At 74.2% G+C, this 48,809-nt stretch carries 43 protein-coding genes and 2 tRNA genes (1 of these 45 only partly in view); 29 read left to right on the forward strand and 16 right to left on the reverse strand.

Features of this window, described 5'->3' with window-relative positions; genetic code table 11:
- The 4 genes in view from ABEA81_RS00290 to ABEA81_RS00305 are tightly spaced (at most 32 nt apart) and all read right to left on the reverse strand, a layout consistent with a single transcriptional unit that may run on beyond the window.
- Positions 1-301, reverse strand: the 5' end (the start) of a protein-coding gene (locus ABEA81_RS00290) for an NAD(P)/FAD-dependent oxidoreductase (protein WP_345602387.1). The gene continues 809 nt to the left of window position 1, outside the view; only the first 301 of its 1,110 coding nucleotides appear in the window; its start codon is at positions 299-301; its stop codon lies beyond the left edge, outside the window.
- Positions 302-333: 32 nt separating this feature from the next.
- On the reverse strand, positions 334-2,319 hold the full coding sequence (locus ABEA81_RS00295; protein ID WP_425570405.1) for an ABC transporter ATP-binding protein: 1,986 nt from the start codon (positions 2,317-2,319) through the stop codon (positions 334-336).
- Positions 2,316-4,049, reverse strand: coding sequence for an ABC transporter ATP-binding protein (locus ABEA81_RS00300; protein WP_345602389.1), 1,734 nt, complete (start codon positions 4,047-4,049; stop codon positions 2,316-2,318). The genes ABEA81_RS00295 and ABEA81_RS00300 overlap by 4 nt, the downstream gene beginning before the upstream one ends.
- Positions 4,043-4,663: a TetR/AcrR family transcriptional regulator gene (locus ABEA81_RS00305; protein ID WP_345602390.1), complete on the reverse strand. Its 621-nt coding sequence runs from the start codon at positions 4,661-4,663 to the stop codon at positions 4,043-4,045. The genes ABEA81_RS00300 and ABEA81_RS00305 overlap by 7 nt, the downstream gene beginning before the upstream one ends.
- 446 nt (positions 4,664-5,109) lie before the next feature.
- Between ABEA81_RS00305 and ABEA81_RS00310 the strand changes: the two genes are divergently transcribed.
- Complete coding sequence (locus ABEA81_RS00310) at positions 5,110-6,213, forward strand: malate/lactate/ureidoglycolate dehydrogenase (RefSeq protein WP_345602391.1); 1,104 nt, start codon at positions 5,110-5,112, stop codon at positions 6,211-6,213.
- A gap of 392 nt (positions 6,214-6,605) precedes the next feature.
- Here ABEA81_RS00310 and ABEA81_RS00315 read toward each other — a convergent pair whose 3' ends face one another.
- Positions 6,606-6,887 (reverse strand): hypothetical protein, encoded by a 282-nt coding sequence (locus ABEA81_RS00315; protein ID WP_345602393.1) that lies wholly within the window; start codon positions 6,885-6,887, stop codon positions 6,606-6,608.
- A gap of 168 nt (positions 6,888-7,055) precedes the next feature.
- On the opposite strand from ABEA81_RS00315, the gene ABEA81_RS00320 reads away from it, so the two are divergent.
- The 13 genes from ABEA81_RS00320 to ABEA81_RS00380 all read left to right on the forward strand — a co-directional run bounded on the left by ABEA81_RS00320 (position 7,056) and on the right by ABEA81_RS00380 (position 18,110).
- On the forward strand, positions 7,056-8,072 hold the full coding sequence (locus tag ABEA81_RS00320) for a LacI family DNA-binding transcriptional regulator (protein WP_345602394.1): 1,017 nt from the start codon (positions 7,056-7,058) through the stop codon (positions 8,070-8,072).
- 67 nt (positions 8,073-8,139) lie between these two features.
- Positions 8,140-9,372, forward strand: coding sequence for a sugar ABC transporter substrate-binding protein (locus ABEA81_RS00325; RefSeq protein ID WP_345602395.1), 1,233 nt, complete (start codon positions 8,140-8,142; stop codon positions 9,370-9,372).
- The gene (locus ABEA81_RS00330) at positions 9,365-10,339 is read left to right on the forward strand and encodes a carbohydrate ABC transporter permease (protein WP_345602397.1); all 975 of its coding nucleotides are present in this window, start codon (positions 9,365-9,367) and stop codon (positions 10,337-10,339) included. The genes ABEA81_RS00325 and ABEA81_RS00330 overlap by 8 nt, the downstream gene beginning before the upstream one ends.
- 7 nt (positions 10,340-10,346) lie before the next feature.
- Positions 10,347-11,159, forward strand: coding sequence for a carbohydrate ABC transporter permease (locus ABEA81_RS00335; RefSeq protein ID WP_345602399.1), 813 nt, complete (start codon positions 10,347-10,349; stop codon positions 11,157-11,159).
- 14 nt (positions 11,160-11,173) lie between these two features.
- A complete protein-coding gene (locus ABEA81_RS00340) occupies positions 11,174-11,938 on the forward strand; it encodes a ThuA domain-containing protein (RefSeq protein WP_345602402.1) in 765 nt (254 codons plus the stop codon).
- Positions 11,939-12,008: 70 nt separating this feature from the next.
- Positions 12,009-13,106, forward strand: coding sequence for a Gfo/Idh/MocA family protein (locus tag ABEA81_RS00345; RefSeq protein ID WP_345602404.1), 1,098 nt, complete (start codon positions 12,009-12,011; stop codon positions 13,104-13,106).
- Between the two features lie 61 nt (positions 13,107-13,167).
- The gene (locus tag ABEA81_RS00350; RefSeq protein WP_345602406.1) at positions 13,168-13,677 is read left to right on the forward strand and encodes a 2'-5' RNA ligase family protein; all 510 of its coding nucleotides are present in this window, start codon (positions 13,168-13,170) and stop codon (positions 13,675-13,677) included.
- 67 nt (positions 13,678-13,744) lie between these two features.
- Positions 13,745-14,341 (forward strand): hypothetical protein, encoded by a 597-nt coding sequence (locus ABEA81_RS00355; protein ID WP_345602408.1) that lies wholly within the window; start codon positions 13,745-13,747, stop codon positions 14,339-14,341.
- Between the two features lie 19 nt (positions 14,342-14,360).
- Positions 14,361-14,675: a hypothetical protein gene (locus tag ABEA81_RS00360; protein ID WP_345602410.1), complete on the forward strand. Its 315-nt coding sequence runs from the start codon at positions 14,361-14,363 to the stop codon at positions 14,673-14,675.
- Between the two features lie 4 nt (positions 14,676-14,679).
- The gene (locus ABEA81_RS00365) at positions 14,680-15,477 is read left to right on the forward strand and encodes a hypothetical protein (protein WP_345602412.1); all 798 of its coding nucleotides are present in this window, start codon (positions 14,680-14,682) and stop codon (positions 15,475-15,477) included.
- Positions 15,474-16,460, forward strand: a complete 987-nt coding sequence (locus tag ABEA81_RS00370; RefSeq protein ID WP_345602413.1) for a hypothetical protein — start codon at positions 15,474-15,476, stop codon at positions 16,458-16,460. Before ABEA81_RS00365 ends, ABEA81_RS00370 begins: the two co-directional genes overlap by 4 nt.
- A 58-nt stretch (positions 16,461-16,518) precedes the next feature.
- A complete protein-coding gene (locus tag ABEA81_RS00375) occupies positions 16,519-16,962 on the forward strand; it encodes an SRPBCC family protein (RefSeq protein WP_345602414.1) in 444 nt (147 codons plus the stop codon).
- Between the two features lie 185 nt (positions 16,963-17,147).
- Entirely contained in the window at positions 17,148-18,110 is a 963-nt protein-coding gene (locus ABEA81_RS00380; protein ID WP_345602764.1) for a carbohydrate kinase family protein, read from the forward strand.
- Positions 18,111-18,144: 34 nt separating this feature from the next.
- Here the strand turns inward: ABEA81_RS00380 and ABEA81_RS00385 are convergent, their stop codons facing one another.
- The 9 genes from ABEA81_RS00385 to ABEA81_RS00425 form a co-directional block, all read right to left on the reverse strand.
- Positions 18,145-19,230: a right-handed parallel beta-helix repeat-containing protein gene (locus tag ABEA81_RS00385; protein WP_345602415.1), complete on the reverse strand. Its 1,086-nt coding sequence runs from the start codon at positions 19,228-19,230 to the stop codon at positions 18,145-18,147.
- Positions 19,227-20,045 (reverse strand): glycoside hydrolase family 16 protein, encoded by an 819-nt coding sequence (locus tag ABEA81_RS00390; protein WP_345602766.1) that lies wholly within the window; start codon positions 20,043-20,045, stop codon positions 19,227-19,229. Before ABEA81_RS00390 ends, ABEA81_RS00385 begins: the two co-directional genes overlap by 4 nt.
- Before the next feature lie 56 nt (positions 20,046-20,101).
- Positions 20,102-21,127 (reverse strand): PHP domain-containing protein, encoded by a 1,026-nt coding sequence (locus ABEA81_RS00395; RefSeq protein WP_345602417.1) that lies wholly within the window; start codon positions 21,125-21,127, stop codon positions 20,102-20,104.
- A 94-nt stretch (positions 21,128-21,221) separates the two neighbouring features.
- Positions 21,222-22,766 carry a CYTH and CHAD domain-containing protein gene (locus ABEA81_RS00400; protein ID WP_345602419.1) on the reverse strand — a complete coding sequence of 515 codons (1,545 nt, stop codon included), beginning with the start codon at positions 22,764-22,766 and terminating at the stop codon, positions 21,222-21,224.
- A gap of 31 nt (positions 22,767-22,797) precedes the next feature.
- Positions 22,798-24,201, reverse strand: a complete 1,404-nt coding sequence (locus tag ABEA81_RS00405) for an AMP-binding protein (RefSeq protein WP_425570416.1) — start codon at positions 24,199-24,201, stop codon at positions 22,798-22,800.
- A 5-nt stretch (positions 24,202-24,206) separates the two neighbouring features.
- Positions 24,207-25,598 (reverse strand): FAD-binding oxidoreductase, encoded by a 1,392-nt coding sequence (locus ABEA81_RS00410; protein ID WP_345602422.1) that lies wholly within the window; start codon positions 25,596-25,598, stop codon positions 24,207-24,209.
- An 80-nt stretch (positions 25,599-25,678) separates the two neighbouring features.
- Entirely contained in the window at positions 25,679-26,623 is a 945-nt protein-coding gene (locus ABEA81_RS00415; RefSeq protein WP_345602424.1) for an NAD(P)/FAD-dependent oxidoreductase, read from the reverse strand.
- A 37-nt stretch (positions 26,624-26,660) separates the two neighbouring features.
- A complete protein-coding gene (locus tag ABEA81_RS00420; RefSeq protein ID WP_345602426.1) occupies positions 26,661-27,605 on the reverse strand; it encodes an o-succinylbenzoate synthase in 945 nt (314 codons plus the stop codon).
- Between the two features lie 22 nt (positions 27,606-27,627).
- Positions 27,628-29,085, reverse strand: a complete 1,458-nt coding sequence (locus tag ABEA81_RS00425) for a flavin-containing monooxygenase (protein WP_345602427.1) — start codon at positions 29,083-29,085, stop codon at positions 27,628-27,630.
- Positions 29,086-29,153: 68 nt separating this feature from the next.
- On the opposite strand from ABEA81_RS00425, the gene ABEA81_RS00430 reads away from it, so the two are divergent.
- The 4 genes from ABEA81_RS00430 (at position 29,154) to ABEA81_RS00445 (ending at position 34,244) form a co-directional block, all read left to right on the forward strand.
- A complete protein-coding gene (locus tag ABEA81_RS00430; protein WP_345602428.1) occupies positions 29,154-29,741 on the forward strand; it encodes a TetR/AcrR family transcriptional regulator in 588 nt (195 codons plus the stop codon).
- 48 nt (positions 29,742-29,789) lie between these two features.
- Complete coding sequence (locus ABEA81_RS00435) at positions 29,790-30,533, forward strand: siderophore-interacting protein (RefSeq protein ID WP_345602429.1); 744 nt, start codon at positions 29,790-29,792, stop codon at positions 30,531-30,533.
- Between the two features lie 511 nt (positions 30,534-31,044).
- Positions 31,045-32,310, forward strand: a complete 1,266-nt coding sequence (locus ABEA81_RS00440) for a bifunctional glycosyltransferase family 2/GtrA family protein (RefSeq protein ID WP_345602430.1) — start codon at positions 31,045-31,047, stop codon at positions 32,308-32,310.
- A complete protein-coding gene (locus ABEA81_RS00445; protein WP_345602431.1) occupies positions 32,307-34,244 on the forward strand; it encodes an ArnT family glycosyltransferase in 1,938 nt (645 codons plus the stop codon). The genes ABEA81_RS00440 and ABEA81_RS00445 overlap by 4 nt, the downstream gene beginning before the upstream one ends.
- 80 nt (positions 34,245-34,324) lie before the next feature.
- Here the strand turns inward: ABEA81_RS00445 and ABEA81_RS00450 are convergent, their stop codons facing one another.
- Entirely contained in the window at positions 34,325-34,999 is a 675-nt protein-coding gene (locus tag ABEA81_RS00450; protein WP_345602433.1) for a DUF2461 family protein, read from the reverse strand.
- A 137-nt stretch (positions 35,000-35,136) separates the two neighbouring features.
- Between ABEA81_RS00450 and ABEA81_RS00455 the strand changes: the two genes are divergently transcribed.
- The 8 genes from ABEA81_RS00455 (at position 35,137) to ABEA81_RS00490 (ending at position 45,979) form a co-directional block, all read left to right on the forward strand.
- Positions 35,137-35,877 carry a response regulator transcription factor gene (locus ABEA81_RS00455; RefSeq protein ID WP_345602434.1) on the forward strand — a complete coding sequence of 247 codons (741 nt, stop codon included), beginning with the start codon at positions 35,137-35,139 and terminating at the stop codon, positions 35,875-35,877.
- Positions 35,874-37,283 (forward strand): sensor histidine kinase, encoded by a 1,410-nt coding sequence (locus ABEA81_RS00460; RefSeq protein WP_345602435.1) that lies wholly within the window; start codon positions 35,874-35,876, stop codon positions 37,281-37,283. Before ABEA81_RS00455 ends, ABEA81_RS00460 begins: the two co-directional genes overlap by 4 nt.
- A gap of 149 nt (positions 37,284-37,432) precedes the next feature.
- Positions 37,433-39,385 (forward strand): glycosyltransferase family 39 protein, encoded by a 1,953-nt coding sequence (locus tag ABEA81_RS00465; RefSeq protein ID WP_425570407.1) that lies wholly within the window; start codon positions 37,433-37,435, stop codon positions 39,383-39,385.
- A 140-nt stretch (positions 39,386-39,525) separates the two neighbouring features.
- A complete protein-coding gene (locus tag ABEA81_RS00470; protein WP_345602436.1) occupies positions 39,526-41,238 on the forward strand; it encodes a glycosyltransferase family 39 protein in 1,713 nt (570 codons plus the stop codon).
- Between the two features lie 45 nt (positions 41,239-41,283).
- Positions 41,284-42,900 (forward strand): AMP-binding protein, encoded by a 1,617-nt coding sequence (locus ABEA81_RS00475; RefSeq protein WP_345602437.1) that lies wholly within the window; start codon positions 41,284-41,286, stop codon positions 42,898-42,900.
- A gap of 47 nt (positions 42,901-42,947) precedes the next feature.
- The gene (locus tag ABEA81_RS00480) at positions 42,948-43,817 is read left to right on the forward strand and encodes a sucrase ferredoxin (RefSeq protein ID WP_345602438.1); all 870 of its coding nucleotides are present in this window, start codon (positions 42,948-42,950) and stop codon (positions 43,815-43,817) included.
- A gap of 72 nt (positions 43,818-43,889) precedes the next feature.
- The gene (locus ABEA81_RS00485; protein ID WP_345602440.1) at positions 43,890-44,399 is read left to right on the forward strand and encodes a PH domain-containing protein; all 510 of its coding nucleotides are present in this window, start codon (positions 43,890-43,892) and stop codon (positions 44,397-44,399) included.
- The gene (locus ABEA81_RS00490) at positions 44,396-45,979 is read left to right on the forward strand and encodes a PH domain-containing protein (RefSeq protein WP_345602441.1); all 1,584 of its coding nucleotides are present in this window, start codon (positions 44,396-44,398) and stop codon (positions 45,977-45,979) included. Before ABEA81_RS00485 ends, ABEA81_RS00490 begins: the two co-directional genes overlap by 4 nt.
- A 20-nt stretch (positions 45,980-45,999) precedes the next feature.
- Here the strand turns inward: ABEA81_RS00490 and ABEA81_RS00495 are convergent, their stop codons facing one another.
- Positions 46,000-47,538, reverse strand: a complete 1,539-nt coding sequence (locus ABEA81_RS00495; RefSeq protein ID WP_345602443.1) for a helicase HerA-like domain-containing protein — start codon at positions 47,536-47,538, stop codon at positions 46,000-46,002.
- Between the two features lie 102 nt (positions 47,539-47,640).
- Between ABEA81_RS00495 and orn the strand changes: the two genes are divergently transcribed.
- The 3 genes from orn (at position 47,641) to ABEA81_RS00510 (ending at position 48,535) form a co-directional block, all read left to right on the forward strand.
- Positions 47,641-48,267, forward strand: a complete 627-nt coding sequence (orn, locus tag ABEA81_RS00500) for an oligoribonuclease (protein ID WP_345602444.1) — start codon at positions 47,641-47,643, stop codon at positions 48,265-48,267.
- Between the two features lie 39 nt (positions 48,268-48,306).
- Positions 48,307-48,382 (forward strand) — tRNA-His (locus tag ABEA81_RS00505).
- Positions 48,383-48,462: 80 nt separating this feature from the next.
- A tRNA-Lys gene (locus tag ABEA81_RS00510) sits at positions 48,463-48,535 on the forward strand.
- The last annotated feature ends 274 nt before the right edge of the window (positions 48,536-48,809 follow it).

The following is a 48,809-nucleotide window of genomic DNA, read 5'->3' on the forward strand; positions in this document are numbered from 1 at the left end:
GGACCTCCCGCAGCTCGCCCTCGTCCCGGCCCACGACGAGGCCGCCGACCACCGAGTAGGACGTGGGCTCGTCGGTGTCCTCGGCCAGCGCGGCGACGAGCTCCGGGTAGTAGCCGGCCGCGGGTCCGGCCAGTGCGAACAGCGCCGGGTCGGCCGTGGCCCACGGCGAGACGATCCCGGCCCCCGCCGCCGTCGCCACCCCCGCCCGGGCGTCGTCGACGACGACCCGGGCCCCGCGCCGGGAGAGGTGATGGGCGACAGCGGCCCCCGCGACCCCGGACCCGACGACGACGACGCGCATGAAACGATCATCCCACGCGTTGCGGGGGGTGCTCAGTCGGGAGCGGCTACCGCCCCCGCGAACTGGCTCTCGTACAGCGCCGCGTAGGCGCCTGCTCGTGCTACCAGGTCCTCGTGGGTGCCCTGCTCCACGATCCGCCCGGACTCCATCACCAGGATCAGGTCGGCGTCGCGGATCGTGGAGAGGCGGTGGGCGATCACGAAGCTGGTGCGGTCGGTGCGCAGCGCGGCCATCGCCCGCTGCACGAGCAGCTCGGTGCGGGTGTCCACCGAGCTGGTGGCCTCGTCGAGGATCAGCAGCGTGGGGTCGGCGAGGAACGCGCGCGCGATCGTGATCAGCTGCTTCTCCCCCGCGCTGACGTTCGACCCCTCGTCGTCGATCACCGTGTCGTAGCCGTCCGGGAGGCTGCGCACGAACCGGTCGACGTAGGTGGCCCGCGCCGCGGCCACGATCTCCTCCTCGGAGGCCGCCGGGTTGCCGTAGCCGATGTTGTCGCGGATCGTGCCGCCGAAGAGCCACGTGTCCTGCAGCACCATACCCGTGCCCGAACGCAGGGTGGCCCGGTCCATCGCGGCGATGTCGACGCCGTCGAGCGTGATGCGGCCGGAGTCGAGCTCGTAGAAGCGCATGATCAGGTTGACGAGCGTGGTCTTGCCCGCCCCGGTCGGGCCGACGATCGCGATCGTCTGCCCGGGCTCCGCCACGAGCGAGAGGTGCTCGATCAGCGGCTGGTCCGCCTCGTACCGGAACGAGACGTCCTCGAAGACCACGCGGCCGGAGCGGGTCCCGGGCACGGCGGGCCGGGCCGGGCCGGGGACCTGCTCCTCGGCGTCGAGCAGCTCGAACACCCGCTCCGCCGATGCCACGCCGGACTGCAGGAGGTTGATCATCGACGCGATCTGGGTGAGCGGCTGGGTGAACTGGCGCGAGTACTGGACGAACGCCTGCACGTCGCCGAGGCTCATCGCACCCGACGCCACGCGCAGCCCGCCGACCACGGCCACGAGCACGTAGTTCAGGTTCCCGATGAACATCATCGACGGCATGATGATCCCGGAGATGAACTGCGCCCGGTAGCTGGCGTCGTAGAGGCGCTCGTTCCTGGCCGTGAACTCGGCCTCCACCTCGCGGCGGCGGCCGAACACCCGCACCAGCTCGTGGCCGGTGAAGGCCTCCTCGACGTGCGCGTTCAGCTCTCCGGTGTGGCGCCACTGCGCCACGAACTGCTTCTGCGAGCGCTTCGTGATCGCGTTCGTGACGAGCAGCGACAGCGGGATCGACACGAGCGCCACGAGCGCGAGCAGCGGGGAGATCCACAGCATCATCAGCACGACGAAGACGACGGTGAGCAGCGACGTGAGCAGCTGGGACAGCGTCTGCTGCAGGCTCTGGGAGACGTTGTCGATGTCGTTGGTGACGCGGCTGAGCAGCTCCCCGCGCGGCTGCCGGTCGAAGTGGCGCAGCGGAAGGCGGTTGATCTTGTCCTCGACGTCGCGGCGCAGGGCGAAGATCGTGCGCTGGACCACGCCGTTGAGCAGGTAACCCTGCAGCCAGCCGAACAGCGACGCGACCACGTAGATCGCCACGACCGCCATCAGCACCCGGCCGAGCAGGCCGAAGTCGATACCCTGCCCCGGCACGACGCCCGCGCCCTCGATCACGTTGGCGTACGTGTCGTTGCCCGTCGCCCTGGCCTGCGCCGCGGCCTCCCCGACGGACGCACCCGGCTCCAGCTGGCGGCCGATCACCCCGGCGAAGATCACGTCGGTGGCCCGGCCGAGCACGAGCGGCCCCACCGAGGAGAGCGCCACGCTGACCACGCCCAGGAGCACGACCGCCACGACGCCGACCCGCTCGGGCGCGAGGCGGCCCATCAGCCGGCGTGCCGACGGGCCGAAGGCGAGCGACTTCTCCGCCGGCATGCCCATGCCCGCCCACGGCGGGCCGCCGCGCCGGGCCACTCGCATCTCGCGCGCGGCGCGGTTGGTGTCCGCGGCGGGCGCGTTCGGCCGGGTCATGCCACTTCCTCCGGGGTGAACTGGGACGCGACGATCTCCGCGTAGGTCGGGCAGCCCGCCAGCAGCTCGTGGTGGTCGCCCATCCCGACCACCGCACCGTCGTCGAGCACGACGATCTGGTCGGCGTCGCGGATGCTCGCCACCCGCTGCGCCACGACCACGACGGTGGCCGTGGCGGTGACCGGCCGCAGGGCCGCGCGCAGCCGGGCGTCGGTGGCCAGGTCGAGCGCCGAGAACGAGTCGTCGAAGAGGTAGACCTGCGGCCGCCGGACGAGCACGCGGGCGATCGCGATGCGCTGGCGCTGCCCGCCGGACACGTTGGTGCCGCCCTGAGCGATCGGGGCGTCGAGACCCTCGGGCATGGCCCGCACGAAGTCGGCCGCCTGGGCCACCTCGAGCGCGGCCCACAGCTCGTCGTCTCCTGCGTCCGGGTTGCCGTAGCGCAGGTTGCTCGCCACGGTGCCGGTGAACAGGTACGGCTTCTGCGGCACGATCCCGACCCGGCTCCACAGGTACTCCGGCTCCAGGTCGCGCACGTCGACGCCGTCCACGAGCACCTGCCCGCTCGTGGCGTCGAAGAGCCGCGGCACGAGCCCGAGCAGGGTGGTCTTCCCCGCGCCGGTGCTGCCGATGATCGCCGTGGTGGTGCCCGGCGTCGCGGTGAACGTGACGTCGTGCAGCACCGGGGCGTCGGCGCCCGGGTAGGTGAACCCGGCGCCGCGCAGCTCGAGCGCTCCGGTGGGGGCGGCCGGCGTGACCGGCTCGGCAGGCAGGGCCACCGACGACTCGGTGTCGAGCACCTCGACGATCCGCTCCGCGCACACGGCGGCCCGCGGGATCATCATCGTCATGAAGGTGGCCATCATGACCGACATCAGGATCTGGATCAGGTAGGCCAGGAACGCGGTGAGCGCACCGATCTGCATCTGACCCGCGTCGATGCGCTCGGCGCCGAACCAGAGCACGGCCACGCTCGACAGGTTCAGCACGAGCATCACGATCGGGAAGACCGTGGCCATCAGCCGGCCCACGCGCAGGGCGACGGCGGTGAGATCGGCGTTCGCGGTCTCGAAGCGGGCGGTCTCCTGTGGTTCGCGCACGAAGGCCCGCACGACCCGGATGCCGGTGATCTGCTCGCGCAGGATGCGGTTGACCTGGTCGATCCGGGTCTGCATCTCGCGGAAGCCGGGCACCATGCGCAGGATCACCGAGCCGATCGCGGCGACCAGCACGGGCACGCACACGAGCATCAGCCAGGACAGGTGCGTGTCCTCCTGCAGCGCCATGACCACGCCGCCGAAGCACATGATCGGCGCCGTGACCAGCATCGTGCAGGACATCAGCACGAGCATCTGCACCTGCTGCACGTCGTTGGTGCCGCGGGTGATCAGCGACGGTGCGCCGAAGTGGTTGAGCTCCCGCACCGAGAACTCCCCGACCCGGTGGAAGAGCGCCGCGCGCACGTCCCGCCCGAAACCCATGGCCGTGCGGGCGCCGTGGTAGACGGCGGCCACCGAGCAGACGATCTGCACGAGCGTGACCAGCAGCATCCAGCCGCCGACGGACATGATGTAGCCCGTGTCGCCGCGGGCGATGCCCTTGTCGATGATGTCGGCGTTGAGGCTGGGCAGGTAGAGCGAGGCCATGGTGCCCGCGAACTGCAACGCGACCACCGCGAGCAACGGTCTGGAGTGGGCGCGCAGGTGGGCGCGCAACAGCCGGATCAGCATGGGTCGTCCTCGCGGGTGGTGGGGAGGGCGACCCCGTCGAGCAGGATCGAGACGATCTGCTCCGGGGTCAGCAGGCGGCCGTCGGAGATCATCGGGTGGGTGCCGGAGAAGATGAGCAGCCGCAGCACGTGGGCCAGCTCGGGGGCCGGGACCCGCAGCAGGCGCTCGTCCGGGCCGACGATATCGACCAGCGCGGCCCGGAGCGCGTCGTTTATCGCCGCGGGCGGCATCGGCCGCCGGTCGAGCTCCTCCGGCTCGGGGGGCCGGATCCAGCCGAGCGCGTCGAGCAGGCCGAACACCTGCGACAGCCGGTCCTGCAGCACGACGGTGGCCGCGACGAGCCGTTCGCGCAGCGGGAGGTGGCGGTCGACCGCCGCCAGCCCGCGCAGCGTCGGCGCCGGGTCGAAGACCTCGTCGACGACGGCCTGCACCACCGACTCCTTGTCGGCGAAGACCCGGAAGATCGTGCCCTCCGCGATGCCGCCCGCCTCGGCGATCTGGCGGGTGGTGACCGCGGAGCCGTAGCGCATCACGAGCGGCCGCGCGGCCTCGATGATCGCCGCGCGGCGGGCGGCGGGCGCCATGCGAGGGGCGCGCCGAGTCGAGCCGGGCACCGGACAAGCGTAAATGAGTGCGCACTCATTACCCAACCGGGTTCCGCTCCGGGCCGCCCCCACCGGGTGGGCGACGCGCGCGGCGGAGCGTCGCATTTCCGAACGTTCGCGGACCTCGGCCCGCTCGCGTTCACATCCCATCCAGGGCTCCTCGGGCAGGAAAAATGACGCGCGGGGATCCGCACCCGGGAACACACCCGGCCGCGAGCCCGCAGTTCGCCGGAAACAGCCCCCGCGTCTCCATGCGGAGCCCGGAACGGGATGCGCAATGCTGGCACGCGTTCGGTTACGGAGGGGCACAGTTGCGTGACTCCTCCGTAACCGCCGCCTCCCTCGTACGGGGCAGCATGGGTGATACCGAAGTCACCCAGCGCTTACTCCGAACGGCCTATTCGCTCGTTGGAAGTGGTCGCCCGTGCGGTCGCGACGTCAGTCATGCTGGACCGGTGACGAGGAGCGAGACGAACACCGGGGTACGGCTGATCAGTGCCGGCGAGCTGGAATCGACCGTGCGGTCGATCTTCGCCGCGGCGGGGTGCGCAGACGAGGAGGCGGGGCTGATCGCCCGCGAGCTGGTCGGCGCGAACCTCGCGGGCCACGACAGCCACGGCGTCGTGCGCGTGCCGCTGTACGTCGACTGGATGCGGGAGGGCTGGGTCCGGGCCGGGCAGCGGGCCGAGGTCGTCACCGACGGTGGCGCGTTCGTCGTGCTCGACGGCAACGAGGGGTTCGGCCAGACGATCGCCACCGAGGCCGTGGCGCTCGGCATCGAGCGCGCCGGGGCGAACGGGACCTGCATCGTGGCGCTGCGCAACTCCGGGCACATCGGCCGGGTGGGCGCCTACGCCGAGACCGCGCTCGCCGCGGGCCTGGTCTCGATCCACTTCGTGAACGTGGCCGGGTCGCCGCTGGTGGCGCCGTTCGGGGCCGTCGAGCGGCGGTTCTCGACCGCCCCGTTCGCCGTCGGGATCCCGCTGCCGGAACGCCCGGTGGTGCTCGACTTCGCCACGTCGCTGGTCGCGGAGGGCAAGGTGCAGGTGGCCTCCTTCGGAGGCAGGCCGCTCCCACCGGACGCGCTGATCGGGCCGGACGGCATGACGTCGAGCGACCCGCACGTCCTCTACGGCGACTACGGACCCACCGACCTGCGCCGGCCGAGCGGCGGGGATGGCGCCATCCGGGCGTTCGGTGAGCACAAGGGGTCGGGCCTCGCGCTCATGTGCGAGCTGCTCGCAGGGGCGTTCACCGCGGGCGGGTGCGCCGGCCCGCTCGACGGCCCGCGCAAGGGCATCACCAACGGGATGCTGTCGATCTACCTCTCCCCCGCCCACTTCGGCACGCAGGCCGAGTTCGAGCGGATCGGCCGTGAGTACCTGGACTGGGTGCTCGGAGCACGCCCGAGCGACCCCGCCGCGCCGGTGCTGGCCCCCGGTGACCCGGAGGCGGCAAGCCGCGAGGCGCGCCTCGCCGAGGGCGTCCCGCTCCCCGTGGACACGTGGGCGGCGATCGTCCGCACGGCGGAAGGGCTCGGCGTCCCGACGCCCGCCTGACGAGGATCCGCGACGGGGCCCCAGGAGATGGCGACATCCGCGGGCTCGACGCCGAGGCGTTGCACGCCGCCACCACCGGCGGCCTCCCGGGGGTGCTCGCTGCACCGGCTGATCGTGCAGAGCTGGGAGGCCTGCAACCACGTGCCCGGCCCCTGCGCTGTGGTCTACCCCGGCGCGCGGAGCATGACGAGGTCGGCGCCGGACGCCTGCCGGTACGCCGAGAGCACGGACCACCCACGTGCGGGAAGTCGTTGACCACGTTGACACGGTCTTGACCGACACCCCCGCCCGGGCGGGCGACGTCGGGCATCGTCGCGGCCACTGGCTGGCACCCCCGGTCCTCGGGCCCCTGTGATCGACCGAGTCTGCCACCCGTCCGGCCCGCGCAGGCGCTACCGGGTGGCCCCGCAGGTGCACTCGCCGAGCAGGCAACGGGGATGCGGCGGCGGGTAGCCGAACGTGGGCTGGAAGGGGATCGCCCCGACCGAGTTGCAGAGCGACTCCGGGTCGTAGTCGCGTACCCAGCCACCCATCTCCTGCACGTACTCCCACTTGTGGTGCTCCGGGTGGGAGTCCCACACCGGTGGGTGCACCTGGGCCTCGGCGGCCGGGCGGCCCTCGCCGATCGGCTCGTCCTCGGGGATGGCGTTGGGATCCACGTTCGGTGTGGTCATGCACAACCTTTCCTCGGCGGCCAGTGGGCAGATCGTCCCGGACCGGTGGGAGGAACCGCCATTCGGCAGCCCAGCGGAGGTTGCGTTCACACGTCCGGGTGGCTACCGTCACGCGCACTGTCGATGCGTATCGACTCCCATGCCGATTTCCCGAGGAAGGGGGACGCCGTGGTCACCAGCCGGGACGTCGCCCGGGTCGCGGGGGTCTCGCAGAGCACCGTCTCCTACGTGATGAGCGGTCGCCGGTCGATCTCGGCCGAGACCCGCAAGCGCGTGCTCGACGCCATCGAACAGCTCACCTACCAGCCCAACGCCGGGGCACGAGCCCTGGCCAGCCAGCGCACGCAGGTGATCGGCCTCGTCGTCCGGTTCCGGCCGGGCGCGGACACCACCGGCCTGCTCCCGTTCATCGAGACGATCGCCGGGTGCGCCCGCGCCGAGGACCACGACGTCCTGCTCGTCACGGCCGACGAGGGTTCGGCGGGCCTCACCCGGCTCGCCGGCCGCGCCCTCTGCGACGCGATCGTGATGATGGACATCGAGGCCGACGACGCCCGGATCCCGGTGGCCGCGGCGCTGCGGGTGCCGGTGCTCCTCATCGGCGTCCCGGACGACAGCGCCGGGCTGCACTGCGTGGACGTGGACTTCGCCGATGCCGGGCGCCTCGCCGTGGACGAGCTGGCGGCGGCCGGGCACGACCGGGTCGTGGTGATCGGCCACGCCCCCGACGTCGTGGAGCGCGACATCAACTTCGTGCGCCGGTTCCAGCGCGGCGCCACCGCGGCCGCCGAGGCGCACGGCATCGGTCTGGACCTCGTGAGCCCGGTCCCGCCGGACCGCGCGGGGGCCGAGGCCGCGGTGCGGGAGGCGCTCGCCCGCGGCGGCGACCGGACCGGCATCGTCGTCCCCAACTCGCCCGCGGTCCAGCCGGTGCTGCAGGCCCTGCTCGACCGCGGTGTCGTCCCGGGCCGGGACATCTCGCTGATCGGGCTGTGCACCGACGTGGCCGCCGAGGCGAGCACGCCTGCCGTCACGAACGTGTCGCTGGAGCCGCGGGACGTCTCGCGGCGCGCGATGGAGATCCTGTTCCGCCTGCTCGACCGCTCCGGAGACCGCCCCACCCAGCTCGTCGAGCTGATCCGCCCCCGGCTCACGCGCAGGGAGACCACGCTCCCCGCCCCCTGACGCCGGTCGCGCACCCCGCGACCACCCCTTGACCGTCATCGATACGTATCGACCGAGAGGACCGGACATGGCTCGACGAGGAGCATTGCTACGGACCGCCCTCCCCGCCCTGGTCGCGGCTGCCGCGCTCGGGCTCACCGCGTGCGGCGGTGGGAGCGGCGGGGGCGGTGGTGGCGGCGACGTCACCTCGCTCCGGGTGCTCGACTACTACAACAACGAGCCCGACAAGTCCGTCTACGCGAAGAAGCTCGACGAGTGCGGCCAGCAGGCAGGGGTGACGATCGAACGCGAGGTCGTGCCGGGCGACTCCCTCATCGCGAAGGTGCTGCAGCAGGCGTCGTCGCGGACGCTGCCGGACGTCCTCATGCTCGACAACCCGGACCTGCAGCAGATCGCCCAGACCGGCGCGCTCGCCCCGATCAGCGACTTCGGCCTGTCCGCCGACGGCTTCCAGGAGGGCGTCCGCAACGCCTCGACGTTCGAGGGCCAGGTCTACGGGCTGCAGCCGGTGACCAACTCGATCGGCCTGTTCTACAACGTCGACATGCTCAACCAGGCGGGTATCACCCCGCCCAAGACGTGGGACGAGCTCAAGGCCGCCGCGGCGGCGCTCACCCAGGGCCAGCGGTACGGCATCGCGTTCTCCGCCGTGGCCGACTACGAGGGCGCCTGGCAGTTCCTGCCGTTCATGTGGACCAACGGCGGCGACGAGACGAACATCGCGAGCCCGGAGACGGCGGAGGCGCTGCAGCTGTGGGTCGACCTGGTGAACTCCGGGTCGGCGTCGCGGTCGGTGCTGAACTGGAAGCAGGCCGACGTCAAGGACCAGTTCGCGGCGGGCAACGCGGCGATGATGGTCAACGGACCGTGGCAGTTCCCCGCGCTCGACAAGGTCGACGGGCTGCACTACGAGGTCGTGCCGATCCCGGTGCCGCAGGCGGGCGAGTCCGTGGTGGCCCCGCTCGGCGGAGAGACCTGGACGATCCCGCAGACCGGTGACAAGGCCCGCCAGGCCAAGGCGGCCGAGGTCGTGGCCTGCCTGAACACCGACGACAACCAGATCGCGCTGGCCACCGAGCGCACCACCGTGCCCACGAAGACGGCACTGCGGGACCGGTTCGTCGCCGACGTGCCCCGGATGGCGGCCTTCACCGACATCGTGCAGACGGCCAGGGCCCGCACCGGCAAGCTCGGCCCGGAGTGGCCGGCCGCGGCCACCCGCATCTACACCGCGGTGCAGACGGCGATCACCGGGGGTGCGCCGCCGCTCCAGGCCCTCCAGCAGGCCCAGAATGGCTGACACCGCAACCGCGCCCGGGCGGGCCGCCGTAGCCGACGCGGCGCCCGCTCCCGCCCCGCGCCGGCCCGCGGGTGGGTGGTGGTCGCCGCGCGGGCGGGAGCGGCTGCTGCAGTTGGCCTTCCTCGTGCCCGCGGTGGTCTACCTGCTGCTCTTCTTCGGCTACCCGGTGGTCCAGAACGCCGTGATGGGGTTCCAGGAGTACTCGACCCGCACGTTCTACACGGGCGAGGCGCCGTTCGTGGGGCTGGCCAACTACGTCGCCGTGCTCTCGTCGAACGTGTTCGGCACCGCACTGCTCAACACGGTGCTGTTCACGGTCGGCTCGATCGCGGGCCAGTTCGTGATCGGGCTGGGGATCGCGCTGTTCTTCCACCGGCGGTTCCCGCTGTCGGGCGTGCTGCGCTCGCTGCTGCTGCTGCCGTGGCTGATCCCGCTCATCGTGTCCGGGGCCGTGTGGCGCTGGATCCTCGACCAGGACAACGGGGCGCTCAACCGGTTCCTCTCCGCCATCGGCCTCGCCGAGCACCCCGGCTGGCTCACCAGCACCTCGCTCGCCCTGATCGCGGTGATCGGCGTGAACATCTGGATCGGCATCCCGTTCAACACCACGATCCTCTACGGCGGCCTGCAGGACGTGCCGCAGGAGCTGTACGAGGCGGCAGCGCTCGATGGCGCCACCGGCTGGCGCGCGTTCCGGCACGTGACGTGGCCGCTGCTGCGGCCGGTGGTGAACGTGGTGCTGGTGCTCGGGGTCGTCTACACGATCAAGGTGCTGGACATCATCCTCGGGCTCACCGACGGCGGCCCGGCCAACGCGACGCAGACGATCGCCACGCAGGCCTACCACCTGTCGTTCCAGGAGTTCCGCTTCGGCGAGGGCGCCGCGCTGGGCAACGTGCTCATCGTCATCTCGCTCGTGTTCGCACTCCTCTACCTGCGCGCCAACCGGCGCGCCCTGGCCCGGTGAGGCGCCGATGAACACCCGCACCCGCAGTTGGGGCAACACCGTGATCGGCGTGCTGATCCTCGCGGTGATGCTCTTCCCGCTGTACTGGATGCTCAACGTCTCGTTGCAGCCGGCGGGCTCGGCCGTCGGCACGCCGTGGATCCCGCTCGAGCTGTCCTTCGACGGCTATGGCACGGCGCTGCGCGAGCAGGGACGCAACCTCGTCACGAGCCTGATCGTGGCGGCCGGCAGCGTGCTGTTCAGCCTGCTGATCGCCACGCCCGCGGCCTACGCGCTGGCGCAGTTCAAGGTGCGCGGCGCCGGCGTGGTGCTGTTCGGGATCCTGATCAGCCAGATGATCCCGGGCATCGTCGTGGCCAACGCGCTGTACAACGCCTACAGCGACCTCGGCCTGCTCAACTCGATCCCGGGCCTGATCCTCGCCGACTCCACGCACGGCATCCCGTTCGCGATCCTGATCATGCGGGCGTACCTGCTCTCGATCCCCGGCGAGGTCATCGAGGCCGCGCGCGTGGACGGGGCGGGGCAGATCCGCGCGTTCGTCGCGATCGTCGTGCCGATGAGCCGCAACGCGCTGGTGACGGCGGCGCTCTTCACGTTCCTGTTCACGTGGAGCGACTTCCTGTTCGCGCTCACGCTGACCACCACCGAGACGGTGCGGCCGGTGACCCTGGGCATCTACCAGTACATCGGCACGTACGTGAACGACTGGAGCTCGGTGATGGCCACCGCCGTGCTCGCCTCGATCCCCGCAGTGGTGCTGCTGCTGGTGGCCCAGCGATTCGTCGCCGCGGGCGTCGCCAGCGGCGCGGTGAAGTAGAAAGGACGCAATCTGTGACTCCCGTCCGCGTGACCGTCTGGGGCGAGAACCGCCACGAGAAGATCGAGGAGCACGTCCGCAAGATCTACCCCGACGGCATGCACGAGACGATCGCCGACGGCATCCGGGAGAACCTGGGTGACGGCGCGGTCGTGCGCACCGTAACCCTCGACGACCCGGAGCACGGGCTCACCGAGGAGTCGCTGCAGGACACCGACGTGCTGGTCTGGTGGGGCCACGCCGCCCACGGCGAGGTGGCCGACGAGGTCGTGGAGCGCGTGCACCAGCACGTGCTGTCCGGCATGGGACTCGTCGTGCTGCACTCCGGGCACTGGTCGAAGATCTTCACCAAGCTCATGGGCACCAGCTGCACGCTGCGCTGGCGCAGCGAGCACGACCGCGAGCTGATCTGGACCGTCGACCCCACCCACCCGATCGCCGAGGGCGTGCCGCACCCCCTCGAGATCGAGGAGGACGAGATGTACGGGGAGTTCTTCGACATCCCCGCCCCCGACGAGCTGATCTTCATCAGCACGTTCTCCGGCGGGGAGGCCTTCCGCAGCGGCTGCACGTTCCACCGCGGCTACGGCAAGATCTTCTACTTCCGCCCCGGTGACCAGGACTACCCGACCTACCACCACAAGGACGTCCGGCGGGTGATCGCCAACGGCGTCAAGTGGGCCAGGACGGACCGGCCCGAGCGCACTGCGCCGGTGCTGCTGCGGTACGAGACGGGCGAGTTCTTCAAGGGCGCCGGCTACACGGGGCCGCTGGGATGAGCGAGCTTGCGAGCGAATCATGGCACAGCGCCTCAGGGTCATCGTCGGCCGAGCGCAGCGAGGCCGTGAGATGACCCTCGCAGACCCGTTGCGCGTGGTGCTGGTCGGCGCGGGCCTCATGGGGCGGGCCTGGCGCGACACGATCGAGGCGGCACCGGACGTCGAGCTGGCCGGGATCGCCGACATCGACCCGGCCACCGCCGGCGCGGCCGCGGCGGCGCTCGGCAGGCCGGTGCCCACCGGCACCGACGCGGTCGCGCTCGCCGCGGCCACCGGGGCGCGCGCGGTCGTGAACGCGACCGTGCCGGAAGCCCACCACCCCGTCACCACCGCCGCCCTGTTCGCCGGGCTCGACGTGCTCGGCGAGAAGCCGGTCGCCCCGACCGTGGCGCAGGCGCTCTCGCTCGCAGCCGCCTCGGAGGTGACCGGGCGGCTGTTCATGGTGAGCCAGTCGCGGCGGTGGAACCCGCAGTTGTTCGCGCTGCGGGCGATGGCGGAGGACCTGGGCACCCCCGGCTCGCTGACGACCGAGTTCTTCCGGGCGCCCCACTTCCCCGGGTTCCGCGAGGAGATGGCCCACCCGCTACTGGTCGACATGGCGATCCACCCGTTCGACTCGGCCCGGTTCGTGCTCGGGGCCGAGCCCGTTGCAGCGTACTGCGAGTCGCACAACCCGCCGTGGAGCTGGTTCGCGGGGGACGCGGCGGCCACTGCGGTGTTCGAGATGACCGGGGGCGTCCGCTACACCTATGCCGGGAGCTGGTGCAGCCCTGGCCGGCAGACGTCCTGGAACGGCGAGTGGCGCCTCTCCGCGGAGAAGGGCTCCGCCCACTGGGACGGCGACCACGACCCGGTGCTCGAGGGCGACGTCGACCCGGCGCCCCGGCCCGCGTCGCCCTACTCCGGCATCGAGGGGGCGCTGCTGGTGTTCACCGACGCCCTGCGCACCGGCGCGCCGCCCATGGGCGAGGTGCACGAGAACGTGCTCAGCCTCGCCATGGTCGAGGCGGCGGTGCGCTCGGCGGACACCGGGCAGCGGGTGCTGATCGACGACGTGCTCGCCGACGCCCACGCCGAGGCCGTCCGCACGGAGCCGAACCCCGACGTCCGGGACGCCCTGGCCTCGTGGCCGTCCGTGCGCTCGGTCCTCACTGCCGCCCGTTCGTAGCCCGTGGGTGGATACGGGTGCTCCAGCACTCGTATCCGCTCACGGCCAATACGCTGGGACGATGCGGCTGTTCGTGGCCACCCGGCCGCCCGCCGACGTCGTCGTCGAGGTGCTCGGCGCGCTGCGGCGGGAGCCCGTCGCGGGCGTCACGTGGTCCGTGCCCGAGCAGTGGGTGGTGAAGCTGCGCCCGCTCGGGCACGTGCCGGAGCACCTCGTCGACCCGCTCGTCACGGCGCTGTCCGACGAGCTGACGGGCGTGCCGCCGGTGCGCTGCACCCTCGGCCCGGCCACCCGCAGGCTGGGTGGCCAGTGGCTCGGCGCCCCGGTGTCCGGGCTCGACGACCTCGCCGCCGTGGTCTTCGACGCGACGATCGGGATCGTGCCGGTGACGCACCCGCAGCCGTTCCGGGCCGACGTCGTGCTGGCGAGGGGGCGGGTTCCGGCCGGGCTCGCCGGCGAGCCGGTCGCCGCGGAGTGGACGGCCCGTGAGGTCGCGCTCGTGGCCGACCGATCCTCGCCCCGCCGTCCGCTCCTCGACGACCTCGCGACCTTCGTCCTGACCGGCCGCTGACCGGCCGCTGAACCCGAGTTCTCCGAAACGGGCCCGCGGAACGCGCGCGCCTCGTACCGTCCGGCGCATGGAACGGGGATGGCCGCTCGGCCGGTACTCCGGGGAGGACCCCACGGGCCGGGTCCACGTCGCGCTCGACGGCGCCGCCCGGGATGCCACGGTCGTGCTGGAGCACGGGTGGCGCTCGGCCGTCGGCACGGCGGGGCTGGCGGCGGCGGTCCTGCAGGCGTTCTGCGAGGCCACGACCGCGCGCCTCGTGGCCTGGGCCTCGGCCGATGTCGTCGAACCGGCACCGCCCGGCCGGGCGGTGCCGGGCCAGGCGGGCCGGCCCACGATCGACTCGCTGTCGCGCGCACGGCGCGACCTGCGCGAGTTCCGGCAACAGCTCATGGCGCTGCGCCGGACCACCGAGACCGCGAGCAGCCCGGGCCGGCTGGCCGTCGCCCGGGTCAGCGGCGGCCAGGTCACCGGCCTGGAGCTCGATCCGGAGTGGCTGCGCACCGCCGCCTCCCGAGACCTCGAACGGCACGTCGGCCACGCCCTGCGGGGCGCGCTCACCCTGATCTCGGCGCAGCCCGAGCGTGCGCTCGCGAGCTGCCCGGACCTGGCGGCGTTCCTCGCCGGCACCCCGTTCGCTCCGTTCAGTTCGCCGCACTCGCGTTGATGAGGGGGAAGCAGCACCGATGGCACCGACACCCGAGCAGATCACGGTTTCGCTCGCCGCGCTGAGGGCCGACGCCGACGGGTGGACCGCCGCGGCCGAGACGATGGCCGCCGCGGCCGCCGCCGCCGACGGGCAGAAGCTCGACGCTGCCGCGTTCTCCTTCGCCGGGCAGTCCGCCGCGGCCGCCTACGAGGAGCTGCGCGCCAAGATGGCCCGGCTGGTCCACGAGGGTGCCGCGCGCTTCGCGTCCATCGCAGGCGCCCTGCGCGCGAGCGCCGACGCCTACGAGGCCGACGAGGCCGCGGGCGCCCACCGCCTCCGGAACATCTACTGATCCGATGACCGGCTCCCACCCAACGGACGCGGGCGAGATGCTCGGGCTGGTCGCCGAGCTGCGCTCCGGGCTCGACGAGGCAGCCGAGCTGATCAACGGCATCGTCGACGGGATCGACTCGGTCCTCGCCACGCTGCCGGACGGGCAGGGCGACGGCATCCGGGACGCCGTCACCGGCTTCCGGCGCATGTTCGACGACACCGTCACCGAGCTCGGGCGGGCCCTCGACCGGGCGGGCGACCCGGTCGCCCTGCGCGCCACCGGCGCGGTGTGGGCGGTCGACATCGGCGGCGGTGTGAGCGGCCTGGCCGGGCTGGCCACCGAGAACACGACGCGTGCCGACAACCACTGGACCGGCGACGCCGCGGAGGCCTACCTCGACACCCTGCTCCCCCAGCGGCTCGCGATCACCGCCGTCACGACCACCGGCGACAGGATCGACGCCGTCCTGAACGAGCTGGCCAACGCGATCATCGACTTCTGGAAGAACGTCGAGGCTGCCGTCATCACGCTCCTCGCCGGCCTCGTCGCCGCCGGGGCCGTCGCGACGGGCGGGCTCACCGTCGTCGTCGCCGTCGGGATGGCCGCCGCCGCGCTCAACCTCTTCAGCGCCTCCGTGGTCAGCCAGATCAGCATGTTCACCGAGCTCGGCAACGCGATCAGCATCCGCACCAGGGAGCTGGTCGCCGTCCGCGCCGACGACACCGCATTCCCCGGTGGCCGATGGCCGTCCGCCGTCGCCACCGACCTGAACGACGGCAGCATCACCGACGGCGACGACACCGACTGGCACGTCGAATGACCGCCGACGCGCCCGACGCGGCGCCTGCGCCCGGGACACGCGTGCGCCGGACGCTCCGCTCGCCTACCACCGGGCACCTCGTCATCGCGATCGCCGCGGTGCCCGTCACCGTGCTCGTGGGCAACGAGGCCGGCGGCCGACCACCGGGCGGATCCTGGCTCCTCGACCCGGTCACCCCGGGCGTGCTGCTCGTCATCGGCCAGGTCCTGTCCTGTGGGAGGAACTGGCCGCCGGCCCGCGCGACCGGCGACCGTCCCGACGCCGGCCGGATCGCCCGCGGGCTGCGGCGCTCGGGCTGGACGGTCGGGCTCGTCGTCTGCGCGACCTTCTCCGTGCCCCACCTCCAGCTCGCCGGGTCGGTCCCGCCGTGGCTGTGGGCCCTGTTCCTGCTGCTGGTGATGGCGGCGCTGCTGCTCGAGTACCGGCACGCCGGCTGGGCCCATCGGCGCCTGGACGACGCGGACGAGCGCGGTGCGGTCGCGGAGTACCGGCCGCTCCCGCCACGCGTGGGGAGGCGGCTGCGCAGCGGGCTACGGGTCGCCGCCGTCTGCCACGTGCTCTTCGCCGGCATCGCCGCGCTGCTCGCCGTCGCCACGATCACCGCCGAGACCGGCGGGCCGACGGGTGGGTCGGCCACGACGGCCGTCCAGATCGGCGCCGCCGCGGTGGTGGTCGCGGTTCCGCTCCTCCACATCCGCCCCCTCCTGCTCGTCGGCGCCGCGGTCGTCGGCGACGCGGTGCACGTCCCGGCCCTCCGGCGCGCCGGTGCGTCGTTCGTCCGCGCGGGCCGCGCCACCGCGGTCCTGGCGGGGTTCGTCGTCGCGTCCGTGCCGGCGGCGCCCGCCGACCCCGATGTCGCGGTCGGCCGGGCCGCGCTGCTCGCCGTCGTCGTCGGGGTCGGTGCGCTGCAGTTCACCTCGGTCGGCAGCACCCGCGTCGGGGACTTCCCGAGGCGCTGGCTCCGCACGTCCCGCGCGGGGTGACGGCGGCGGCCCCGAGGGCGGCGGTGCCCATTGCGCCCGCAAGCGGCAGGATGGCGCCATGGCACAGGTGACGGCGCGGACCGAGCGCACGATCGACGCCCCCGCCGAGCGGGTGCGCGCGGCGCTCGCCGACTACGAGAAGGTGCGGCCGGCGATCCTCACCGACCACTACCGCGACTACCGGGTGGAAACGGGCGGCCAGGGCGAGGGCACCCGGGTGCACTGGCTGCTGCAGGCCACGAGCAAGCGCGTGCGCGACCAGCTGGTGGAGGTCAGCACCACCGGGGACGACCGGATCATCGAGAAGGACGCGAACTCGAGCATGGTCACCACCTGGACCGTCACGCCGGCCGGGGCCGACCGCAGCGTCGTCGCGGTGGAGAGCAGCTGGAAGGGTGCGAGCGGGATCGGCGGCTTCTTCGAGCGCACGTTCGCACCCAAGGGCCTGCAGCGGATCCACGACGGCGTGCTGGCGAACCTCGAGAACACGCTGCGCGGCTAGTGCACCCCGCCGGAAGTCCGCCGAACAATTCGGCGGCCCAGCCCCACGCTGCGCGCACCGGCCGACGACCCGAGTACGCCCGGTACGAGGGCCGCCGCCCGGCACACCCAGCGAGAACCTGCATCCACCGACTTACCCAACGGACTTCCGGCGGGGGACACTAGGGGGTCACCATCAGCGCACCGATCGAGAACGGCGTCGTCGCCGTCGCCGGGGAGGCCCTCGTCGACATGGTCCCGGCACCCGTCGGCGACTACTTCGAGGCCGCCCCGGGCGGGAGCCCGGCCAACGTCGCCGTGGCGCTGGCGCGGCTGGGGGTGCCGGCACGGCTGCTGGCCCGGATCGCCGACGACATGCTCGGGCGCCGCATCCGCGACCACCTCACCGGCAACGGCGTGCAGCTCGACCACGCCGTCGCCGCGACCGAACCGACGACGCTCGCGATGGTGGCGGTCGGTCCCGACGGCGGCGCGAGCTACGACTTCCGCTTCGACGGCACCGCCGACTGGCAGTGGACCGCGGCCGAGCTCGACGGTGCGCTGGACGGGCCGGTGGTCGCGCTGCACTCCGGGTCGCTCGCGCTCACCATGCCCCCCGGCGCGGCCGCGCTGCGCGAGCTGGTCTCCCGGGCCGCCGGCTCGGTGACGATCAGCTACGACCCCAACTGCCGCCCACTGCTCATGGGCGACCCGGCCGGTGTGCTGGCGGGCGTGCACGAGCTGCTGGCCGTCGCCGACGTCGTGAAGGTCAGCGCCGAGGACCTCGAGTGGCTCCTGCCCGGCACCCGCCCCGAGCAGGTGCTGGAGGACTGGATCGCGCGCGGCCCGGCGGTCGTCGCGGTCACGCTCGGCGGGGACGGCGTGCTGGCCGGGACCGCGTCCGGCGTGCGGTCCCGCCGGCCGGGCGTGCCGGTCACGGTGGTCGACACGGTCGGCGCGGGCGACACGTTCTCGGCCGCCCTGCTCGCCGGGCTGCACCGGCGCGGCCTGCTGGGCGCGGCGGCGCGCCCCGCACTGCGCGCCGTCGACGCCGAGACCCTCGACGCCCTCCTCGACGAGGCCGCGCTCGCCGCCGCGATCACCTGCAGCCGCCGGGGCGCCGACCCGCCCACGGCCGACGACCTGGAGTCCCGCCGCTCGACGGCATGAGCCGCGGCGACCCCGTTGCAGCCCCGGGCCCCGGTCAGCAGAGGGCCGTCGCGGCGCCCAGGGTGACCGCGTAGGTGCCTACCACCTCGCCGCCCGCGTTGCCGCGCATCACGTTGCCGCAGATCCTCCCGTGCGGGCCCGCGTCCTGGACCTTGATCCCGCCGCGCGCGTTGTCGGTGATCACGTTGTGCTCGATGTCGTTGTCGACGGCGTCCCCCGGCCGGTCGCCGCCGATGCGGATCCCGGCCGCGGCGTTGTGGTGGATGTAGTTGAACCGGAACGTGTTGGACGGCCCGCGGGACTCCATCGCGCCCGAGTTGCCGTTGCGGGGCTGCTGCCCGGTGCAGGTGTTCCGTTCGACGTCGTTGTCGCGCGCGCCCTCCTTGATGTCGACGCACTCGGCGGCCCGGGTGTCGATCACGTTCCCCCACACCTCGTTGCCGTTGCTCCCGTCCGGCTCGGGGGTGGGGTTGCGGTCGAGCTGCTCGGGTGCGGTGCCGATGTAGATGCCCTCGCCGTTCTGGCCGGTGCCGGGGTTCGGGACGGCGAAGTCGTGGACGCCGCAGGGCCCGATCGTGTTGCCGGCCACGACGCTTCCGGTGGTGAAGTACTTCAGCCGGATGCACTCGTCGCCCAGGTTCGTCACCCGCAGGCCGAGGATCTTCGTGCCGGTCACGCCGTCGTGCGGCACGGTGGACTGCACCCAGATCGCCTTCTCGCGGTAGCAGGCGGCGACCGCCTCGGCGCAGACCCGGCCGTCGATCGTGAACCCGCGCAGCGTCGTGTCGTCGTGCTGGATCTCGATCACCCGGTTCGAAACCGCGGCTCCCTGCAGCACGGCGTCCCGCGGGCCGCTGATCGTCACCCCGGGCCGCACCGTGACGACGTGCTCGTCGTACGTGCCGGCGTGCAGCACCACGGTCTCGCCTGGCTGTGCGGCGGCCAGCGCCCGGGTGATCGTGCGGAACGGCCGCGGCACGGAGCCGGTGCCGGTGCGGTCGTCACCGGCCGCCGGGTCGACCTGGTAGTGGCCCCGCTCCGGCGGCTCGGCCCGCGCCGGGACCGCGGTGAGCAGCCCGCAGGCCGTGACGGCCACCGCGACGACGCCGATCCTGATCACCGCAGGCGCCGCGGAGCGCGCTCGGGGTAGTCGTCCGGCTGGCCGGTGGCCGGGTCCCCCGGGGCGAGGGTCAGCTCGGCGGGTTCGCTCTCCGGCAGCGCCCACTGCTTCGCCCAGTCCAGGTGCATGGCGGCCGGCCCGCCGGCCTGCGGGAAGTAGTCCAGCTGCATGGTCATGTTCATCGGCCGCGGCGGGAACGTCGAGCTGTCGGTGGTCGAGTACCACTCCTCGCCGTTCACGTAGGCCGTGATCCTCTCCGGCGTCCACTCGAGGGCGTAGGCCGACCACTGCGTCGCGTCGTGCCGCACGGACCCGTGGTCCTGGTCGTTGTCCGCGCCGTGGTGCAGGAAGAAGTCGGTCTCCTGCCGGTCGTCGGAGGTGATCTCCATCCAGTCGATCTCCCCGCCCACCGGGAAGTCCTCGGCCACGGGCCAGAGCAGCAGCAGGGCGTTCAGGCCGCCGTGCGCCGCGTCGGACCGCACGCATGCCTCCCAGCGCCCGTACCGCTGGCCGGGGTGCCAGCTCATCGCGCCGGTCGTGCCGTCCTCGGTCGCGGAGATCGTGGCGACGCCGTCGGCCACGGTGATCGCCTCCGGGGTGCGCGTCCCCTTCTCGTCGTGGCCCGGCTCGGGGCCGTACGGGTGCCAGTCGCCGGGCAGGCCGTCGGAGAAGTCGGAGCGCCGCGTCGGCTCGCCCCAGCCGTGGCGCTCGGCGGCCGTCGCGGTGCACTCGGACGGGTCCGCGGGCGGGGGCGGGGCCTGGCCGGCGGCCAGCACGGAGAACGCACTCACCACCGCCGACAGGAAAACGGACATGTGCACCACTGACACCTCCAGTCCCATTGGAACCGGGCGGAGGGCGCGGCGCGAGATCAGCCACGCGTACGGGTGAGGAGCCTGTCCACGGGCCAGGTGTTCATGATCCGCTCGACCGGTACCTCGCACTCGGCCGCGCGCTCGCAGCCGTTGCGCAGCCAGTCGAGCTGGCCGGGGGCGTGCGCGTCGGTGTCGATCGTGACGTCGCACCCCGCTTCGAGGGCCTCGCGCAGCAGCCGCCTGGGCGGGTCGAGGCGCTCCGGCCGGGAGTTCACCTCCACCGCGACCCCGCGTTCGGCGCACGCCGCGAACACGGCTTCTGCGTCGAACTGCGACTCCGGACGCTTCCGGTTGCCGGTCACCATCCGGCCCGTGCAGTGCCCGAGCACGTCGACGTGCGGGTTGTCGATCGCGGTGAGCATCCGCTTCGTCATCTCGGCGCGCGGCATCCGCAGCTTCGAGTGCACCGACGCCACCACGACGTCCAGCCGGGCGAGCAGGTCCTCGTCCTGGTCGAGCGAGCCGTCCTCGTTGATGTCGACCTCGATGCCGGTGAGCACGCGGAACGCAGCACCCAGCTCCGCGTTCAGCTCCGCGATGTCGTCCAGCTGGGCCCGCAGCCGGTCGGCGGACAGCCCGTTCGCCACGGTCAGCCGCGGCGAGTGGTCGGTGATCACGAGGTAGTCGTGGCCGAGCGCCTGCGCCGTCTCCACCATCTCCCGCAGCGGCGACCCGCCGTCGGAGGCGTCGGTGTGGCTGTGGCAGTCGCCGCGGATCGCGTCCAGCAGCGCCTCGGCGGCCCGGTCCAGCGGAGAGGGCTCGATCGCCTCGAGCTTCTGCAGGTACGCCGGGGGCTCCCCGCGCACCGACTCGGCCACGCACTTCGCGGTGACCTCGCCGACCCCTTTGAGCCGCACGAGCTCCCCGGTGCGCACGAGCCGCGCGATCTCGTCCGGATCACGCCGCCGCAGCACGGCGGCCGCGGTGCGGAAGGCGCGGACCCGGTACGTCGACTCGTGGGCACGCTCCAGCAGGAAGGCGATGCGCCGCAGATCGGCCACGGCGTCCCGGGTCTCGGTCACGCCGCGATCGTCGCACGGCCCGCCCGCGGTGGGTTCGGAACGCGGGACTCGCCCTTCCGAACGCGAGACTCGCCCCGCAGGACGCGAGTCCCGGTCAGCGCAGCCAGCGGCGGGTACGAGGGCGCCAGGCGTCGGCCCAGAGCCGCGGGAGCTCCTCCTCGATGCGGAGGGCGCGTGCCTCGTCGCGGCCGTGCAGCAGGCCGAAGGCGAAGCCGTTCTCCCCGCTCTCGTGGCACCGGGCGGCGAGCTCCCGCAGCGCGTGGCGGGCCACCACGGTGTCCTGGTGCTCGCCGAGTGCCTGCTGGAACCCCTTCATCTGCTTGGCGAACCGCTTCGCGTCCTTCCCGACGGCCGGGCGGGCCACCTCCGTGGCGTAGCGCAACCGCTTGCCCGCCTTGCGGGCGTCGTGCACGGCCAGGTCGCGTTCCTCGGCCGGCTTCGCGGGGTCGACCGCCACGGCGACGGCCCGGTCGAGGCGCCGCGCGGCCCGGGCGACGTGCGCGGGCAGCTCCTTGCGGGCCTTGCGGGCGGCGCGCTTCGCCAGCGGAGGCCTGCGCAGGAGCTCGTCCAGGTCGCGGCGCAGCCCTGCGTACGAGTCGCCGTCCAGGGTGCTGAGCGCGGCGGCCGCGGTCTCCTGCTCGACCCTGCCGTAGTGCCGCGTCACCTGCGCCTGCACCGGGCCGAGCAGGAGCGCCGGGTCGAGCCCGGCGAGGCCGTCGCGGATCCGGGCGTGCAGCACCTCGGCGTCGCGGGCCGGGGCGAGCGCGCGGGCGAACTCGCGCAGGCCCTCGACGATCGGCTCGGTGCGCTCGCGGTCCAGGATCCGGCGGTAGGACTGCAGCGCGCTGCGCAGCCGCCGCGCCGCCACGCGCAGCTGGTGCACCGAGTCGGGTTCGCCGCGCCGCGCCCGCAGGTCCTCGGCGGCGAGCCGGTCGACGTGCTCGGCGAGGTACGCGACCAGCACGTCACCCGCCGAACCGGGCCGCGTCCGCTTGCCCCCGGCCCGCCTGCGCCGCTTCGGGGCCGCCGGCCGCAGCAGCCGGTCGAGCTCCGCCTCGGCGGACGACGACGCAGGGCGCAGCCCGGCCTCGCCGAGCAGCCGCTCGGCCGCGTCCACGAGACCCGGGTCGGCGGTGTCGCGCACCTGGACCTCGGTCCACGCCGCGCCCTCGGTCGAGCTCCCCAGCGTCGCGACCGTCACGTGGTCGTGGACGACGGTGGCGAGCGGCCGGTCCTCGTCCCCCAGCAGCCGGGTGCCGGTGCGCACGCGGCGGACCTGCCCGGCCGGACGCAGCTCGCCGTCCCGCACGACACCGCGGACGAGCTCGGCGAGCTCCCCCGGTACCTCCGGCACCGGAGGGGCGTCGGGGGCGAGCGGGACGCGCAGCGCCTCACCGTGGTCGGTGTCCGGGAGGTCGAGCCGCCAGTGCGGCTGCTCGCCATCGCCCCGGTGCACGGCCAGCGCGATCCCTGCTGCGGCGAGCCGCCGGTCGGCGGTGTCGAAGCGTTCGACCTCGAGCACCTGCTGCGATGCGGGATCCCCGCGGAGGACGCCGGGGAGCGCGTCGAGCGGGGGACTGCCGGCCTCGGCGGCTCCGCGGAACGTGCGGTTCTCGATGCGGGTCGTCGTGTCCGTCATCCGATCAGGGTGCCCGAAAGCTGCGGCTCCTTCACTCCTGCGGAAGGCGGGACTTCTGCACCTTCCCCATGTCGTTGCGCGGCAGCGCCTCGGTGAAGCGGATCTCGCGGGGCCGCTTGTGCGGCGCGAGCAGCGCGGCGACGTGGTCGATCAGCTCCCGCTCCCCCGGCGCGGTGCCCGCAGGCACGACGTGCGCGACGATGCGCTCCCCGAGGTCGGCGTCCGGCACCCCGACGACCGCCGCCTCGGCCACGCCGGGGTGCTCCAGCAACGCGTTCTCGATCTCACCCGCGCCGATCTTGTAGCCGCCGGACTTGATCAGGTCGGTGGCGCTGCGCCCGACGATCGCGAGAGCGCCGCTCTCGGTCCAGCGCCCGATGTCGCCGGTGGCGAACCAGCCGTCCGGGGTGTGCGCGGCCGCGGTGGCGTCCGGGCGGTTGAGGTAGCCGGTGAACAGGCTGGGGCTGCGCACCTCGACCGCGCCGAGGCCGTCGCTCTGATCGCCCGGCAGCGGGGCGAGCCGCATCTCGGTGCCCCGCAGCGGCTGCCCGACCGTTCCGACCTCGGGCTCGTCGGACGCCCGCGCCGCGGTGAGGATCAGCGTCTCGGTGAGCCCGTAGCGCTCCCGCACGGCGAGGCCGGTGGTGCGGTGCAGACGGGCGTGGTCGACGGCGGTGAGCGCGGCCGATCCGGATACGAGCAGCCGCGCCCGCCCGATCTCCTTCGCCGATTCCGGGTCGGACTCGAGCTGGTCGGCGAGCCGGTGGTACTGCGTGGGCACCCCGAACACCATCGACGCCCCCGCCGCGGCCAGCACCGGTGCGTCGAGCCTGCCGATGTGGTGCAGGCTCCCGCCACGGCGCAGCGGGCCGAGCACCCCGAGCACGAGCCCGTGCACGTGGAACAGCGGCAGGGCGTGGGCGAGCAGGTCGCCGTCCGTCCAGTCCCACGCCTCGGCGAGCGCGTCGAGGTCGTACGCGACGGCGCTGCGCGGCAGCACCGCACCCTTCGGCGGGCCCGTGGTGCCGGAGGTGTAGATCACCAGCGCCGGGGCGTCCGGCGGCGGTTCGTGCGTCGGCACCGGCCCGGCGGCGCCGAGATCGACGTCGATCCGCGGCAACGCGCCGAGCGGTCCGGGGAGCGCGGCTCCGGGCGCGGCGAGCACGACGTCGGGCGCGCAGTCGCCGACCACGTGCCCCAGCTCCCGCTCCCCCAGCTTCGGGTTCACCGGCACCGCCGCGACGCCCGCGAGCAGCGCCGCCGTGACCCCCACCGCCGTGTGGATCGTCGGGGTGGCGTGCACGGCCACCCGCTGCCGCCCCGCGAGCGAGGCTGCGAGCGACCCGGCGGCGCCTGCGAGCTCCCGGTAGGTCAATGCGTCGTCGCCGAACCGCAGCGCGGGCCGGTCGTCGGGATCGAGGAGGGCGGGGAACAGCGGATTCACGAAACCACCTTGCCGGGGTTGAGGATCCCTCTCGGATCCAGTGCCTGCTTCACCGCGCGCTGCAGCGCGAGGACCTCGGGGCCGAGCTCGGCGCGCATGCCCGGCAGCTTGAGCAGCCCCACACCGTGCTCGCCGGTGACGGTGCCGCCGAGCGCGAGCGCCGACTCGACGATGTCGTCGAACGCGGCCTGCGCACGCCGCTTCGCGGCCTCGTCGCCGTGCGGGGTGATCAGGAGCGGGTGCAGGTTGCCGTCGCCCGCGTGCGCGATGTTGGCGATCAGGACGTCGTGCCGCGCCGCGATCTCCTCGACGCGCGCGAGCATCTCGGCGAGGCGCCCGCGCGGGAGGCAGACGTCCTCGGTGAGCATCGCGTCGCCACGCTGCTCCAGGGCCGGATAGGCCAGGCGCCGGGCGTCGAAGAGCGCGTCGGCCTCGGTGGCGTCGGTGGAGAAGACCGCCTCCCGGGCGCCGGCCGCCTCGAACTCGGCGTGGATCGCCGCTGCCTCCTGCTCCGCGGCGGGTTCGGGCAGGTCGGTCTGGGCGAGCAGCAGAGCGGCCGCGTTCTCGGGCAGGCCCGCGTGCTTCCAGGCGTTGACCGCGTGCAGGCACACCCGGTCGATCAGCTCGAACGCCGACGGCTGCAGCCCGCGGGCGGTCACCCGGGACACCGCGTCGCCCGCCGCGGTGAGCGAGTCGAAGAACCCGACGACGGTGCGCGGCACCCCGGTGCGCAGCGGGCGCAGCCGGACCGTGACCTCGGTGATCACGCCGAGCGTGCCCTCCGAGCCGACCATGAGCCCGGCGAGGTCGTAGCCGGCGACACCCTTCGCGGTGCGCCGCCCGACCCGCACCACCTCGCCCGCCGCCGTCACGACCTCGAGGGCGAGCACGTAGTCGCGCGTGACGCCGTACTTCACGCAGCACAGGCCGCCCGCGTTGGTGGCGACGTTGCCGCCCATCGTCGACCAGGGCGAGCTCGCCGGGTCCGGTGGGTACCACAGGCCGCGTTCCGCCGCGGCCGCCCGCAGGTCGTCGTTGACGACGCCCGGCTGCACGACGGCGAGCCGCTCGGCCTCGTCGATCTCGACGATCTCGCGCATCCGCTCGGTGGACAGCACCACGCACCCGTCGACCGCGTTCGCCCCGCCGGACAGGCCGGTGCCGGCCCCGCGCGGCACCAGCGGGCGCGCGTGCCGGGCGCACGCCGCGACGACCGCGACGACCTCGGCGGTGCTGCGGGGGCGGACCACCGCCGCGGCCCGCCCGTAGGCCGCCCACTCGGCCTCGTCGTGCAGGAAGGGCGCCACGACGTCCGGATCGACGAGCACGCGGTCGGCCGGGAGCGCGGCGAGGAGGTCGGCGACGAGTGGATCAGCGGGGGCGGGCACAGCTCAGCACGCTAACCCGCGGGACGGCCTCGCCGCACCCGGTCGTGAGTGGATACGAGTGCTCGGGCACTCGTATCCACTCACGGGCGCCGGAGGCGCTCCGCCAGTGCCCGGCCGAGCAGGTGGCCGGAACGCCATGCCGTCTCGACGCGCGGGCTGCCCCAGCCGTCGCCGGCCAGCCCGATGCCGTCCGCGGTGAGGTGGAAGAGCTCCTCGCGGATCCCCTCGGGCGAGGCGTGCGGCCAGTGGTGCGCCAGCGTCCACGCCGGCGGGGTGCGGACGCCGAGCAGCTCGCGCAGCGCGGCGAGCACCGGCCCGATCGCCCCGTCCGGGCCGGCCTCGTGCGCCCGGGCGACGTCGGCCGTCGTGTGCGCCACGAGGACGGGCGCGCCGTCGCCGCGCCGGCTGCCGTCGTCGGCGACCAGGGTGAGCACGGGGTGGTCGTTCACGAACGCGGCGGGCAGCTCGTCCCACTCGCGGCCCGGCCACCCGGCAGCGACCGCGATCGCCGGCCGCCATCCGCGCCCGGCGAGCCGCGCGGCCGCGGGGTGGCCGGGTTCGAGCAGGCGCAGCACCTGCGGGTCGGGCATCGCCAGCACGACGGCGTCGGCCGGTTCGCCGTCGACGACCGGTCCCGGGCCGACCCGGCGCACCTCCCGGCCGAGCTCGACGGGGAGCCCGGCGGCCAGCTCGGCGACGAGCCCGCCCAGCCCGCCGGGGGCCGCCCAGCGCCACGGACCCGGCGCCCGGTCCCGGGACCCACCGCTCAGCACGGCGAGCTCGGTGGTCCACGGCCGGGCGAGCCGCGCCGCCTGCCACCGCAGCACCACCTGCTCGAAGTCCGGGTCCCGCACCGTGAAGTAGGCGGCACCGAGGTCCACCGGACGGCCGGCCACCGCCGCACCGCCCATCCGGCCGCCGACCTCGCGCGCCCGTTCCACCAGCCGCACGGGCACGCCCGCGGCGGCGAGCTCGACCGCGCAGGCCGTCCCGGCGATGCCCGCGCCGACCACCACGACCGCCACGCCCAGAACCTACGCGGACCGCTTCGAACCCGGAGGCTCAGCCGCGCAGCAGCGCGTCCACCCGGGCCAGCCGCTCCTGCCACCAGCGCGCCCGCTCCGGCGGGGCGGCCACCCCGGCGCGGCGGACCGGCTCGGGGGCGCGGCGTGGCACCGGCAGCCACCCGTCGCGCGGCACGAACGGGTCCTCGACGACGTCCGCGGTGAGCAGCGCCCCCGTTCCGAGGCCGCAGGCCATGTCGAGCCGCGGCAGCGCCCCGGCCAGCGCCAGCTCGGCGGCCATGCCGACGCTCGTCTCCAGCGCCGACGACACCACGCACGGCAGACCGCACGCCTCCGCGACGGCGAGCGCCCTGCGCACGCCGCCCAGCGGGGCGACCTTGAGCACCGCGACGTCCGCCGCGCCGGCCACGGCGACCCGCAGCGGGTCCTCGGCGCGGCGGATCGACTCGTCGGCCGCGATCGGGACGTCGACCTTGCGGCGGACGGCCGCCAGCTCCTCGACGGTGCGGCAGGGTTGCTCGGCGTACTGCAGCCCGCCCGCCGCGCGGTCCAGCTCGGTGAGCGCGGCGACCGCCTCGTCGACGGTCCAGGCCGCGTTGGCGTCCACCCGGAGCGCGCCGGCGGGGCCGAGCGCGTCCCGCACCGCGGCCACCCGCTCCCGGTCCGCGGGCAGCGAGCCGGGCCCGTCGGCCACCTTGACCTTGGCGGTCGTGCAGCCGGACGCCCGCACGAGCTCCTGCGCGCGCTCCGGCCCGACGGCCGGCACGATGCAGTTCACCGGGACCCGGTCGCGCACCGGCTCCGGCCAGCCGTCCTCGGCCGCCTCCCGCGCGGCGGCCAGCCACGGCATCGACTCGCGGTCGTCGTAGTCGGCGAAGGGGCAGAACTCCCCCCACCCGGCCGGGCCCTGCAGCAGCAGACCCTCCCGCACGGTGATCCCCCGGAACCGAGTGGTCAGCGGGATGGAGTAGACGTCGGGCACCCGCCGACCCTACGTGCGCCGGCTATGCGAGCAGCTCGTGGTCGGCGGGGCGGACCTTGCGGGTGCGGCGGCGGAAGTCGAACGTGTAGCCCGGCCAGAGGGTGCGGTTGCGGCCGTCGTCGTCGAGGTACCAGCTGGCGCAGCCGCCCGCGGTCCACACCGAGCCCTCGAACCGGCGCTGGAGGGCGGCGTTGTAGGCGTCCTGGCGGTCCTGCCGCGTGTCGAGGGCGACGGCGCCGTGCTCGTCGAGCAGGCGCAGCGCGGCGGTCACGTAGTCGAGCTGCGACTCGATCATGAAGATCATCGAGCTGTGCCCGAGCCCGGTGTTCGGGCCGGTGAGCACGAACAGGTTCGGGAAACCGGCGATCGTCGTGCCCAGGAAGCCCTCGACGGCGCCCTGGTCGGCGAGCCGCACGCCGTCGCGACCGGTGATCGGCACCGACTTGCCCAGCCCTGCCCCGACCCGGAACCCGGTGCCGAAGATGATCGTGTCGACCTCGTGTTCGGCCCCGTCGGCCGTGACCACGGCGTTCGGGGTGACCCGCACGATCTTCTCGGTGACCACGTCGACGTTGGGCCGCTTGAGCGCCGGGTAGTAGTCGTTGGACATCAGGATGCGCTTGCAGCCGATCGTGAAGTCCGGCGTGACCTTGGCCTCCAGGTCGGGCCGGCCGGCGAACGTCCGGTGCAGGTAGGCGCGGGCGAACCGCTCGATCAGCGCCATCCGGCGCGGCTTGAGGAACCCGCTGACGAGCAGCTCGTTCCGGGCGTAGATCAGCGCCCGCTGCAGCCTCTGCACCGCGGGGACGGCGCGGTAGAGTCGGCGCGCCACGGCGGACACCGGGCGGTCCGGCTTCGGCAGCACCCACGGGGCCGTGCGCTGGAACAGCGTCAGCGACGCGACCTGCGGCTGGATCGCGGGCACGAACTGGATCGCGCTCGCCCCCGTGCCGATCACCGCGACCCGCCGTCCGGTCAGGTCGTGGTCGGCACGCCACTGCGCGGAGTGGAACGCCGTGCCGGCGAACTCGTCGAGGCCGGGGATGTCGGGCACGGACGGCTCGTGCAGCGCCCCCGTGCCCCACACGACGGCGCGCGCGTGCACCCGTGAGCCGTCCGCGAGCCGCAGGTCCCAGTGCCTGCCCGCCCAGTGGGCCGCCGTGACCTCGGCGCCGAACCGGATCCGGTCCCGCAGGCCGAAGCGGTCGGCCACGTGCTCCAGGTAGGCACGGATCTCCGGCTGCCGCGCGAACGTGCGCGTCCACTCCGGGTTCGGCGCGAAGGAGAACGAGTAGAGGTGCGACTGCACGTCGCAGGCGCAGCCGGGATAGGTGTTGTCCCGCCAGGTTCCACCGAGCGTGTGACCCTTCTCCAGTACCAGGTAGTCGCGGCCTTCCTCACCCAGCCGCACCGCGGCGCCGAGCCCGGCGAACCCGCTCCCCACGATCGCGACGTCCACGCGCGTCCCGGTCTCGTGCATCGGCTCCTCCTCACGGGGTTACCGGCAGTAACTTACCACGAGTAACTTACCTCCGGTAGGGTCGATGCGTGGAGACTCGCCCGACCCGGCGCCGCGTCGGCCGCGCCGAGCGCGAGCGCCAGATCCTCGACGCGGCCGTCGCCGTCTTCGGGGAGCGCGGCTACCAGAACGCCTCGATGGACCAGGTCGCCGAGCGCGTCGGGGTCACGAAACCGGTGCTCTACACGCACTTCGGCTCCAAGCACGGGCTGCTGCTCGCCTGCATCGCGCGGGCGCGGGCCGAGCTGCTGGAGGTGACCTCGACGGCGGCCGCCGCGGCGTCCACCCCCGAGGAGATGCTGCGCCGCGGCACCCTCGCGTTCTTCGACTACCTGGAGAGCAGGGCCCCGGAGTGGACGGTGCTCTACTCGGAGTCGGCCGTGGCGGGCGAGGCGCTCGAGGAGATCCGTGCCCAGCAGACCGACTTCATCGCCGGCCTGCTCGGGGCCCAGGCTCCCCACGCCGATCCGAGGCGCCTCACCGGCTGGGCCAACGTGATCGTCGGGGCGTGCGAGCGCCTGGCGCTCTGGCGCGCCCGCACGGGCGTGTCGAGCGAGCAGGCCACGGAGTACCTGATGGACCTGGTCTGGACCGGCCTGGCTGGCCTGCGCTCGTAGCCTCCCCGACGGACGACGTGCCGGATGCCCCAGGGCACAATCGCCGCGATGAGTACGACGGCACCCCGGCTGCTGCAGGTGCGGCGCAGCTCGCGGATCACCCCGCGCATGATCCGGGTGACGCTCGGCGGCGAGGAGCTCGCCGGCTTCCCGGGCGAGGGCCCGGACCGGCGGATCAAGATGTTCTTCCCGGTGGCCGGCCAGGAGCGCCCGGCCGTGCCGCGCGCGACGTCCGGCGGTCCGCTGTGGCCCGCGGGCGAGCCGCGTCCCGCGATCCGCACGTACACGGTGCGGCGGTTCGATGCCGGGGCCGGCGAGCTCGACGTCGACTTCGTGCTGCACGAGGGGCACGGGCCCGCAGCAGCGTGGGCCCGGGAGGCGCGGCCCGGCGCGTGGGTGGGTGTCTCCGAACCCGGCGGCCGGTACCAGCCGGACCCGGATACCGACTTCCACGTCGTCATCGGTGACGAGACCGCGCTCCCCGCGGTCGCCACCGTGCTCGAGGCGCTGCCCCCGGGCGTGCCGGCGCTGGCGTTCCTCGAGGTCGCCGACGCCGCCGAGGAGCAGGAGCTGCCCGGAGCGGCACGGTTGCAGTGGGTGCACCGCGGTGCCGCCGAGCCGGGCGAGCCGCTCGCCGCCGCCGTCCGGGCCGCCGCCTTCCCGGCGGGGAGCGGGCAGGCGTGGCTGTCGGGCGAGTCGGCCTGCGTGCGCGACCTGCGCAAGCACCTGCTCGACGAGCGCGGGCTCGACCGCAGGCGGGTCTACGCGACGGGCTACTGGCGCGCCCGCTGATTTGCGCTGTTCGCAGGCATCCCGCGGACGCTTCCCGGACTACCGTGACTGTCGGTGTCGGTCCGAGTCCCCCGGGCGACGCCGCCCGCTGCCGGCCGGGCGCCCCCTCTCCTGCCCGGCCGGCAGCCCGGATCATCGCCTGGACGGCGGGGGACGCGACGGCTAGCCTCTCCGCGAGGCGACACCCCTGGACCCCGGTGCCCGCTTCCGCCACAACAGAGCGTCGTGCCGCAGCCGGGGCGGGTGCACCTCATCGCCTTCCACCCCCTCCTGCGCCGCACGCAGCCGGTCGTCCCGGGGGACTCGGGAAACTGCCCGGTGGCCGAGCCTGTGGAGGGGACTGCAGGCCGCCGGCAGGCGTCGGGCCCCGGCCGGTCACCAACCGGCCGGGGCCCGGCCGCCGGGAGGTACGGGGTCCGGTGACGCCCCTCACGCCGGATCGATTCGGCCCACAGCCCGCTCACACGATCGGCACAACGAACCGATAGCGCCCGGTCGAACCCTGGGCTCCATGAGCGTCGACACCGCACTCCGGCCTGCCCGGCGCGGACGGTCCGAGCGCACCGTGCTCGACATCGTCGTGCCCGTCCACAACGAGGAGGCCGACCTAGAGCCGTCGGTCCGCCGGTTGCACGAGCACCTGTCCGGGCAGTTCCCCTACCCGTTCCGGATCACGATCGCGGACAACGCGAGCACCGACGCGACGCCGCGGATCGCGGCGCGGATCGCCGCGGAGCTCCCGGGCGTCACCGCGCTCCGGCTGGCGGAGAAGGGGCGCGGCCGGGCGTTGCGGGAGGCCTGGTCGGCGTCCGACGCGCAGGTGCTCGCCTACTGCGACGTGGACCTGTCCACCGACCTGGCCGCGCTGCTGCCGCTGGTGGCCCCGCTGATCTCCGGGCACTCCGACGTCGCGATCGGCACCCGGCTCGCGCGCAGCTCCCGGGTCGTCCGCGGGGCCAAGCGGGAGTTCATCTCCCGCTCCTACAACCTGCTGCTGCGCGGCACCCTCGGCGCCGGCTTCTCCGACGCCCAGTGCGGGTTCAAGGCGATCCGCGCCGACGTGGCCCGGCGGCTGCTGCCGCTGGTGGAGGACACCGGCTGGTTCTTCGACACCGAGCTGCTCGTGCTCGCCGAGCGGAGCGGGCTGCGCATCCACGAGGTGCCCGTGGACTGGGTCGACGACCCGGACAGCCGCGTCGCCATCCTCGCCACCGCCGTCGCCGACGTGAAGGGCATCGCCCGGCTCGGGCGCGCCCTGGCCACCGGCCGGCTGCCGCTCGCCGACCTGCGCGGCCAGCTCGGTCGCAATCCCGAGCCGCCACGCACGGTGCCCGGGGTGCCCACCGGCCTGGCCGGTCAGCTCGTGCGGTTCGCGGGGATCGGGGTGGCGAGCACGCTCGCGTACGCGCTGTTGTTCCTGTTGCTGCGCGAGCCGGTGGGGGCCTACGCGGCCAACCTGCTCGCCCTCGTCATCACCGCGATCGGCAACACCGCGGCGAACCGGCGCCTCACGTTCGGGGTGCGCGGCTCGGCGGGCGCCGCCGCCCACCAGTTGCAAGGGCTGATCGTCTTCGCGCTGGGCCTCGCGCTCACCAGCGGTGCGCTCGCCGCCCTGCACACGTGGATGCCCGATGCGAGCCAGGCCGTCGAGCTGCTGGTGCTGATCATCGCGAACGCGCTGTCGACGCTGCTGCGGTTCGTCGCCTACCGCTCCTGGATCTTCCGCAGGCACACCACCCGGCCGGTCGATCCGGCCCGTCAGGAGACCTTGGCATGACCGCCACCCTCGCCCGTGCCCGCTCCGCGCCCCCGGCACCGGCCGAACGCCCGCGGCGCCGCACGGAGTGGATCGTGCTGACGGCGCTCCTCGCCGGCACCGCCGCGCTCTACCTGTGGAACCTCGGCGCCGAGGGCTGGGCCAACACCTACTACGCAGGTGCCGTCCGGGCGATGACCCAGAACTGGACCGCCTTCTTCTTCGGCTCCACCGACGCCGGCAACACGGTCACCGTCGACAAGCCACCTGCCTCGCTCTGGGTCATGGCGCTGTCGGCCAAGATCTTCGGGCTCTCCTCGTGGAGCATGCTCGTCCCGCAGGCCGTGATGGGCGTCGGGGCGGTGGCGCTGCTGTACGCGGCGGTGCGCCGGGTGGCGGGCCCGGCCGCCGGGGTGCTCGCGGGCGGGGTGTTCGCGCTGACGCCGATCGCCGTGCTCATGTTCCGCTACAACAACCCGGACGCGCTGCTCGTCCTGCTCCTCGTGGGCGCCGCGTACGCCGCGGTCCGTGCGATCGAGAAGGCGTCGACGCACTGGATCGTGCTGGCCGGGGCCCTGATCGGGTTCGCGTTCCTGGCCAAGATGATGCAGGCCTTCGTCATCGTGCCGGCGCTCGCGCTCGCCTACCTCGTGGCCGCGCCCGCCGGGTTCTGGCGGCGGATCCGCCAGCTGCTCGCCGCGGGACTGGCCGTCGTCGTGGCCGCGGGGTGGTGGGTGACGATCGCCGAGCTGTGGCCCGCGACCTCGCGGCCCTACATCGGCGGCTCGGATAACAACAGCGTGCTCGACCTGACGTTCGGCTACAACGGGCTCGGCCGGATCTTCGGCCAGGGCGGCGGCCGGATGGAGCCGCCCGCCGGGATGGAGCTCCCGCCCGGGATGGAGGGGGGCCCGGGAGGTGGCGGATTCGGCGGCTTCGGCGGCGCCGCCGGCTGGACGCGCATGTTCAACGAGCAGGCCGGTGGCCAGATCTCCTGGCTGCTGCCCGCGGCGCTGGTGCTGCTCGCCGCTGGGCTGGTGCTGACGCGGCGGGCCGCGCGCACCGACCGGCTGCGCGCATCCCTCCTGCTCTGGGGCGGGTGGACGGTCGTGACCGCAGCGGTCTTCAGCTTCGCCCAGGGGATCTTCCACCCCTACTACACGGTGGCGCTCGCCCCGGGCATCGCCGCGCTCGTCGGGATCGGCGGGGTGCAGCTGTGGCGGCTGCGCGCCGCGTGGCCCGCCCGCATCACCCTCTCCGTGATCACCGCCGGCACCGCGGCCTGGGCGGTGGTGCTGCTGTCGCGCACACCCGACTTCGTGCCGTGGCTGCGCTGGGTCGTGGTCGGCGTGGCCGCAGCGGCGGTGCTCGCGCTGCTCGCCGGGGCGCAGTGGCGCAGGCTCGCCGTCGTCGCCGCGCTGGCCGTGCTGCTCACCGGGGGCGCCGCGCAGGTCGCCTACGCCGCGGACACGATCACGAGCACCCACAACGGCGGGAACCCGATGGCAGGCCCCGCCACCCGGTCCGGCCCCGGCGGCGGCATGCACTTCGGTCCGGGTCCCGACGGCGCCCGCCGGGACGACGGCGGCAGCCCGCGGCAGGTCGGCGGCTCCGGCGGCCGGGGCAACGCGTCCGACCCCGAGCTCGTCGCGCTGCTGCAGAACGCCGGCACGACGTGGGCGGCCGCCACCACGAGCGCGTCCGGCAGCGCGGACCTCGCGCTGGCCAGCGACACCGACGTCATGGGCATCGGCGGCTTCAACGGCGGGGACCCCGCGCCCACCCTGGAGCGGTTCCAGGAACTCGTCGCGGCAGGCGAGGTGCACTACTTCGTCGGCGGCGGTGGCGGCGGCCCGGGCGGCAGGTCCGAGATCGCCACCTGGGTGGAGGCGAACTTCACCTTGACGACCGTGGGCGGCTGGACCGTCTACGACCTGACCCGGCCGGCGAGCTGAATCCCCCGGCGGTTCGCCGGCCACCGCCCCGTGAGTGGATACGGGTGCCCGAGCACTCGTATCCGCTCACCGGGGTACGGCTAGTCGTCGGCCGGCGGGGACGGCGCCGGGCGGGGCCGGGTCGGCACCGGGTCGGCCGGGCCGACGTGCCGGTCCAGCCACGCCACCACCGGCGCGGCCGCCCGCCAGGACGTGCGGACCCGCTCCAGCGGCTCGGTGGTGGAGAGCCACGCGCCCACCGGTCTCGACGTGACGACCTGCAGCCCGAGCAGCCTCAGGAGGTCGATCCGCGGGTGCCGCCCCGTGAAGCCGCGCGGCAGGCCGCGCAGGCACCGGCCGCGGTCGACGATGTGCCCGGCGAGCAGCGCCGGGAGCTCCTCCCCGGGCGTCTCGAGCACCGCGACGCGGTAGCGGCGCAGCTGACCGGCGTCGAACGCCCGGTGCCCCACCGCGGTGGTCAGGGCGGTGGCCGACAGCACGACGGTGAGGGCGGCACCGCCCGGGCTGCGGGCGACCCCGCCGGTGTCGGTGCGGTAGGGCGGGGCGGCGGGGCGGAAGCGCCGGTTGTGGTGGGCGCGCAGCACCCGGATCGGCCCGAACTCGGGTTCCAGCTCGGCGGCGAGCGCGCGCATCGGTCCCTGCACGGCTGCGGCGTGGCGGTGGCCGTTCTCCGCCCAGAACTCCCGGGTGTTGTCGGCCTCGATCTCGGCGAGGAACGCGGTGGCGTCGCTGGGCCAGCCGGTGAACGGGGACATGTCGCCCTCCTGTCGGTCGGGTCTGGTGATGACCGGCATGGACGACGGCGGGGCGGGCGGGGTTCCCCCGGACGTGCACAGGTTTCACACAGGATCCGCCCATCAGGGCCACAGCCGCGCGCGCGAACCTGGCTAGCATGGCGACGATGCGGGACAGCGGTCCTGAGCTGCGGCGTGCCGACGGCGGCCCGATCCGCGTCCTCGTGGTCGACGACGAGGCGTCGCTGTCGGAGCTGCTCTCGATGGCCCTGCGCTACGAGGGGTGGGACGTCCGGACGGCCGCCGACGGTGCCACCGCCGTGCGCACCGCCCGGGAGCTGCGTCCCGACGCCGTCGTCCTCGACGTGATGCTGCCCGACTTCGACGGCCTCGAGGTGCTGCGCAGGCTGCGCGCCGAGGCCCCGGAGGTGCCGGTGCTGTTCCTCACCGCGCGCGACGCCGTGGAGGACCGCGTCGCCGGGCTCACCGCGGGCGGCGACGACTACGTCACCAAGCCGTTCAGCTTGGAGGAGCTCGTCGCGCGGCTGCGCGGGCTGCTGCGCCGCTCCCGGATGACCGCGGCCCGCCAGGGGTCCGAGCTCGTCGTCGGCGACCTCGTGCTCGACGAGGACAGCCACGAGGTGCGCCGGGGCGACGACGTCATCGAGCTCACCGCCACCGAGTTCGAGCTGCTGCGCTACCTCATGCGCAACCCCAAGCGCGTGCTGTCGAAGGCCCAGATCCTCGACCGCGTCTGGAACTACGACTTCGGCGGCCAGTCCAACGTCGTCGAGCTCTACGTGTCGTACCTGCGGAAGAAGATCGACGCCGGACGTGCACCCATGATCCACACCGTCCGCGGGGCGGGGTACGTGCTCAAGCCGGCGGCTGGCGGGTGAGCCATCACTCCCTCCGCATCCGGCTGGTGGCCACCACGCTGCTGCTGCTCGCCATCGCGTCCGCGCTCATCGCCGTCGCGACCACGATCTCGCTCCGCCAGTTCCTGATCCACCGCCTGGACGACGACGTGCGGGCGTCCAGCCGCATCCTCATCCGCGCGGAGCTGGGGTCCCCGCCCACCCTGCTGCTGCCTCCCCGCGGACCACGGCCCCCCGACACCCTCACAGCGCTCGTCCGGGACGGCACGGTGGTGACCGCGTCGGTGTCCCCGTTCGGCGAGGATCCGCGGCCGGTGCCCGAGTCGGAGTACCCCGACCTCGTCTCCCTGCCGGAGGGGGAACGGCCGCAGAGCGTCGACCTCGGCGAGCTCGGCGACTACCGGCTCGTGGCGACCCGCACGCCCATCGGCGACACCGTGGTCAGCGGCCTGCCGCTGGGCCCGGTGGAAGCGATCGTGACCTCGCTCGTGCTCATCGAGCTCGTCGTCACCGGCGTCACGCTCGGCGGGGCGGGCGTCGCGGCGGCGATGCTCGTCCGGCGGGAGCTGCGGCCGCTGGAGCGGGTGGCGGCGACGGCGGCGCGGGTGAGCACGCTGCCGCTGGACCGCGGGGAGGTCTCGCTGGTCGAGCGGGTGCCGGACGTCGACCCGGACACCGAGGTGGGGAAGGTCGGCAGCGCCCTCAACCGGATGCTCGACAACGTCGGGTCGGCCCTCGAGGCGCGGCACGAGAGCGAGGTGCAGCTGCGCCAGTTCATCGCCGACGCTAGCCACGAGCTGCGCACCCCGCTCGCCGCGATCAGCGGCTACACCGAGCTCACCCGGCGCGAGGAGCTCTCCGCGGACGTCGAGTACTCGCTCACCCGCATCGCCTCCCAGACGGAGCGGATGACCGCGCTCGTCGAGGACCTCCTGCTGCTCGCCCGCCTCGACGCGGGCCGCCCCCTCGAACGCGGCGAGGTCGACCTCACCCGGCTCGTCGTCGACGCCGTCGCCGACGCCCACGCGGCCGGGCCGGACCACCGGTGGCAGCTCGACGTGCCCGATCAGCCGGTGGTGGTTCCCGGCGACGGCTCACGGCTCGCCCAGGTGCTCGCCAACCTGCTCGCCAACGCCCGCACGCACACCCCGCCCGGCACGAACGTGACGGTCGCGCTCGCCGTGGAGCCCTCGTCCGCGAGGCTGTCGGTCGCCGACGACGGGCCGGGCATCTCCCCCGACCTGCTGCCGCACATCTTCGAGCGCTTCGCCCGCGGATCGGCCTCCCGCTCGCGCGACAACGGGAGCACCGGTCTCGGCCTGGCGATCGTCCGCGCGGTGGTCGCGGCGCACGCGGGAACGGTGAACGCCACGAGCAAGCCGGGGTGCACGGAGTTCACGGTCCGGCTCCCGCGATCCGGCGCCTGACCACGGACTTCACAAACCCGGTGCCCGCTTCACACAGGGCCCGCTTCGTGTGAAGCCGGTGCTGGGTGTGTGAAGTGACGCCGCTCCTCACAGCGCGCGCACAGCGTGGGCACCGCGGGTCCACAGACGGCGGCTGCAGGGTCGGCTGCGTGGCCACCACCGTCTCCGTTCGCACCGGACCGGCCCCTGCCGCTCCCGTCCCCCGCCGCCGGTGGCCGTGGCCGGCCGGGCTGCTCGCCGGCACGGCGGTGCTCTACCTGTGGGGGCTGTCCGCATCGGGGTGGGCCAACGCGTTCTACGCGGCGGCCGCGCAGGCCGGATCCCGGAGCTGGACGGCATGGTTCTTCGGCTCCTCCGACGCCGCGAACGCGATCACCGTGGACAAGACGCCCGCCGCGCTGTGGGTCACCGGCCTGTCGGTGCGGCTGTTCGGCCTCAGCAGCTGGAGCGTCCTCGTCCCCCAGGCGCTGATGGGCGTGGCCACCGTCGGGCTGCTGTACGCCACGGTGCGCCGCACCGCGGGCACGGCGGCCGGGCTGCTGGCCGGCGCGGTCCTCGCGCTCACGCCGGTGGCCGTGCTGATGTTCCGGTTCGACAACCCCGATGCGCTGCTCACGCTGCTGCTGGTCGGCGCGGCGTACGCCGTGCTGCGCGCGGTCGAGGCCGGCCGGACGCGCTGGCTCGTGCTGGCGGGGGTCCTCATCGGGTTCGGGTTCCTGACCAAGATGCTGCAGGCGTTCCTCGTGCTGCCGGCGTTCGCGGCGGTCTGGCTGCTGGCCGCACCGGTCGGCATCGGGCGCCGGGTGCGCGACCTGCTGCTCGCGGGTGGCGCCGTGGTCGTCAGCGCCGGGTGGTGGGTTCTCGCGGTCGGCCTGTGGCCTGCCGGTTCGCGGCCCTACATCGGCGGATCGCAGACCGACAGCGTGCTCGAGCTGGTGCTCGGCTACAACGGCTTCGGCCGCCTCACCGGGGACGAGGTCGGCAGCGTCGTGCCCGGCCAGATGGGCGCGACCGGTGGCACGTGGGGGCCGACCGGGCTCACCCGCCTCTTCACCAGCGGCTACGCCGGGGACGCGTCCTGGCTGCTGCCCGCCGCCCTGGTGCTCCTCGGCGCGCTGCTGTGGTGGACGCGCCGGGCCCCGCGCACGGACCGGACGCGCGCGGCGGCGCTCGCGTGGGGTGGCTGGCTCGTCGTCACCGCCGGGGTCTTCAGCCTGATGGCCGGGATCTTCCACAGCTACTACCAGGTGGTGCTGGCCCCGGCGATCGGCGCGCTGGCCGGGACCGGAGCCGTGGTGCTCTGGCGGCGGCGCACCGGGCTCTCCGCCCGTGCCGTGCTCGCTGGCACGCTCGCCGGCACGGCCGGGTGGGCGTTCGTGCTCCTGAACCGGGCGGGCTGGCAGCCGTGGCTCGCGTGGACCGCGCTCGTCGCCGGGGCCGCCGGCGCCGCCGCGCTGCTCGGCGTGCACCGGCTCGGCCGCACGGCGCGGACGGGCGTGGTCGCCGCCGCACTCGTGGCGGCGCTCGCGGCCCCGACCGGCTGGTCGATCGCGACAGCGGCGACGCCGCACACCGGCGCCATCCCGTCGTCCGGTCCGCGGGACGCCCGCACGGGCGGGCCGGGCATGCGCATCGGCGGCCCGCGTGGCGGCCCGGGCGGCCCACCCGCCGGCGGCGCGGACGGTGCGGGCCCCGGCCGCGGGATGCGCGGTGACGGGTTCATGGCGGGCGGCAACATCCTCGGCTCCCCCACCCCTTCGGCCGAGCTCACCGCGCTCCTGCAGCGCGACGCGGGCGCGTACACCTGGGCGGCCGCGACGATCGGCTCCAACAGCGCCGCGGGCTACCAGCTCGCCAGCGGTGAACCGGTGATGGCGCTCGGCGGGTTCAACGGAACCGACCCCTTCCCCACGCTGGAGGCGTTCCAGCGGCTCGTGGCCGAGGGCCGGATCCACTACTTCCTCGGCGAGGCGGGGCGCAGCGACACCGGGAGCGGCGGCAGCGACGATGCGCACCGGGTCGGCCTGTGGGTGCAGGAGAACTTCACGCCGGTCACGGTCGGCGGCACGACCGTCTACGACCTGACGACCCCGAGGTCGTGAGCGGCTGAGGAGTCCGCTCGCGGATTCTCCGCTGCCGCTCGGCCACGCCGGGGCCGGGTGGGACCACGCGCCCGAGCGTGCGGCGCAGTCTGGAAGCAGCGCCGTCACGGCGCGCCGACGAGCGCTGGTGAGGAGGCTCCGTGAGCGTCGTCGCCGATACCGTCCCCAACCTCCGCCCGGTTCGGCCGAGCCGCCCTCCGCGGCGCAAGCCCTCCCCCGTCGAGCGCCGCTCGTGGGCAGGCCTACTGCTCCTCACGGCGGGCCTGCACCTGTGGGACCTGGGCTCCGTCGGCTGGGCGGACGGCTACCGCGCGGGCGCGGTCCGGGGCATGGCGCAGGACTGGACCGCCTTCCTCTTCGGCTCCACGGACGCGGGGAACCTCGTCACGGTCGAGATGCCACCCGGATCGCTGTGGGTCATGGCGCTGTCCGCGCGGGTGTTCGGGTTCTCCTCGTGGAGCATGCTCGTGCCCCAGGCGCTGATGGGCGTCGCCGCGGTGGCGCTGCTCGGTGCCGCCGTGCGCCGGGTCGCCGGTCCCGGCGCCGGGCTGCTGGCCGGGGCGGCGCTGGCGCTCACCCCGGCGGTCGTCGCGACGTTCCGCGACAACGGCCCGGACGCCCTGCTGGTGCTACTGCTCGTCGCCGCGGCCCACGCCACGGTCCGCGCCGTCGAGGCGGCGCGAACGCGCTGGCTGCTCATGGCCGGTGCGCTGGTCGGTTCCGCGTTCCTCACGGATCCGGCACAGGCCCTCGTACCGCTGCCCGCCCTCGCGCTCGCCTACCTCGCGGCCGCCCCCACCGCCCGGTGGCGGCGCCTGCTGCAGCTGCTCGCCGTGGGCGTCGCCGTCGTCGTCGCGGGCGGGTGGTGGTACGCGCTCGTCGAGCTGCGGCCCGCCGCCACCCGGCCGTACATCGGCGGCTCCCGGACCGACAGCGCACTGGAGCTCGCCCTGGGCCCTGGCGGCCTCGGGCGGATCGCGGGCACCGGCCCGGGGCTCCGGCTCGACGCGCAGACCGGGGTGCTGGTCGGCTGGCTGTTGCCGGCGGTGCTCGCGCTGCTCCTGATCGGGCTGGTGCTGACGGGCCGGGCGGCGCGCACCGATCCCACCCGCGCGTCGCTCCTGCTCTGGGGCGGCTGGACCGTGACCACGGCACTGCTGCTCGGCATCGGCGACTACGGCCCGACCGACACGGCGGTGCTCGCACCCGGCCTCGCGGCGTCGGCCGGGATCGGCAGCGCACTGCTGTGGGAGCGGCGCCGGAGGTGGGCCGGCCGGGGAACGCTCGCGCTGCTCGTGGCCGCCACGGTGGCGTGGGCGTGGATGCTGCTCGACCGCACGCCGGAGCTCGTGCCCCGCTGGGTCCTCGTCACGGTGGTCGCGGTCGTGATCGGGGTCGTGCTGCTCGGGGCGGCCATCAGTCGTCGTGGGGCCGCAGCGGTGGGGGTGACGTTGGCGCTGATGGCGCTGGCCGGGCCCGCCGTCCACGCCGCGCACGCCGCGGCGACGGGTGGCCGGGGTGCGACCCCGACGGCCACCGCGGACCCGGCGCTGACGGACCTGCTCCGCTCCACCGGGCGGACGTGGTCGGCGGCCACGGTGGGCGCGCAGAACAGCGCCGCACTCGCGCTCGCCAGCGACACCACGGTGATGGGCATCGGAGGCCTCTCCGGCAGCGACCCGGCCCCCACCCTCGAGGAGTTCCAGGCCATCGTCGCGTCGGGCGAGGTGCGCTGGTTCGTCGACCAGGGCCCGAGCGGCGGCTCCGCGATCCCGAGCTGGGTGCAGCAGACGTTCGAGTCGACGACCGTCGGCGACCACACCATCTACGACCTGGCCAAACCGAGGCCGTGAGCGAGGACGCCTGCGCAGCAGCCCGGTGCTTGCCAGACTGGATCCGTGGTGGATGTCGGACGGGTGCTCGAGCTCGCGCGGTCGGGGGCGGAACAGGCGGTCGGGTCGGCGCGAGCGGTGGTGGCGCTCACCCGCTCCGGCGTGGTCCGGCCGATCCGCCCCGACCGGCTCGTCGGCATGGCCGCCGGGCTCGCCCGCTACGGCCTGACGATCACGGCGGGCTACGCGGCGGGTGCGGCGAGGCATCCCGACCGCACCGCGATCGTGGACGACCAGGGCGCACTGACGTTCGCCGAGCTGGCCACGTGGACCGATGCGGTCGCCCGCGGGCTCGCCGCGACCGGCGTCGGCGCCCGCACGCGCGTCGGCGTGCTCTGCCGCAACCACCGCGGCGCGATCGCCGGGCAGGTCGGGGCGGGCAAGCTCGGCGCCGACGCGGTGCTGCTCAACGTCGGGCTCTCGGCCACCCAGCTCCGCGAGGTCGCGGGCGAGCTGCGCCTGCACACCGTGGTGGCCGACGAGGAGTTCGGACCCGCGCTCGCCGGGCTCCCCGAGCACGTACGGGTGGTCACCGACACCGCGCTCGGCGATCTCGACGGGCCCGGGCCGCTCCCCCTGCGACCGCCCACCGGGAACACGATCGTGCTGACGTCCGGCACCACCGGCACCCCGAAGGGCGCGCGCCGCCCGCCGGTGCACAGCATCTCCCCCGCCGCCGCGATCCTCTCGGCGATCCCGCTGCGGGCCGGGGAGCCCGCGTTCATCGCCGCACCCCTGCTGCACACCTGGGGATACGCCGCGCTGCAGCTGGCCGTGCTGCACGGCGCTCCGGTGGTGCTCGCCCGCCGATACTCCCCCGCCGAGTTCCTGCGCGTGGCGGAGGACCACCGGGTCGACGCGGTCTTCGCGGTGCCGGTGATGTTGCAGCGGGCGCTGGAGCTGCCCGCCGCCGACCTCGAGAAGGCCTGGTCGTCGCACCGCCCCCGGATCGTCGCGGTGAGCGGGTCGGCGCTGCCCGCCGAGCTGGCGACGACCTTCATGGACCGCTTCGGCGACGTCCTCTACAACCTCTACGGCTCCACCGAGGTGTCGTGGGTGAGCATCGCGAGCCCGGCCGACCTGCGTGCCGCCCCCGGCACGGCGGGCCGCGCTCCGGTCGGAACCCGCCTGGTGATCGTCGGCGAGGACGACCGCCCGGTGCCGCCGGGCACCGAGGGCCGCGTGTTCGTCCACAACGACATGCCGTTCGCGGGCTACACGCGCGAGGGCGTGGATGTCGAGCGGCTGGGCGGGATGATCGGCACGGGCGACGTCGGCCGCCTCGACGAGCACGGGCTCCTGCACCTCACCGGCCGCGCCGACGACATGATCGTCTCCGGTGGCGAGAACGTGCACCCGGGCCCGGTCGAGGACCTGATCGCGGCCCGGCCCGAGGTGCGCGAGGCCGCGGTCACGGGCGTCCCGGACGAGCAGTACGGCCAGCGCCTCGCCGCCTACGTCGTGCTGGAACCGGGCGCCACGGTGCATGCCGACGACGTCCGCGGCTGGGTGCGCGCCGAGCTGAGCCGGTTCGCCGTGCCCCGCGACGTGGAGTTCGTCGCGGAGCTGCCGCGCAACGCCACCGGGAAGGTGGTGCACCGGGAGCTGCGGGATGCCCGGTGAGCGGCATCACGCCACGGAGTTAGGCAAGGCTCAGATACTGTTGGCCGGTGGGTCCGGTTCCGCGGTGGCAGCGCTGCAGCCTCCTGGCGCTCGCCGGCGACGAGCAGCTCGCCGGCACCGCCCCGCGTGCCCGCCGGTGGGTGTGCGTGGAGCAGCGCGGTGCGTGGCCGAGCGACCTGACCAGGCATCCCGAACCCGCGCTCGCCGCGCTCGCCACCGCCCCCGGCTGGCGCCTGCTGCTGATCCGCAGGCCCGGACGCCGCGGCGAGGTGGATGCGCCGCTGCGCGTCTTCCTCGCCGACACCGCCCCCGGCACGAGCCGCGTCACCACCTTCACGGTCGGCAGCCCCGATGAGCTCGCCGGCGTCGGCCTGCCCGGCCCCGACGAACCGCTGCCCGGGCGGCCGGTCCACGACCCGCTGCTGCTCGTGTGCACGCACGGGCGCCGCGACCGCTGCTGCGCCGTCGACGGGCGCGCGCTCGCCAATGCCGTCGTCGACGCCGGTGAGCAGCACGTGTGGGAGTGCAGCCACCTCGGTGGCCACCGGTTCGCACCCACGGCGCTGGTGCTCCCCACCGGCTACGCGTACGGCAGGCTCGACCCCGCCGCCGCGATCGCGGCGCGGAAGGCGGCGTTCCCCGGCGAGGTCGACACGGTCCGGTGCCGGGGCCGCAGCACCTGGTCGCCCACGGGGCAGGTCGCCGAGCTGGCCGTCCGCGCCGCCACCGGCATCCGCGACGCCGACGCGCTGCAGGTCGTCGACACCGCGGGCGGCGCCGTCGTCTCGGCCCGCGACGGCCGCCGCTGGGCCGTGGACGTCGCCCCGATCGCCGGCGCGCCCCGCCCGCTGTCCTGCGGTACCGACCCCATCCAGAGCGAGTCCCTCCGGGCCACGGGAGTCCGCCCCCTCCGCTGAGCCACACCGCGGGAGAGGTGATCGGGCGCGTCCCGTTCCGGCCCCGGCCGGGCCAGCGGGCAGACTTGTACCATGTCCGCCGCCGCGCCGATCGCCCTGCCGCTGCGCCCGCCCGCCCACCAGGTGAGCCCGCGGGCGGTGCTGTGGTGGCGGCTGCGCGCGCTCCTCACGGTGCTGGCGGTCGCCCTCCCGCAGGCCGTGGTGGCGGTCGTGCTCACGACGAACGCGCCGGCCTGGCTCATGACCACCACCGTCCTGACGGTGCTCGTCGGGCTCGCCTACCTGGTCGCGGTGCCGCCGCTGCTCTTCCGCATCCACCGCTGGGAGGTCACTGACGAGGCGGTCTACACGCTGTCGGGCTGGCTGGTCCGCGAGTGGCGGATCGCGCCGATCTCGCGGGTGCAGACCGTCGACACCGAGCACGGTCCACTGCAGCAGCTGCTGAAGCTCGCGAGCGTCACGGTGACGACGGCATCGGCCCGCGGACCCGTCACGATCCGCGGCCTGGAGGAGGGCGCCGCCGCCGAGCTCGCCCGCCTGCTCACGGAGACCACGCAGGCGACGCCGGGGGACGCGACGTGACGGCCGGGCCCGACGGGCCGCCCTGGCGGCGGCTGGACAAGCGGATGCTCGCGGTCACCCCGTTGTCCGGCGCGGTCCGGCTGCTGCCGGTGGCGGTGGTGGTGCTGCTGACCGGGCAGGGCAACGCGATCGGGCGGCTGTGGGTGCCCCTGGGCATCGCGCTGGCGCTCGTGCTCGTCGGCGTGGTGCGCTGGCGCACCACGCAGTACCGGATCACGGCCGACCGCGTGGAGCTGCACACCGGGTGGCTGCGCCGCCAGCGCCGGTCGGTGCCGCGGGACCGGATCCGCACCGTCGACCTCACCGCGAAGGTCGTGCACCGCGTGTTCGGGCTGAGCGTCGTGCACGTGAGCGCCGCGTCCGGCTCCTCGGGGGACAGCTCAGGGCTGAGCCTGGACGCCGTGAGCACGGCGGAGGCCGATCGGCTGCGCCACGAGCTGCTCGACCGGTCCGCCACGACCGTCGTGGAGCACCCCGTCCAGCCACCGGCCCATGAGCGAGCGCCAGCGAGCGAATCGATGTCACAGCGCCTGCGCGAAGCGCCGGCCGAGCGTCAGCGAGGCCGTGCGATTGAGCTCGCCCGGCTGCGGTGGTCGTGGCTGCGCTTCGCCCCGCTGACGTTCTCGTCGATCGCCGGGGTCGGCGCGATCTTCGCCGCCGTGTACAACCTGTTCGACGACCTCGGGGTGGACCCGCGGGACGTCCCGGCCGTCGACGACGCGGCCCACCGCCTCACCACGGCCCCGATCTGGCTGGGCGTGCTCGTCGTCGGCGTCGGCCTGCTCGTCGTCGCGGTCGTCGGCGCGCTGCTGCTGTTCGCCGAGCGCTGGTACGCCTACCGCCTCACGCGGGAGCCGGCCACGGACGACGGCACGGCAGAAGGCGGCGCGCTGCGCGTCAGGAGGGGCTTGCTGACGCGCCGCTCGCTCTCGGTGTCGCAGGTGCGCCTGCGGGGCGCCGAGGTCGTCGAGCCGGTGCTGCTGCGCGCCGGCCGGGGCGCGCAGACCCGCGCCCTGTCCACCGGGCTGTCCCGGGACTCCCAGGGCGGCGCGCTCCAGCCGCCCGCACCGCGGGCCGAGGCGCACCGGGTGGCCTCGGTCGCGCTGCGCGAACCCCCCGAGCTGGCCACGCTGGCCCCGCTGCGCCGCCACCCCCGCGCCGCGCTGCAGCGCCGGTTGACCCGCGCGCTGGCGCCGGCCGCGGCGGTGGTGGTGATCGCGTTCGTGATCGGGCCGGCCGTGCCGGTTCCGTGGCTCGGGCCGGCGAGCCTCGTCCTGCTCCCGGTCGCCCTGCTCCTCGCCCTCGACCGCTACCGCAGCCTCGGCCACCAGCTCACGGCCCGCTACCTGGTCACGCGCCAGGGCTCGGTGCAGCGGCGGACGGTCGCGCTGCAGCGCAGCGGCGTGATCGGATGGACGTTCCGGCAGAGCGTGTTCCAGCGCCGCGCCGGACTGGTCGAGGTGGAAGCGGTCACGGCAGCGGGCGCGGGCGGCTACCCGGTGCTCGACGTGGCCGCCCCCGACGGCGTCGCGCTGGCCGACGCGACGACACCGGGCCTGCTGACCCCGTTCCGGACGTAGTCCGCGCAGCCCCCGGTCGGTCAGCGCCGCCTGCGGGTACCGAACAGGCCCCTCGTGATCTCCCGGCCCAGCGCGCTCGCCGCCGACCGCAGGAACGACTTCACCACCGGCGAGCCGAGCACCTCGGCCACCATCCCCGGCTCCTCGAGGCGCCGCTCGGGCTCCGGGGCGGGAGGTGGCGGCGGCGCGCCGGCCGGAGCCGGGGCGGGTGCCGCGATCTTGGCGGTCAGCTTCTCGTAGGCGGACTCGCGGTCGACCGTCTCGCCGTACTTCCCGAAGAGCGGCGACGCCTTCGCCGCCTCCGTGACGGCGTCCGCGCCGATCGCGGCCATCAGCGACCGGGGTGCCCGCATCCGGGACCATGCCACCGGGGTGGGCGCGCCCCGCTCGGAGAGCACCGTGACGATCGCCTCGCCGATGCCGAGCGACGTCAGCGCCTGCTCCATGTCGTAGACCGCGGTCCTCGGGTACGTCCGCACGGTCTTGGACAGCGCGGCCTGGTCCTCGGGCGTGAACGCGCGCAGCGCGTGCTGGACCCGCGCGCCCAGCTGCGACAGCACCTCGTTGGGGATGTCGGTGGGCAGCTGCGTGCAGAAGAAGACCCCGACGCCCTTGGACCGGATGAGCTTCACGGTCTGCTCGATGCGCTCCAGGAACGCCTTCGATGCGCCGTCGAACAGCAGGTGGGCCTCGTCGAGGAAGAACACGAGCTTGGGCTTGTCGAGGTCACCGGCCTCCGGCAGCTCCTCGAACAGCTCGGCGAGCAGCCACATGAGGAACGTCGACCACAGCCGCGGGTTGGTCTGCTGGTCGGCCAGCTCCAGGAGCGTGACGACGCCCTTCCCGTCGACCTGACGCATCAGGTCCGCGGGGTCCAGCTCCGGCTCGCCGAAGAAGTCGTCGCCGCCCTGCGCCTCCAGGTTCACCAGCGCCCTGAGGATCACACCCGCCGTGGCCGGGGACACGCCGCCGATGCCCTTGAGATCGGCCTTGCCCTCGTCGGACGTGAGGTGCTGGACGACCGCCCGCAGGTCCTTGGTGTCCAGCAGCGGCAGCCCCTTCCGGTCGGCCCAGTGGAAGATCAGGCCGAGCGTGGACTCCTGGGTGTCGTTGAGGTCGAGCACCTTGCTCAGCAGGATCGGGCCGAACTGCGTGAGCGTGGCCCGGATCGGGATCGCCGCGCTGCCGGAGCCGAGCGACATGAACTCGACGGGGTACGCCGTGGGCGCCCAGTCGTCGCTGGTCTCCTTCGCCCGCTCCTCGATCTTCGGGCCGCCCTCACCCGGCCGGACCATGCCGGACAGGTCGCCCTTGACGTCCGACAGCAGGACCGGCACGCCCGCCGCCGAGAGCTGCTCCGCGATGCCCTGCAGTGTCTTGGTCTTGCCGGTACCGGTGGCGCCTGCGACCAGGCCGTGCCGGTTGAGCGTTGCGAACGGGATGCGCACCCTGGCACTCGGGTCGACCGTGCCGTCGACGACGACGCAACCCAGCTCCAGGGCCGCCCCTTCCGTCGCGTACCCGGCGGCGATCTCCTGCGCTGCACCCGTGTTCCCCACGGCGCCGCAGCCTACTGCCAGGAGCGACACGAAGCCGATCTTCGACGGGCGACACGCACCGGAGCAGGCCCTCCGCCCCGCCCCTGGGCATAGTGTGACGCCGTGACGGACCGTCTTGTATGGATCGACTGCGAGATGACCGGGCTCGACCTCGGCCGCGATGCACTGATCGAGATCGCCGTGCTCGTCACCGACGGCGACCTGACCGTGCTCGGCGAGGGCGTCGACCTCGTCATCCACGCCGACGAGACCGCACTCGCCGGCATGCCCGAGATCGTGCGGGAGATGCACGAGCGGTCCGGGCTCACCGACGCGGTGCGCGCCTCCACCGTCACCGTCGCGGAGGCAGAGCGGCTCGCCCTCGACTACGTGCGCCAGCACGTGCCCGACCCCCGCAGCGCACCGCTGGCCGGGAACTCGATCGCCACCGACCGCGCCTTCCTCGCCCGCGACATGCCCGAGCTCGACGGGTACCTGCACTACCGCATGGTCGACGTCAGCTCCGTCAAGGAGCTAGCCCGGCGCTGGTACCCGCGCGTCTTCTACGCGAAGCCGGAGAAGGGCCTCGCCCACCGCGCCCTCGCCGACATCATGGAGTCGATCCGCGAGCTCGAGTACTACCGCCGCACCATGTTCGTGGCACCCCCCGGACCCAGCAGCGACGCCGCCCAGGCCGTCGCCGCCGCGCTCCCGGCAACCCGCTTCGAGGCGCCGCACCCGCCACGCTAAACTCGATGCCGCAACCCCGGCCGAGGCCGGGAACGCATGGTGGGTGTAGCTCAGCTGGTAGAGCACCTGGTTGTGGTCCAGGAAGTCGCGGGTTCAAGTCCCGTCACTCACCCCATGCCGCGGCACCCCGCCGCACGGCCCCCGGAACGAGCGTGTTAGCGTTTCCGGGCGCCGAGCGGGAGGGCGCAACGGCAGGCGCCGCTAGCTCAATTGGCAGAGCAGCTGGCTCTTAACCAGCGGGTTCGGGGTTCGAGTCCCTGGCGGCGCACGGGCGAGTGGGCGAGGCATGATCGCGGAAAGCGCGAACCATCCTCGCCCGTTCGTATTTTCTGGGGGTGCAACCCCCAGACCCCGCCCGGCGGGGCTCCGCCCCCCGAGACCCCCCGCCTCACACCTCCAGGCCCCACCCTCCCCCGGGCCTCACCGCGTCATGCCACCCGCTCACCCATGACCGCCCACCCGAAACGAGGCGGGCGAGGCATGATCGCGGAAAGCGCGAACCATCCTCGCCCGTTCGTATTTTCTGGGGGTGCAACCCCCAG

Origin of the sequence: Pseudonocardia adelaidensis, assembly GCF_039543345.1 — a bacterium.
GTDB classification, from domain to species: domain Bacteria; phylum Actinomycetota; class Actinomycetes; order Mycobacteriales; family Pseudonocardiaceae; genus Pseudonocardia; species Pseudonocardia adelaidensis.

Bases quoted from the DNA above. Each gene is read 5' to 3' on its own strand.
- ABEA81_RS00295 (WP_425570405.1), bottom strand. From the start codon at position 2,319: ATGACCCGGCCGAACGCGCCCGCCGCGGACACCAACCGCGCCGCGCGC.
- ABEA81_RS00300 (WP_345602389.1), bottom strand. From the start codon at position 4,049: ATGCTGATCCGGCTGTTGCGCGCCCACCTGCGCGCCCACTCCAGACCG.
- ABEA81_RS00315 (WP_345602393.1), bottom strand. From the start codon at position 6,887: ATGACCACACCGAACGTGGATCCCAACGCCATCCCCGAGGACGAGCCG.
- ABEA81_RS00325 (WP_345602395.1), top strand. From the start codon at position 8,140: ATGGCTCGACGAGGAGCATTGCTACGGACCGCCCTCCCCGCCCTGGTC.
- ABEA81_RS00330 (WP_345602397.1), top strand. From the start codon at position 9,365: ATGGCTGACACCGCAACCGCGCCCGGGCGGGCCGCCGTAGCCGACGCG.
- ABEA81_RS00335 (WP_345602399.1), top strand. From the start codon at position 10,347: ATGAACACCCGCACCCGCAGTTGGGGCAACACCGTGATCGGCGTGCTG.
- ABEA81_RS00345 (WP_345602404.1), top strand. From the start codon at position 12,009: ATGACCCTCGCAGACCCGTTGCGCGTGGTGCTGGTCGGCGCGGGCCTC.
- ABEA81_RS00350 (WP_345602406.1), top strand. From the start codon at position 13,168: ATGCGGCTGTTCGTGGCCACCCGGCCGCCCGCCGACGTCGTCGTCGAG.
- ABEA81_RS00355 (WP_345602408.1), top strand. From the start codon at position 13,745: ATGGAACGGGGATGGCCGCTCGGCCGGTACTCCGGGGAGGACCCCACG.
- ABEA81_RS00360 (WP_345602410.1), top strand. From the start codon at position 14,361: ATGGCACCGACACCCGAGCAGATCACGGTTTCGCTCGCCGCGCTGAGG.
- ABEA81_RS00365 (WP_345602412.1), top strand. From the start codon at position 14,680: ATGACCGGCTCCCACCCAACGGACGCGGGCGAGATGCTCGGGCTGGTC.
- ABEA81_RS00370 (WP_345602413.1), top strand. From the start codon at position 15,474: ATGACCGCCGACGCGCCCGACGCGGCGCCTGCGCCCGGGACACGCGTG.
- ABEA81_RS00375 (WP_345602414.1), top strand. From the start codon at position 16,519: ATGGCACAGGTGACGGCGCGGACCGAGCGCACGATCGACGCCCCCGCC.
- ABEA81_RS00390 (WP_345602766.1), bottom strand. From the start codon at position 20,045: ATGTCCGTTTTCCTGTCGGCGGTGGTGAGTGCGTTCTCCGTGCTGGCC.
- ABEA81_RS00400 (WP_345602419.1), bottom strand. From the start codon at position 22,766: ATGACGGACACGACGACCCGCATCGAGAACCGCACGTTCCGCGGAGCC.
- ABEA81_RS00425 (WP_345602427.1), bottom strand. From the start codon at position 29,085: ATGCACGAGACCGGGACGCGCGTGGACGTCGCGATCGTGGGGAGCGGG.
- ABEA81_RS00435 (WP_345602429.1), top strand. From the start codon at position 29,790: ATGAGTACGACGGCACCCCGGCTGCTGCAGGTGCGGCGCAGCTCGCGG.
- ABEA81_RS00440 (WP_345602430.1), top strand. From the start codon at position 31,045: ATGAGCGTCGACACCGCACTCCGGCCTGCCCGGCGCGGACGGTCCGAG.
- ABEA81_RS00445 (WP_345602431.1), top strand. From the start codon at position 32,307: ATGACCGCCACCCTCGCCCGTGCCCGCTCCGCGCCCCCGGCACCGGCC.
- ABEA81_RS00450 (WP_345602433.1), bottom strand. From the start codon at position 34,999: ATGTCCCCGTTCACCGGCTGGCCCAGCGACGCCACCGCGTTCCTCGCC.
- ABEA81_RS00455 (WP_345602434.1), top strand. From the start codon at position 35,137: ATGGCGACGATGCGGGACAGCGGTCCTGAGCTGCGGCGTGCCGACGGC.
- ABEA81_RS00485 (WP_345602440.1), top strand. From the start codon at position 43,890: ATGTCCGCCGCCGCGCCGATCGCCCTGCCGCTGCGCCCGCCCGCCCAC.